This window comes from Variovorax sp. 10L421 (assembly GCF_056395365.1).
This window is the reverse complement of the sequence record NZ_JBFTJJ010000035.1, coordinates 1-41,229: the sequence shown is the minus strand read 5'-3', so window position 1 is coordinate 41,229 and position 41,229 is coordinate 1. Positions and strand designations below refer to the sequence as shown.

Here is a 41,229-nt window from a genome sequence, read left to right as displayed (position 1 = left end):
GCCATGCCCATGAGGCCGACGTCGCCGAGCTTGTTGTGGCGCGCGGCGGCCGTCACGCCCACCAGCAGCGCGATCACGACGGTCAGGGCCATCGCCATCATGGCCAGCGGCACGGTGAGCGCGAGGCGTTCGAGGATCAGGTCGAGCACGGGCGAGCTGTAGGCGTAGCTGTCGCCGAGGTGGCCGGTCAGCAAGCCGCCGATCCAGTGCCAGTAGCGCGTCCACGCGGGCTGGTCGAGGCCGAGCTTGGTGGCCAGGGCGGCGACGGCTTCGGGCGAGGCGTCGGGACCCATGAGCATCTGCGCGGCGTTGCCTGGAAGAATTTCCAGAACGAGGAACACGATGATGGACGCGCCGATCAGCGTGCCGATCAGCGTGGCGAGGCGCTTGAATAGAAACAGACTCATGGGGCGGGGCGCAGCATAACTGACTCGTGCAACAAGTGTGCCGCGGATGTGGCCTTTGTCATTCATCGGCAGCCTGTCCGCCCGGCCCCGCGATAATCGGGGGATGGCCCTCATGATCACCGACGAATGCATCAACTGCGATGTCTGCGAGCCCGAGTGCCCGAACGACGCGATCTACATGGGCGCGGAGTTCTACGAGATCGATCCGCACAAGTGCACCGAGTGCGTCGGCCACTTCGACGAGCCGCAGTGCGTGCAGATCTGCCCGGTGGCTTGCATTCCCGTGAATCCCGAGCACGTGGAAAGCCGCGAGACGCTGATGCAGAAATACGAGCGTCTCACGGCGATCAAGGTGACGTCTGTGTCGAGCAGCGCTTAGGCGGCTGGTTTCCGTTTCTTTTTCTTGCGCTCCGAGGCGTCGCCGGCCGCCCTTGAACTCTGGCCGCCGCTGAAATTCAGGCTGGACCTGCGCGGATCGTTGGCTGCCTTGCGTGCGCGATCCCTTTCCCTCTGCTCGGACAGGGCAAGCCGTCTTTCCGCCAGCGCGGCGCTTCTGGCTTCCCGCGCGGCTCGCTGATCGCGGTCGTTGGCCGCCTTTTCCTGGGACAGCCGGGTGCGTTCCAGGTGGTCGGCGTAGGTCTGGGCGCTGCGCGTGCCGGCGTCGGCGGCCTGGCGGTCCTGGTCGCTGCGGTGGTCGTTCACCTTCACCGTCGTGCCGCCTTCACAAGGCTGGTCGGAATAGGTGTTGCCGCATCGCCAGGTTTTTGCGGCGTTTTGGGCGGACGCGCTCATGGAGAAAGCGCATGTTGCTATTGAAAATATAGCAATCCCGAGGCTCTCGGCTGTCGTTCTTTTTCTTTTCTTCCTCTGGCTCATTTTTTATTTCTCTCCCTCCTGCACTCCGATGGCCGGCTAGGTGGCGGCAGGCGTGCCTCCGTCGCCGGGCTCCCGCCGCGGCGGTTTGGGCCGGGGTGGTTTGCTCGTGTGAATGACGAGGGTCGCCTTTTCCATCTCGCCTGCCACCAGCGCAGGCAGCGCGTGCAGGGTGCGGACGATGGCGTCTTCTATCGCTTCACGTTGTTCCTTGAGCGGCTTCTTGAGCACCCAGTTGACGACCTCCGACTTCACGCCAGGGTGTCCGATGCCCAGCCGCAGCCGCCAGTAGTCGCCGGTGCCCAGTTGCGCGTGAATGTCGCGCAGTCCGTTGTGGCCGGCATGGCTGCCGCCGAACTTGAGCTTGACCTGGCCCGGCACCACGTCGAGCTCGTCGTGCGCCACGAGGATTTCCTCGGGCGCGATCTTGAAGAAGCGGGCGAGGGCCGCCACCGATTTGCCCGACAGGTTCATGAAGGTCTGCGGCTCCAGCAGCCAGATGCTCTGGCCGCCGATGTTGGCGCGTGCGGCAAGGCCGTGGTAGCTGCGCTCGGGCACGAGGTTGAGTTTCCATTCGCGCGCGACGGCGTCGATCCACCAGAAGCCGGCGTTGTGCCGCGTGGCTTCGTACTCTGGGCCCGGGTTGCCGAGGCCGACAAACAGCTTGATCATGGTCGTGGATTATCCGATCCGCCAAAAGCAAAAGGCCCGCACGGAGCGGGCCTTCGCAAAGACAGACGCGAGAAGTGGATTACTTCTTGGCGGTCTTGGCAGCCGGGGTCTTGGCGGCGGGAGCGGCCTTGCCACCCTTGCCTGCCGGTGCGGCAGCTGCGTCGGCAGCGACTGCGCCTTCAGCGGGAACGTCGGCTTCTTCAGCAGCCGGCGACACGGCCGAAGCCAGCACCGGGTTGACCTTGCCGTGGCTGACCCACTTCACGCCCTTGGGCAGCTTGATGTCCTTCAGCGTGACCGTGCCGTTCTTCTTCAGGCCCGACAGGTCGACTTCGATGAACTCGGGCAGATCGCTCGGCAGGCAGTTCAATTCGAGTTCGGTCGTCACGTGGTTGACCAGGTTCAGGTCGATCTTGACGGCTTCGGATTCTTCCTCGCCCTTGAAGTGCACCGGCACCTTCATGGTCATGCGGGTCTTGGCATCGACGCGTTGGAAGTCGATGTGTTGCACCAGCTGGCGGAACGGGTGGTATTGCACGTCGCGCAGCAGAACCTTGCTGACGGCGCCGCCGATTTCCATTTCGAGCACGCTCGCATGGAAGGCTTCCTTCTTCAGGGCGTGCCACAGCGCGTTGTGATCGATCTCGATCAGCTGCGGCTGGGTGTCGCCACCGTAGACGATGCCGGGGGTCTTGCCCGAGATGCGGAGACGGCGGCTCGCACCCGTGCCCTGCTTTGCGCGCTCAAAAGCGACGAATTTCATAACTAGCTCCTGTGAGAGTCCACCGCGACCAGTGCGACTCCGGTTCAAAAAGGCCTCCCGCAAAGGAGGCCCGCTTCATGTCCCGGTCAGAACAGGTTGTCCTGATCCGAGAACAAACTCATCACCGACTCGCCCTTGGCAATGCGCTGGATCGTTTCGGCGATCAGCGGTGCCACGGAGAGCTGGCGGATCTTTCCGCAAGCCATGGCGGCGTCGGAAAGGGGAATGGTGTTGGTCACGACCACTTCGTCGAGGGCCGAGCCCTGCGTGATGCGCTCGATGGCCGGGCCCGAGAAGATCGGGTGCGTGCAATAGGCGTAGACACTCTTGGCGCCGCGCTCCTTCAGCACCTCGGCGGCTTTGACCAACGTGCCGGCCGTGTCGATCATGTCGTCCATGATCACGCAGTTGCGGCCGTCGATCTCGCCGATCACGTTCATGACTTCGCTGACGTTGGCCTTCGGGCGGCGCTTGTCGATGATGGCGAGGTCGCAGTTCAGCTGCTTGGCCAGCGCACGGGCGCGAACCACGCCGCCGACGTCGGGCGAGACCACGATCAGGTCTTCGTAGTTCTTCGCGCGCAGGTCGCCGAGCAGCACGGGCGAGGCGTAGATGTTGTCGACCGGGATATCGAAGAAGCCCTGGATCTGGTCGGCGTGCAGGTCCATCGTGAGCACGCGCTCGACGCCGACGGTTTCCAGCAGGTTGGCCACCACCTTGGCCGAGATCGGCACGCGGCTCGAGCGCGGGCGGCGGTCCTGGCGGGCATAGCCGAAGTAGGGGATCACGGCGCTGATGCGTTCGGCCGAAGCGCGCTTGAGCGCGTCGACCATGATCAGCAGTTCCATCAGGTTTTCGTTGGTCGGTGCGCAGGTCGACTGCACCACGAACACGTCGCGCGCACGAACGTTCTGGTTGATCTCGACAGTGACTTCCCCATCGGAGAAGCGACCGACGCGTGCGGCGCCCAGCGAGGTGCCGAGGTTGTGCGCGATTTCTGCAGCAAGGCCCGGATTGGCGTTGCCGGTGAAAACCATGAAATCAGGGTGATTAGCCTGCATGAGCGCGTCCCGGCAGTGCGAATTGGCTTAGGAAGCCGCCAAAAGGTTTGTGATGCATGGCGGCCGGTGAGCCGCCGATTATTGCAGCGGGTGGGCTGCAAAAGAAGACTGCGGCCGTTGGGCCGCAGTCGTTGAAGATTTGGCAGGGGAGAAAGGATTCGAACCTTTGCATGCTGGAATCAAAATCCAGTGCCTTAACCAGCTTGGCGACTCCCCTACACGGGTCGATGGTTTTCACCATCAACCGATATATGTCGCATCGAACCGAATGAACGGTCCGATCATCTTCAGGTTGCCCACCCGCACAGCGGATGAACTTCCAGGTTGCTGCATTGACGAACCTGCCAGCCTTCGGGGGCTTCGAGCAGTTCCGCTTCCTGCGGCGCTTGCGGCATCTTCGCGAACACCGAACTTCCGGAGCCGGTCATCCGGGCCTTCAACCCCTGGGCGCCGAGCCATTCGATGGCGTCGGTGACGGCGGGGCAAAGTCGCTGGGCAACCGGCTGCAGGTCGTTGTGGCCGAAGTCGAAAACCGAAGAGCTCAGAACCGAGCTTTCCAAGTTTGTCGCTTCAGACAATTCGCTATCTGCAGCAAAGCCCGAGATTATAGCAACAGGTGTGGCGCGTTGAAGATCGGAAGCCGAAAAAATTAATCGGGTATCGAGTCCCTCGGGTGGCTTGACCACCGCGAAACGCGCCGACGGTAGTGTAACCGGTCGGATCTGCTCGCCGATGCCCTCGACCCATGCGTTGTGCCCGCCAAGGAAGAAGGGCACGTCTGCGCCCAGCTTCAGGCCGATGCGGGCCAGCCGTGACAGGGGCAGGTTCAGGCCCCACAGGCGGTTCAGCGCGAGCAGGCAGGTGGCCGCATCCGAAGATCCGCCGCCCATGCCGGCCTGCGCCGGCACGTGCTTGGCCACGCCGATGTGCGCACCCTGGCCGGGCTCGGCAAATGCCTGCAGAGCGCGGGCCGCGCGCAGGATCAGGTCGTCGGCGGGCAGCTCGGTCGTCAGGTCCTCGCGGCTCAGCTGGCCATCGCGCCGCAGTTCGACGTGGAGCATGTCGCACCAGTCGATCAGCATGAAGACCGATTGCAGCAGGTGGTAGCCGTCGTCGCGCTGGCCGGTGATGTGGAGGAAGAGGTTGAGCTTGGCCGGCGCGGGAAGGTCGTGGATCGCCTTCATGACCGCTCGAACACGATGCGCAGGTCGGCCCTCGGACTCGGCGATTCGCGCACGGCCTGCAGCCGCCCGTTGCCGAGTTGCGCAAGATCGGGCTTCCAGCCGGGAACGGGATCGTTGCGGCCCGCGAGCCAGCCGAACAGCGCGCCGACCGGGATGGCGGCGCCGGTGGCGGCCTCGATCAATGCATCGACGGAGTCGAAGCGCCGCGTCTTGCTGCCGTCTTTCAGCAGGGCCTCACCCGGCGCCCAATGCAGTTGCGCCAGCGTGCTGCCGATGGGTGTCGTGAGCGTCAGGTCGCCGGTCTCGGCGGAGCCGCGCAGCTCGAACAGCGCAGCGAAGGTCTGCACCGGCTCGCTGTCGATGCGCAGCGACATGCGGCCGCTCCAGCTGTCCGAGGGTGGGCGGGTTGAAGGGCCGCCCGAAAGCTGGGCGCAGCCCGCCACCGCAAGCAGGGCCACGCCCCCCATCGCCAGAAGGACGCGCCGGCCACTGTCGACCTGCCTGGGGGCGAGCATCATCTACGGCTTCACGCGCAGGCGCTTGAGCGTTTCCTGCAGCGTCTCGTTCTCGGCATCGCTCAGCAGGGCTTCCTTCCAGACCGTGACCGCGCGGTCCTTCTGGCCGGTGCTCCACAGGACTTCGCCGAAATGAGCACCGATTTCGGGATCGGGCCGCGTCTTGTAGGCCGCCTCGAGGATGCGGATCGCCTCGGTCGTGTTGCCGAGCCGGAACTCGACCCAGCCCAGGCTGTCGGCAATGAACGGATCTTCGGGCGCCAGTTGCACCGCCTTCTGGATCAGCGTGCGCGCCTCGTCGAGCCGGATCTTGCGATCGGCGAACGAGTAGCCCAGCGCGTTGTATGCGTTCTGGCTCTCGGGCTTGAGCTCGATAAGTCGGCGCAGCAGGCGTTCCATGTCGTCGAGGCGATTGAGCTTCTCGGCGACCATGGCCTGGTCATAGACGAGGTCGCCGTCGTCCGGCGATTTCGCCGAGGCCTGGGCGAGCATGTCGTAGGCCGCCTGGTACTGCTTCGCGTCGCGCAGCAGCTGCACTTCGGCAAGGAATTTTTGCTTCTTGTCGTCGGGCGTGCGCTCGGGCAGGCCACGGATCATTTCGCGCGCCTGGGGCAGCTTGCCCTGGCGGGCCAGCAGGGCCGCGCGGCGGGTCTGCGCGGCCACCAGCTCGTCGGCCCCATCGACGCGCGCGAGCCAGCGCTCGGCCGCTGTGAAGTCCTTGCGCCGCTCCGCCAGTTGCGACAGCGCAAAGTACGCCTGCGACACCCCTCGCTTGCGGTCGGCAGCGTCGTCGGCGTCCTTGTTGCCGCCGCGGTTGGCCGACAGTTCGATGAAGCGCTTGATCGAGGTCTCGGCCGCGGCATCCTGCCTGGCCTGCATCTGGAGGCTGCCGAGCAGCAGCCATGGCTCCGCAAGTTCCGGTCGCGACGTGGTCAGCACCTGGAGCTGCGCGGCGGAGTCGTTGAAGCGCCGGTTCTCGACCAGCACGCGCGCATAGGCGATGCGCAGGTCGGGCGCGGCCTTCGGGTTGCTGCTCAGGTAGCGCGTGACGATCGGCTCGGCGAGCGGCTGGCCGGGGTCGATCATCTCGAGCGCCAGCGCCGCAGGCGCATCGGAGGCCGGGTCGATCTCCTGGCCCTTGCGCGCAGCCTCCAGGGCGCCGGAGGCATCGCCTGCATTGAGGCGCAGACGGCCGACGGTAGCCCAGGCCAGTCCGCCGCTGGTCGGGCTCTTCAGTTCGTCGACCAGGGCCTGCTCGACCACCGAGGCGGCCAGCTTCTTGTCCGAGGCGCGCGCGTAGTTGCGTGCGATCACGGCCATGAGCAGCGGACGTTCGACTTGCGAGGTTGCAGCCACTTCGGCGCGCAGCGGCTCGACGGTTTCGCCGATGCGGTTCAGCGCGATCAGGATCTGAAGCTCGATGCGGCGCGCGTCGCGCGAGGTCGGCAGGGCTTCCTGCCAGGCCCGCGCCGCGGCGAGCGCCGCATCGCCCGAGCGCGATTGCAGGGCGATCTCGACCGCACGCTGGAACAGCTTGCCGTCGCGCAGCCGGCGAGCGGCATCGAGCACCAGCGCGTAGCCGGAGCCGGGGTCGCCGGAGCGGGCGGTCATCTCGCCCATCAGGATTTCATAGAACAGGTCGGCCGTCAGCGCAGACGGCTGCGGTGCGGGTTCGCTGGCCGCCTTGGCCGCAGTGCCCTTGGGCTTGACTGCGGGCTTCGGCTGAGCCGAGTGTTCGATGGTCAGCACGGGGCTGCCAGGAGCTGCAGGGGCGGAGGATTGTGCGTGAACCGCACAGGCCAGCAAGGCGAGGGACGCGGCCGCCGCAAGGCGGTGTCGGCGGGGCGAAAGATTCATCCGACCATAATAATCGAGGCTCCCGAATGAGCGCCCCCTGGGGCCTCGTTACCGCTGGCGTTTGCCGGAGATTTACTTTCATGCCTGAACTGCCCGAAGTCGAAGTCACCCGCCGCGGCTTTGCCGACCGCATCGCGGGCGCGCGCATCGACGCGGTGCACATCGGCAAGCCCCTGCGCTGGGCGCTGATGGTGCTGCCCGAGGCGCTGGTCGGGCGGCAGGTGCGCGAGGTGCGGCGGCGCGGCAAATACCTGCTGATCGACCTCGACCGCGGCATCCTGCTGCTGCACTTGGGCATGTCTGGCAGCCTGCGTTTCGACGCGGCGCTGCCGCTGCCCGGGCCGCACGACCATTTCGACCTGGTCACCGACCGGGGCACGCTGCGGCTCAACGATCCGCGCCGCTTCGGCGCGGTGGTCTACGTGGACGACGAGGCCGCCCCGTGGGCCATCAAGCTCCTCGGCGGGCTGGGCATGGAGCCGCTGGGCGACGCCTTCGACCTCGATGCCTTCCATGCCGGCCTCAAGAAGCGCAGGAGCGCCGTCAAGCAGGTGCTGCTGGCGGGCGACGTGGTGGTAGGCGTGGGCAACATCTACGCGTCGGAGGCGCTGTTCCAGGCGGGCATCCGGCCGACGCTGTCGGCCGCGCGCATCAGCCGCCCGCGGGCGGCCCGGCTCCATGCGGCGGTGCGTGAGATCCTGGCCCGGGCGGTGGAGAAGGGCGGCAGCACGCTGCGCGATTTCTCCAATGTGGACGGCCAGAATGGCTATTTCCAGCTCGAAGCGACCGTCTATGGCCGCGCGGGCGAACCCTGTCGGGTTTGCGCAACGCCGATCCGCCTGCTGCGTCAGGGACAGCGCTCCACCTATTACTGCCCCAAGTGCCAGAAGTAAGCGTCACAATCCGACGAGAGAAACAATCTAGAAACGGTTGTTGCCACCTCCCGATGCTATATTTGTAAGTTGTTTCTTACATATTTCCCTTGAGCCGCTCTTTCAACCAACAACTCGATCAGCACGGCGCTTGGCGAAGCAATTTCGCCCACCGGCTGCAGTGGCTGTCCCGCTGGCTGACCGAGAACGAGCTGCTCGACCAGGCGGTGGCGGAGCGCCTGCGCGGCCTCGAGACGCAGATCCGCACCAGCAAGGTCATGGTCGCCTTCGTCGCCGAGTTCTCGCGCGGCAAGTCGGAGCTGATCAACGCCATCTTCTTCGCCGGCTACGGGCGGCGCATCATGCCGGCCAGCGCGGGCCGCACCACGATGTGCCCGACCGAGCTGGGCTACGACGCCGCGCTCGCGCCCAAGCTGCGCCTGCTGCCCATCGAAACCCGCCTGGAGCCGCATTCGTTGGCCCACTGGCGCGAGAAACCCGCGCGGTGGACCGAGATCTCCATCGACGTCGGCGACGCCGAGCAGCTGGCGCAGGCCATGAGCAAGGTGGCCGAGGTGCGCTGGGTCACCAAGGACGAAGCGCGCACGCTGGGTTTCTGGGACGACGATACCCCCGACGACAACCCGGCGCAGGACGCGCAGGGCCGCGTCGAGATCCCGCGCTGGCGCCATGCGGTGCTGAACATGCCGCATCCGCTGCTGGAGCAAGGGCTGGTGATTCTCGACACTCCGGGCCTGAATGCGATCGGCGCCGAACCCGAACTCACGGTGAGCCTGATTCCGCAGGCCCATGCGGTGGTCTTCATCCTGGGTGCTGAAACCGGCGTGACGCGCTCTGATCTTTCGATCTGGCGCGAACACCTGATCACCGAGGACGAAGGCAACGACACGCGCTTCGTGGTGCTCAACAAGATCGACACGATGTGGGATACGCTGAGCCAGCCCGCCCACATCGAGCAGCAGATCGAGCGCCAGCGCGAAGGCGCGGCCCGATTGCTCGAAGTGCCGCTGGCGCAGGTGCTGCCGGTGTCGGCGCAGAAGGGCCTGCAGGCCAAGATCCAGCACGACGGCCAGTTGCTGGAGGCCAGCCGTCTGCCGGCGCTCGAATCCCTGCTGGCCGAAGGCGTGCTCGGCAAGCGTGAAACCATGCTGCGGCTGGCGGTCGACGCGGGCATGACCGCGCTGCGCGCCGAGGCCGAGCGCATCCTGAAGGTGCGCCAGCGCGACCTGTCCGAGCAGGCGCTCGAACTGCAGGGGCTGCGCGGCAAGAACGTCTCGGTGATCCGCCACATGCGCGCGCGCATCGACCAGGAGCACACCGAGTTCGAAGGAAGCAACACGCGCATCCTGGCGCTGCGATCGGTGCAGGGCAAGCTGCTGCGCGAGGTATATGCCGTGCTCGGCCGTACCGCGCTGAAGGCCGACATGGTGCGGCTGTCGGCCGCGCTCAAGCGCCCCGGCGTCAAGTTCAACGTGCGCAAGGTGTACGCCGAGACCTTCGACTCGCTGCGCAACAACCTGCGCGAAGTGCAGGCGACCACGGCGGAGATCCAGTCGATGCTGCACGCCACCTTCCGCCAGCTCAATGCCGAGCAGGGCTTCACCCTGCAGGCGCCGGCCGAGCCCGACCTGACGGGCTTCGAACAGGAGCTGGGCCAGATCGAGCGCAGCCACATCCACTACCTGGGCGTGGGCAACCTGCTGAAGCTCGCGCAGGCCGATTTCTGCGACAAGCTGGTGCGTGCGCTGGCCAGCCGGCTGCGGCTCGTCAACGAAGCGGCCATGACCGAGGTCGAGCGCTGGAGCAAGGGTGCGAGCGCGCAGATCGACGCGCAGCTCAAGGAGCGCCGCCGCAATTTCAGCAAGCGCATCGAGGCGATCGAGCGCATCCAGAGCGCGGCGGGCAACCTCGACGAGCGGCTGGTCGAGCTTGCCTCTCAGGAGAGCAACCTCACCGAGCTTCATGTGCAGCTGCGCGAGTTCACATCGATGATCGCGCAGCACGGAAGGCCGCAGGCCGCGGCCACTGTCGGCGAGCTGCGTGCGGCCTGAAGTTTCCGTCTCCACGGCGGCTGCAACCCTGCCATTGCCCCCCGATTTCGCCTCGCAGATCGTGAGCTGGCAGCGCAGCCACGGGCGCAGCCAGCTGCCGTGGCAGAACACCCGCGACCCGTACCGCGTCTGGCTGTCGGAGGTGATGCTCCAGCAGACGCAGGTGTCGACGGTGCTCGGCTACTTCGCGCGCTTTCTCGAACGATTTCCCGACGTGAAGGCGCTGGCCGCCGGCACCGAGGACGAGGTGTTCGGGCTCTGGAGCGGGCTGGGCTACTACAGCCGGGCGCGCAACATGCACCGTTGTGCGCAGGATGTTGTCGCGCGCTTCGGCGGCGAGTTTCCGCGCACCGCCGCCGAGCTCGTCACCTTGCCCGGCATCGGCCGCTCGACCTCCGCGGCCATTGCGGCGTTCTGCTTCGGCGAGCGCGTGGCGATCCTCGACGGCAACGTCAAGCGCGTGCTGACGCGCGTGCTCGGTTTCGCGGGCGACATGTCTTCGGCGGCGCAGGAGCGTGCGCTGTGGGATCTGGCGACGCAATTGCTTCCTCCGGCCGACCAGAAAGAAGCCATCGCGCACTACACCCAGGGCGTGATGGACCTGGGTGCCACGGTCTGCCTGCCGCGCAAGCCGAGCTGCATGATCTGCCCGGTCAACAAGACCTGCGCGGCCCTGCGGGAAGGCGCGACGGAGCGATATCCCGTCAAGACGCGCAAGCTCAAGCGCAGCGCCCAGTCGCTCTGGGTGCTGCTGGCGCGCGATGCGCACGGCCGCGTGTGGCTGGAGAAGCGGCCGTCGAAGGGCATCTGGGCGGGGCTTTATTGCCTGCCCGTGTTCGACAGCCGCGAAGACCTTCTGGCCGTGTTGCCGACGACTGCGCAGCGCGGCCTGCAGGACCTGCCGGCCTTCGTGCATGTGCTGACCCACAAGGACCTTCACCTGCACCCGTTGAAGCTTCAGGGCGGCCAGCCGCAAGGCGAGGGTGCGCGCTGGGTCGGTGCGGACGAGTGGGGCCGGCTGGGCCTGCCGGCGCCGATGCGCAAGCTGCTCGAGGGCAGCGAGGCTTAGGCAGTCAGACCGCGTCGAGCTCGCGGTGCCGCTTGAGCGCACCCCAGCGCGCACCGAAGGAGCGCGCCAGCTGCTCGACCAGGAACACCGAACGATGCTGCCCGCCCGTGCAGCCGATGGCCACAGTCACGTAGCTGCGATGGTCGCGCGCCAGCGCATCGAGCCAGTGCGCAAGGAACTGCTCGATGTCGTCGTACATGCGTGCCACGTCGTCGTGCTCGCGCAGCCATTCGATCACCGGCTCGTCGCGGCCTGTGAGCGGGCGCAGCGCGGGCACGTAGTGCGGATTGGGCAGCATGCGCACGTCGAACACGTAATCGGCATCGAGCGGTACGCCGCGCTTGAAGGCGAATGACTCGAACACCAGCGTCAGCGCGCTCTGGGGCGCGGAGATCAATGACTTGATGTAGCTCTGCAGCTGCGCAGGCCGGATCAGGCTGGTGTCGATCACGTCGGCGCCGTCGCGCAGGTCGGCCAGCAGCTCGCGTTCGAGCTCGATCGCCTGCATCAGCACGCGATGCTGCTCGGGCACGTCTGTGCGGCCCTCCTGGCGCGAGAGCGGGTGGCGGCGGCGGGTTTCCGAATAGCGGCGCAGCAGGGCGTCGGTGGTTGCGTCGAGGAACAGCGAACGCAGCGAGATCTCGCCGTCGCGCTGCAGCGCGTCGAGCTGATGCGGAACGATCGGCAGCGAGACGCCGCTGCGCACGTCCATGGCGATGGCCACCCGCGTGGCCTGCTGCTCATGCTGCAGCGCGACGAACGGGGTCAGCAGCTCGGGCGGCAGGTTGTCGACGCAGTAGTAGCCAGCGTCTTCCAGCGCGTGCAGGGCCACCGACTTGCCGGAGCCCGACATGCCCGTGATGAGCACGAGGTCGAGGCTCATGGCGCGGTCGCCGGAGTCTTGTGGCCGAGCAGCTCGCGTGCATGCGCGAGCGAGGTCTGCGAGACCTTCTCGCCGCCCAGCATGCGGGCGATTTCCCTGGCGCGGTTGTCGTCGTCGAGGCGCGACACGCCGCTTTCGGTGCGCGGGCCGTCCTTGCCCGCCGCCGCCGTCTGGCGCTTGGCCACCACGAGGTGATGGTCGGCGCAGGCGGCCACCTGGGGCAGGTGGGTCACGGCGAGCACCTGGCGGTCGCGGCCGAGCTGCTTCATGAGCCGCCCGACCGTCTCGGCCACGGCCCCGCCGACGCCGGCATCGACCTCGTCGAAGATCAGCGTCTGCGCGGCGCCGAGCTGGCTGGTCGTGACGGCGATGGCCAGCGCAATGCGCGACAGTTCGCCGCCCGAGGCCACCTTGCCGATGGCCCGGGGCGTGCTGCCGGTGTGGCCGGCAACGAGGAAGGCCACGTCTTCGAGGCCGGCGCGGCTGGGCTGTGCCAGCGGCTGCAGTTCGACGTCGAAGCGTCCGCCCTGCATGCCGAGGCCCTGCATGGCGTCGGTGACGGCCTGGGCGAGGCGGGGGGCGGCCTGCTTGCGGGCCTTGCCCAGCGCCTTGGCTTCTTTCATGTAGGCCTGTTGCGCGCCTTGCTCGGCACGCTCCAGGCCTTCGAGATCGCTTTGCGCATCGAGCGCCTGCAGTTCGGCCTGCCAGCCGGCCAGCAGCGCCGGCAGCTCGGCGGGTGTGCGCTTGTAGCGGCGCGCAAGCGACATCCACAGGCCCATGCGTTCATCCAGCTCGGCCAGGCTCTGCGGATCGGTGTCGGCGTCGCGCAGGTAGCCGTGCAGCGTGTGGGCCGCGTCGGAAGCCTGCGCCACGCAGGAGGCGAGCACCTCGCCCAGCGCGCGGAACTCGGGCTCGATGTGCTCGCAGTTCTGCAGCAGCGTGGCCGCCCGCGAGAGCGCGGAGAGGGCGCCGCTGTCGTCGTCTTCCAGCGCCTGGCTGGCGCCCTGGGCTGCGTCGATCAGCGCTTGCGCGTTGGAGATGCGCGAGTGGTTGGTCGACAGCTCTTCCCATTCGTCGGCACCCGGCGCGAGCTTGGCGACTTCGGAGATCTGCCACTGCAGCCGTTCGCGTTCGCGCTGCAGCGAGTCTTGCGCCGAGCGCGCATGTTCGAGCGCCGAAAGCGCCTGCCGCCAGCCCTGCCATGCGGCGTCGAGCGCGTCAGTGCGCACGCCCGCGTAGGCGTCGAGCAGGCCGCGCACGGCTTCGGGCCGCGTCAGGCTCTGCCAGGCGTGCTGGCCGTGGATGTCGAGCAGACGGTCGCCGAGTTCGCGCAATTGCGTGGCCGTGGCCGGGCTACCGTTGATCCAGCCGCGGCTGCGGCCCTGCAGGTCGACGGTGCGGCGCAGCAGCAGCGCGTCGCCGGCCTCGAAGCCGCCCTCGTCGAGCCACGTGTCCAGGGCCGGGTCGGCGTTGAATTCGGCGCTCACGTCGAGCCGCTCGGCGCCTTCGCGCACGGCGCCCGCGTCGGCGCGGTTGCCCAGGGCCAGCTGCAGTGCGTCGATCAGGATGGATTTGCCCGCGCCGGTCTCACCGGTCAATACCGTGAAGCCGCCGGACAGGTCGAGTTCGAGTGATCGCACGATCACGAAGTCGCGCAGTGCGATGCGTCGCAGCGCCATTTCAGGAGCCCCCTTCGTTCCAATGAAGTTTCTTGCGCAGCGTGTCGAAATAGCTCCAGCCGCGCGGGTGCAGGAAGCGCACCCGGAAGTCGGAGCGGCGCACCACCACGCGGTCGCCGATCGCGAGCGAGGCCAGCGACTGCATGTCGAAATTGGCGCTGGCGTCGCGCCCGCCCACCAGCTCGATCACGATCTCGTCGGCATCAGGCAGCAGCACGGGACGGTTCGATAGGGTGTGCGGCGCGATCGGCACCAGCACCCAGCCCGGCACCGCTGGATGCAGCAGCGGCCCGCCTGCCGACAGCGCATAGGCGGTCGAGCCCGTGGGCGTGGCGATGATCAGGCCGTCGGCGCGCTGGTTGGCCACGAAATGGCGGCCCACCGACACGCGCAGCTCGACCATGCCGGAGGTGGCGCCGCGGTTCACGACCACGTCGTTCATCGCGAGCGCGTCGAACACCGAGGCGCCGTCGCGCACGACCTGTGCATGCATCAGGCTGCGGTGGTCCTCCTCGTACTCGCCGGCCAGCATCGGAATCAGCGTGGCCTGGTAGTTGTCGAGCGGGATGTCGGTGATGAAGCCGAGCCGGCCGCGGTTGATGCCGATCAGCGGAATGCCGTAGCTGGCGAGCTGCCGGCCGATGCCGAGCATGGTGCCGTCGCCGCCGACCACCAGGCCGAGGTCGCAGCGCTGGCCGATTTCCTCGACGCTCAGGGCTTCGTAGCGCGGATGGGCGGGGGCGCCGTCATCGTCGTCTTCGCAGGTCGAGCGCTCGACGAACACCGTGCAGCCTTGCGATTCGAGGAAGGTGCCGATGCCTTCCATGACGCCGTCGCGCGCATCCGCCTGCGCTCGGGCGCCGGAAGCCTGGTATTTGCCGATCAGGGCGACGTGACGAAAGCGAGAGGTCATATCTCACAAATTACAACACTAAAATCTTGCAATGCTGGACGACCGTGCCAAGTTGCTGCTCAAGACGCTCGTCGAGCGCTATATCGCCGACGGGCAACCCGTCGGCTCGCGAACGCTCTCGCGTTCGCCGGGGCTCGACCTGTCGCCCGCGACCATCCGCAACGTCATGTCCGACCTCGAGGCGCTGGGGCTGATTGCCAGCCCGCACACCTCGGCCGGCCGCATCCCCACGCACCGCGGCTACCGCCTCTTCGTCGACACCATGCTGACCGCCGAGCGCGAACAGATGAGCACGCCGAGCCTGGCGCCCGACCAGCCGCAGAAGGTGATCGCCAATGCGGCGAACCTGCTGTCGAACCTGTCGCAGTTCGTCGGTGTGGTGATGGCGCCGCGGCGCGCTTCTGTGTTCAAGCAGATCGAGTTCTTGCGGCTCTCCGAGCGGCGCCTGCTGGTCATCATCGTCTCGCCCGATGGCGACGTGCAGAACAGGGTGATCTTCCCGGAGGCCGACTATTCGCAGTCGCAACTGGTCGAGGCCTCGAACTACATCAATGCCCACTATGCGGGCCTGACCATCGAGCAGGTGCGCGATCGTCTCCAGTCCGAGATCGAGAAGCTGCGCGGCGAGATCGCCGCCCTGATGCAGGCTGCGGTGCAGGTCAGCTCCGAGGTGCTGACCGAGGCGCAGGAAGACGAAGTCGTGATCTCCGGCGAGCGCAACCTGCTGTCGGTGAGCGATTTCTCCAGCGACATGGGGCAACTGCGCCGCGCCTTCGAACTCTTCGAGCAAAAGGCCCAGCTGATGCGTCTGCTCGATGTGTCGAGCAAGGCCGAAGGCGTGCGCATCTTCATCGGCGGCGAAAGCCAGGTCGTGCCGTTCGAGGAGCTTTCCATCGTCAGTGCCAACTACGAGGTCGATGGGCAAGTCGTGGGCACGCTGGGCGTGATCGGACCGACGCGCATGCCCTATGAACGCATGATCCAGATCGTCGATATCACGTCGCGGCTGGTCGGCAATGCGCTGAGCCACCGCAAGTAGGGCGCTGCGGCGAATAGAATCGTGGCCAGTGGGCCGTTAGCTCAGTTGGTTAGAGCAGCGGACTCATAATCCGTTGGTCGATGGTTCAAGCCCATCACGGCCTACCACCCAATGCGCCGCAGCGGGGTCATTTCCCGTCGGCAAGGTACTTGCCCACCTCAAGTCACGCCGCCAGCCGGCCGCCACGTCGAGCATGGCGGCGGCGTGGGTCATCGCGGCTCAGATGTATGTCGATGCCAGGCCGCCGTCGACCGGGATGCTGGCGCCGCTGATCCAGCGCGCCTGATCGCTGCACAGCCACGCGATCACCGGCGCGATCTCGTCGGCGAAGCCGGGGCGCAGCATGCGGTGCGCATCGGCCTGCACCCGCTCCTGGCCGAGCATGCTCACGAAGTCGCCCAGGATCGGCGTGAAAACCGGCCCCGGCGCGACGCAGTTCATGCGCACGCCGTGTTCCAGAAACCATTTCTGCGACTGCGTGGCGCTCCAGACGATCAGCGCTTCCTTGAAGTACTGGTAGCAGGTCTCCTGCGGCACGGGATGGTCGCGCAGCCAATGGGCACCGGCCTCGAAGCCTTGCGCGGCGGCCAGGGCCTTGTGCGGCGCCAGTCGCTGCGGCCATTCGGCGCCGAGGATGGAGGCCACGTTGACGATGGAACCGCCGCGCGGGATGCGCGGCAGCGCCTGCTCGGTCAGATGGCGCAGGCCCAGGTAGTTGACGTCGGCGACCAGCTTCACGGGCGCCGTGCCGGGCACGCCGGCGATGTTGCACAGCGCGTCGAAGCGTTCGGGCAATTGCGCCACGGCCGCATCGATGGCGGCGACAGAACTCAGGTCGGCCTTGACGAAGCCGTCGAGCGTGAGGCTGGGGTCGTTGCGGTCCATGCCGATGACGCGGGCGCCGGCAAAGCGCGCGATGCGCACCACCTCGGCGCCGATGCCCGACGACACGCCGGTGACGACGATGGTTTTTCCTTCAAGCTGCATGAAATGTCTCCTTTGTGGATTCGGTCGCTGGCATTCAGAACGGATAGGCGTGCGCCGCCTGCTTGATGGTCAGCCACTGCCACTGGGTGTATTCCTCCCAGTCGGCCGGGCCGCCGACGCTGCTGCCGTTGCCGGCGATGCCGGGGCCGCCGAAGGGGTTGACGCACTCGTCGTTGACGGTCTGGTCGTTGATGTGGACCATGCCGGAGTTCAACTGCGCAGCCATTGCCATGGCACGTCCGATCGAGGGCGAGATCACCGCCGAGGCCAGGCTGCCCTGGTGGTTGTTGGCCAGGGCCACGGCCTCGTCGTCGGTCTTGAAGGTGATGATGTTGGCGACGGGGCCGAACACTTCCTCGTCGTACACGCGCATGCCGGCCTTCACGCCCGCCAGCACCGTGGGTTTGTAGAACAGGCCGTCGCTGCTGCCGCCGGCCAGCAACTGGGCGCCGGCCGCGATGCTGTCCTGCACGATGGCGTGCACCCGGTCGCGCTGCTTGGCGTCGATCAGCGGCCCCAGGGCCACTTGGCCGCTGGCGCCGTCGCCCACCGGCAGGTGCTGGGCCTTCTCGACCAGCCGCTGCGTGAAGGCGGTGGCGATGCTCTCGTGCACGATGATGCGATTGGTCGCCATGCAGATCTGCCCCTGGTGCAGGTAGGCGCCCCAGGCGGCGTTGCTGGCCGCGATGTCGAGGTTGGCGTCTTCCAGCACGATCAGCGAGTTGGCGCCACCCAGCTCCAGTGTCACCTTCTTCAGGTGGCGCCCCGCCAGTTCACCGATGCGCCGGCCCACCGCGGGCGAGCCGGTGAAGGCGATCATCGGCACGCGCGCATCGGTCACCAGCGCTTCACCGGCGGCGGCGTCGCCGGGTAGCACCTGCAGCAGACCGGGGGGCAGGCCCGCCTCTTCGAACACGCGGGCGATCATGAAGCCGCCGCTCACCGGTGTGCGCGAGTCGGGCTTGATCACCACGCCGTTGCCCGCCGCAAGAGCCGGCGCCACGGTTCGAAGGGTGAGGATGAGCGGAAAGTTGAAGGGCGAGATCACGCCCACCACGCCCCGCGGCACGCGCCGCGCCAGGCTGGTGGTGCCGCTCGCGCTCGGCAGGACCTGGCCCTGCGCCTGCAGGGGCATGGCCGCCGCCAGATGGCACAGGGTGATGGCCTCGCGCACCTCGTGCTGTCCCTTGGGCAGGATGGCGCCGGTCTCCCGAGCGACGTAGAGCGCCATCTCGTCGAAGTGCTGCTGGAACAGGGCCGCGGCCCGCAGGAGCACCGCGGCCTTCTCGCGCGGCGCAACCTGCACCCAGCTTTTCTGCGCTTGCGCCGCGGCGGCTGTGGCCAGCCCCACGTCCTGCGCATCGGCGATGCCGACGGCCGCCATCACCTGGCCCGTGGCCGGTTCGACGACGTCGCGCGCACCGCCTGCGGACGCGACCCACGCGCCGTTGAACACCTTGCCGGCCCAGGCTGCCGGGTCCAGGAACGCCGGTTTCTGCGAAACATCCATGACTCACCCCTTGCGAAAAAATTGATCGGCTGGCCGCGGGCGGAAATGTCCGCGGCACCCGCCTTCTTTTCGCAACGGGCGTACCAGCGGCGCCGCGGCGGGGTGGCTCAACGCCGCCGCGCGATGGTGTTTTCATTGGGAGATTAGGGGAATTCCCGAGGCTGTACTGGTTATTCGAAATAACTGGTTTACCCTGATCTGCAGTTTCACCAAATGATCAAAAATCGGCCGCTCGTTTCACCAAACGATGAGCTGAAAATTGACCAAAACCGCCAACTCGCCGTTCCCGGAGCGGATCTCACTGGCCGACGTGGCACGCGCCACCGGCGCCGCGCTGGGCCGTTTCGACGGCGCCGAAGCGACGCGTGCAATGAGCCGCTTCGAGGCCTCGCACGTGGGCAGCGAAGAGCATCCGACGATTGCCGACATCAGCGAGTGCCTGTTCTTTTCGCCCGGTGATGGCCGCATCTGGCTGCAGGATCAGCGCATGGTGCTTCTGCACACCGAGGCGCTGGGGTCTCTGCGACGCGAGCTCATCGACAGCCTGGGCCAGGAGAGCGCCCGTGGTCTCTTCACACGCGCGGGCTACGTCAGCGGCGCGCGCGATGCGCAGCTGGTGCGCAAGCATTGGCCCGACGCCGAACCGGCCGCCGCCGCCATGGCCGGCACCCGCCTGCATGCCCTGGAAGGCCTGGTGAAGGTCGAGCTGGTGCACGTGCGCTATGACCCCGAGACCTCGGACTACGAGGGTGAATTCATCTGGCACCACTCGATCGAAGACGACGAGCACATCGCGGCCTACGGCATCGGCGGCTCGCCGGCCTGCTGGATGCAGGTGGGTTATGCCACCGGCTACGTCAGCACGCTGTTCGGGCGGCTGGTGGTGTTCCGCGAAGTCGCCTGCCGCTCGATGGGCGAGAGCCAATGTCGCGTGATCGGCAAATCGGCCGAGCGATGGGACGATGTGGAAGAAGACATGCGCTACCTGCGCGCGCGTGACTTCGTCGGCGCGTCCCAGTACAGCGGCGTGGGCGGCGCGGAGCCGTGGGCCGCCGCGTTGCCCACGCCGCCGCGCAAGAACGACGCGATGGTGGGCGCATCGTCGGCTTTCAACGCGGCCTGCCACCTGCTGCATCGCGTCGCGCCAACCACGGCCACCGTGCTTTTCACCGGCGAGTCCGGCGTCGGCAAGGAAAAGTTCGCCAGCATGCTGCACAGCATCGGTCCGCGGCGCGACAAGCCCTTCGTCGCGGTGAACTGCGCGGCCATTCCGGAGACCCTGATCGAGTCCGAGCTGTTCGGCGTGGAGCGCGGCGCCTACACCGGCGCCGGCGCGGCGCGGCCGGGACGCTTCGAGCGCGCCCACGGCGGCACGCTGTTCCTGGACGAGATCGGCACGCTGAGCTACGCGGCCCAGGGCAAGCTGCTGCGCACGCTGCAGGAAGGCGAGGTCGAGCGCGTGGGTGGTACGCGCAGCATCCAGGTCGACACGCGCGTCGTCGCGGCCACCAACGTCGATCTGCGCCAGGCCGTGCGCGAGGGCAAGTTTCGCGACGACCTGTTTTTCCGACTGAACGTCTTTCCCATTCACCTGCCGCCGCTGCGCGAGCGGCGCGACGACGTGCCGCTCCTGATGAGCCATTTTCTTCGGCACTACGGCCGCAAGCACGGCCGCAAGGTCACCGGCTTCACGCAATCCGCCGTCAAGGCGCTTCTGAACTACGACTACCCCGGGAACATCCGCGAACTGCAGAACCTGATCGAGCGCGCCGTGATCGTCGCGCCAGAGGGGGCCCTGCTCGATGTTCACCACCTCTTCACGAGCGGCGAGACGCTGGACAAGAACGTGCTGTCGGTACGGCCGGATGGGCACTTGGCGGGCGGAGACGGCGTCCTGTTGCCGCGGTCCGTGCCCACAGGCCAAGCCATGGCGGACCGCGTCGGCTCCGGCTCATTGGGACAAGTGGAGGAGACGCTGATACGCCGTGCGCTGGAACAATGCGGGGGAAACCTCTCCGCGGCGGCGCGCGTGCTGGGTGTCACGCGCCCCCAACTGGCCTACCGTGCGCGCAAACATGGATGCCGATGATTGCGTATGCAGAGCCCGATCAGTCCGATGGACGCGCGCGTTTTTTCACGTATGCCGTCGCGACAACCTCAACTACCGGAGGCAAGCTTGAAATTTTCGATCTGTACCCTCGCGGCAGCCCTGGCGCTTTCTTTCACCGCACTGCAAGTTCTTGCTCAGACCAAGCCAGCGCGTGACGAGTTCTTCTGGCTCGGGGAGATCAACAAAGCCTCCGCAGTCATCAACATCGACGAAGGTTTGCTGGATCGGTCCATGGGGCCGCTGGTCTACTCCGGCATCACCAAGGTGTTGGTCGATGGGGGCAAGCCGGGGGGCAAGCGCCCAACGAACGTCATCACTTTCGAGCCATTGCTGATTGACGCCGTAGGCCCTCAGATCACTCTGCTGCATGCCGGCCGCTCGAGCCAGGACATGCTGGCGACGCTGCGCTCGGCCATCTTGCGCGACGACATGCTGGCTTTGGCCGAGCAGCTGAACAAGACGACCGGCACCCTGGTGAAGTTGGCGGACAAACACAAGGACACCATCGTTCCCAACTACACCAACGGCGTGGCCGCCCAGCCCAATAGCTATGGCCACTATCTACTGGGAATTGCGGCCGGCCTGGACCGCGACGCACAACGGATCCGCGAGGCCTATGTTCGGATCGACCGCTCGTCCATGGGCACCACGGTGCTCAACGGCACCAGTTGGCCGCTGAACCGCAAACGCATGGCGGATTACCTGGGTTTTGCAGCCACGGTAGACAACGCCTATGACGCATCTCAGGTCTCATCCGTAGACGAGCCCGTCGAAGCAGCTGCCATCGTCAGCGCCATCGCCCTGCATGCCGGCATGTTTGTCGAGGACGTCATGGCGCAATATTCCCAGGCTCGTCCCTGGATCTTGCTGCGCGAGGGAGGCGAAAACACCTATGTGTCCAGCGCCATGCCACAAAAGCGCAATCCGGGCCTGCTCAACAGCACTCGCCGCGACGCATCGACTACCTTGACGCTTGGCATCGGGGCAGCGCTTCTGGCACACAATATTCCGACAGGCATGAGCGATGCGAAGGACGCCAGGCCTACCAGCGCGATGATCCGCAGCGCCATCGGCGTGCTTGGCAACTGGGACAAGATCCTCGGGGCGCTGGTTGTCGATCCGGAGCGGGCACTGGAGGAGCTCAACAGCGATTGGACCGCCTCCCAGGAACTCGCCGACGTTCTGATGCGCAGGTACAAACTGCCTTTCCGTGTCGGGCACCACTTCGCTTCAGAAGTGGTGGAGTACGCCAAAGCCAAGAACATCAAGCCACTCGACTTCCCCTATGTGGAAGCACAACGCATCTATGCCGAAACGGTGAAAGGCGAGTTTGCAACTGCGCTGCCGATGTCCGAGGCGGAGTTTCGATCGTCGCTCGACCCTGCCGCTATCGTCAAGAACCGCCAGACCGCTGGAGGTCCGCAGCTGAAAGAGATGGACCGGATGTTGAGGGAGTCGACGAAGCGCGTTGCCGAGCAGGAGGCTTGGATCAACGCGCGCAGGGCGGATGTCTCGATCGCATTGGGACGGCTCGATTCGGCTTTTGAAAAACTGGGGGCGGGCCGCTAGTTCCGCTCACGCGTGTTCGCACCGGTCGGAACGCAGAAGCCTGCGGTCGACCGGCTCAACCCGTCATCGAACAAGGCACTGGCTGCGGCAAAGGTTCGCGCGCATGGCCGGCCTGGTCTTCGATCCCAAGGCCTCGACGCCGGCCGAACTCACGCAGCGCATGGCGGCGCAGACGGAGCTCCGGGCGCCGATCCTCCGCCTCGGGATGGATCAAGCAGTAGCTGCCGTCCCGCGCGCCCTTGCATCGCCTACTGCGCAGCAGGCTTCAAATAGATTTCGACACGGCGATTCTGCGTGCGGCCTTCTTCGGAGGCATTGCTTGCCACCGGCTGTGTCTGGCCTCGTCCTTCGGCGGTCAGGCGGGTGTTCGCCACACCGCGATCGGCCAGGTAGGTCGCCACGCTTTGCGCGCGGCGCTGCGACAGAGCCATGTTGTGGTCCGGATTGCCGGTGCTGTCGGTATGGCCGACTACGCGCGCGTTGATCCTGGGCTCCTGCGAAATGGTCTGGGCCACACCGTCGAGCACGCTTCGGAACGAAGGCTTGATGGTCGCGCTGTCGGTGTCGAACGTGACATTGCTGGGAATGTTGACCATCAGCGAGCCGTCCGGCTGATCGGTGATCTGCGTGCCGGTGCCGGCCGTCTGGCCACTGAGCTTGTTGCGGATGTTGGTCCAGTTGTAGCCCACGCCGGCGCCGACCGCCGCGCCAACCGCTGCGCCGATCGCCGTGCTCTTCTTGTCGTGCCCGATGAGATTGCCGACACCGGCGCCGACGACGGCGCCTGTACCGGTGCCAACGGCCGTGTGAGTCCCTTGTTCGGTTGCACAGCCTGCGGCGAGTCCAGCTGCGAGTGCGAGTGAGATCAGCCCGAGTTTCATAATGGTCCCTTTCAGTTGTTTCCGTTGGATCGACTGCCTTGGCTGATGCTTTGCCAAGCGCAAGCGCGATCTGGAGAAGACAACTCGCGCACGGAGACAAAGGCCGACAGGCGGAACCGCTTCTTTGACTGTTGGCCCAGACCAGGTTTGGCAATCGTGAAATAGGTCGCGCCTGGAACGGCTCGTTACAGGCTTTCATGCGTTCAGAAGGGCGGTGCTGAACTGCGGGGCTCAAGGAGGCTCCGACGCACGATCCACGGAGCGACTGCCTCGAGCCCATCAGGGCCCGCTGCCACCTGTTCGCGCCTGTTTCGGGAAATTCCTCGAAACACGCTATAATGGAAGGCTTAGCGGCTGTAGCTCAGTTGGATAGAGTACTTGGCTACGAACCAAGGGGTCGTGGGTTCAATTCCTGCCAGCCGCACCATCACTGAAAATGCCCGAAAGATTCTTCTTCCGGGCATTTTTCTTTTGTGCCTTCGCGATGGATCGACCGGTGAAGTCCGAAAGGTCGATAAAAGCGGGCTATAATTGCAAGCTGTGCGGCTGTAGCTCAGTTGGATAGAGTACTTGGCTACGAACCAAGGGGTCGTGGGTTCAATTCCTGCCAGCCGCACCACTACAAGAAAAGCCCGCAACGAAAGTTGCGGGCTTTTTTCATTTGGAGGATTTTGCGATGAGCAAGGCATTCACCAAGGAAACCGACTCCGACGGAGATGACGACAGTGCCGATGGCGCGTCACCTCCGCTGCCTGCAGGCAGCAAGAACTACATCACGCCCGAAGGCTATGCGCGCCTGCGCGACGAACTGCTGCAGCTGATGGACGAGGAGCGGCCCAAGATCGTCGAAACCGTGCATTGGGCGGCCAAGAACGGTGATCGCTCCGAGAACGGCGACTACCTCTACGGCAAGAAGCGCCTGCGCGAGATCGACCGCCGCATCCGCTTTCTCACCAAGCGCCTCGAAATCGCGGAGGTCACCGATCCCTCGGTGCACCACGGCCATGACCAGGTTTTCTTCGGCGCGACAGTTCGCTATGTCGATGAGACGGGTGACGAGCGCAGCGTCACCATTCTCGGCATCGACGAAGCGGAAAGCGCGAAATCGCAGGTCAGCTGGATCTCGCCGATTGCGCGGGCACTGCTCAAGTCGCGCGAGGGCGATGTGGTGAAGCTTGTGACGCCCGGCGGGGCGCACGAAGTCGAGATTCTGTCGGTGAGCTATCCGGCGCCGCGCCCAGCGGCGGCGTAGCAGTCCTCAGTCAGGAGGCTGGAACCGTCCTGGAGGCGGTCAGCACCGACGCGGTACGCCGGGCCGCGCGCAGCACCGCATCCAGGTGCGTGCGGTCGCGCACGGCGATCACGAAGCGCAGGTCGGTCGAGTCCTGCGGGGTCTCGTCGGCCATTTCCACGTGTGTGATGTCGGCTTCCGCATCGGCCAGCGTGGCGGCGACGCGCGCCAGCACGCCCTTGTCGTTGCGCACGGTGATGACCACCCCGGTCTCGAAGGCACGCGTGGGTTCGTCCGCCCACTCGACCGCGAAGAAGCGTTCGCTGTCCTTGTGGCGCAGCCGCTGGCCGACGCCGCAGTCTTCCGTGTGCACCACCAGCCCTTCTCCATGGCCGAGATAGCCGACGATCTGGTCGCCAGGAATGGGCCGGCAGCACAGCGCAAACCGCACCGACGAGTTCTCGCTGCCATCCAGCGTGACCGCACCCTGCGACACGGTTTCGTGCGAGATGAAGCGCTCGCGGCTCAACAGCAGCGCATCGGGCCGTTCGCCCAGTTCGGAAAGCATCGCCACCAGCCGCTTCGCGACGATGCTGGCGATGCGCTTGCCCAGGCCGATGTCGGTCAGCAGCTCGGAGCGGGTGCGGTTGCCGGTGAAGCGCAGCAGCTTTTCCCACAGCGCCTGATGCTCTTCGTCTTCCTCGGGCAGCTTGCTCAGGCCTTCGGCGCGCAAGGCCTGCGCGAGCAGCTTTTCGCCCAGGCCTTCGGACTCGGCGTGCGCCAGCGTCTTCAGGTAGTGGCGGATCTTGGAGCGCGCCCGGCCGGTCCGCACGAACCCGAGCCAGGCCGGATTGGGCGTCGACACGGGCGCCGTGATCACCTCGACCACGTCGCCGTTCTTCAGCTCGGTGCGCAGCGGCACCTGGTCGCCGTTGATGCGCGCGGCCGAGGTGTGATCGCCGATGTTGCTGTGGATGGCATAGGCAAAGTCGACCACCGTGGCGCCGCGGGGCAGCGCCATGATCTGGCTCTTCGGCGTGAACACGTACACCGCGTCGGGGAACAGGTCGACCTTGACGTGGTCCCAGAACTCGGCCGCATCGCGCGTCTCGTCCTGGATGTCGAGCAGCGACTGCAGCCACTTGGTGCCCAGCCGGTCATTGCTGGCCGCGTTCGGCTCGGCGGCCTTGTACAGCCAGTGCGCGGCCACGCCCGATTCGGCCACCACGTGCATCGCCTCGGTGCGCAGCTGGAATTCCACGCTGACGCCGGCCGGGCCTACCAGCGTGGTGTGCAGCGACTGGTAGCCGTTGAGCTTGGCGATCGCAATGTGGTCCTTGAACTTGCCCGGCAGCGGCTTGTACATCTGGTGCAGGATGCCCAGGCCGGTATAGCAGGCGATCACGTTCGGCACGATCAGGCGGAAGCCGTAGATGTCGGTCACCTGGGCGAAGCTCAGGTGTTTTTCTTCCATCTTGCGGTAGATCGAATAGAGCGTTTTCTCGCGTCCTGCGATCCGCAGTGTCATGCCGGCGGCCGAGAACGCGGCCTCGACCTCTTTTTGCACCTTTTGGATCAGGTCGCGCCGACGGCCGCGCGCCTTGGCGACGGCCTTCGACAGCGTGGCGTAACGCCACGGTTTCAAATGCCGGAACGACAGCTCCTGCAGCTCGCGATAGGTCTGGTTCAGCCCGAGCCGGTGCGCGATGGGCGCGTAGATCTCGAGCGTCTCGCGCGAGATGCGGCCCCATTTTTCACGCGGCGCATCGGCCAGTGTGCGCATGTTGTGCGTACGGTCTGCCAGCTTGACGAGGATGACGCGCACGTCGCGCGCCATCGCCAGCAGCATCTTGCGGAACGACTCGGCCTGGTTTTCCTCGCGGGTGTTGAACTGCAGCTTGTCGAGCTTGGTCAGTCCGTCGACCAGTTCGGCAACCGGGGCGCCGAAGCGCTCGATGAGTTCGGGCTTGGTGACACCGCAGTCTTCGATGGCGTCGTGGAGCAGGGCGGCCATCAGCGCCTGCGCATCGAGCTTCCACTCGGCGCATTGCGCCGCCACGGCGATCGGGTGCGTGATGTAGGGCTCGCCGCTGTTGCGCAGCTGGCCCAGGTGGGCTTCGTCGGCGAAGCGGTAGGCGCGCCGGACCAGTTCGGTGTCTTCGGGGCTCAGGTAGTCGAGGCGCGCGGTCAATGCCGCGAAGCTCGCGGCGGCCGCGTTCAGCGCCGCCGGGCTCGGCTTCGGCGTGCCTTTGGGGGCATGGGACTGATGTTTGGCTACCGCGCTCATGGCTACCACTTTAGCGTGACCGCTCTGTGGACGCGTCCGGACATAAAAAAAGCACCGCTTCGCGGTGCCTTTTCGTTGCAGGGCTGCGTCAGATCAGCCCGGCACCTTCTTGAGCATTTCGAGGCCGATCTTGCCTTCGGCGATTTCGCGCAGGGCGGTCACGGCGGGCTTGTTCTTGCTCTCGATCTTGGGGGCATGGCCCTGGCTCAGCATGCGCGCACGGTAGGTGGCGGCCAGGACGAGCTGGAAACGGTTCGGAATATTGACGAGGCAATCTTCGACGGTGATGCGGGCCATGATGAGAATCTTTCGGTCTGGGAGCGGTGAACTCGGATATCAGGGGATGTTCAGTGCGGCGAATGTGTCGGCACGGGCACGGCGCTGTGCGGAATACCGGAGCCGCTGAGCGTGGACGATCGCCTTGAGATCGAAAAGTGCGCGCTCAAATAACTCGTTGATTATAACGAAGTCGAATTCCCCCGCCCGGGCCATCTCTTCGGCGGCGTTCTTCAGGCGCAATTCGATGACCGAGGCGCTGTCTTCGCCGCGCCGTTCGAGCCGGGAGCGCAGTTCCTCCCAGCTGGGGGGCAGGATGAAGATCATTACCGCGTTGGCAAAGGTCTTGCGGATCTGCAGGGCGCCCTGGAAGTCGATTTCGAGGATGACGTCCGCGCCCTGGGCGATCCGTTCCTCAATGGCCTTCTTGGAGGTGCCATAGCGGTGGCCGTGCACATGTGCCCACTCCACGAAGCCGTCGGCCGCGATCATTGCGTCGAACTCCGTCGGTGACGCAAAAAAGTACTCGCGGCCATGCTTTTCCTGTCCGCGCGGCGACCGGGTCGTGTGCGACACCGAAGGCTGCACGGCCGAGTCGAGTTCCATGAGCGCCTTGACCAGGCTCGATTTGCCGGCGCCGCTGGGCGCCGCCACCACGAAGATGTTGCCGGGGTAGTCCATTCTGTCGCTCGTCGTCATTCGATGTTCTGCACCTGCTCGCGCATCTGCTCGATCAGGACCTTCATGTCCACGCCGATGCGCGTGAGTTCCAGCGCCGCCGACTTCGAGCCCAGGGTATTGGCCTCGCGGTGCAGCTCCTGGATCAGGAAGTCGAGGCGCTTGCCGATCTCGCCGCCCTTCTTGAGCAGCCGCTCGATCTCGTCGAGGTGTGAATTCAGCCGCGTGAGCTCCTCGGCCACGTCGATGCGGATCGCAAAGGCGGTGGCCTCGGTCAGCGCGCGGTCCTGGGCCGCCTCGGGCAGCGTGCCGCCCGTGCCGGCGGTCAGGCCCATGGCCTCCTGCCAGCGCTCCAGGAAGCGGGTGCGCTGCTGTTCGACCAGCTGCGGCACCAGCGGACCGGCCTGCTGCACCAGGGTGCGCAGTTGGGCCAGGTGGGCTTCGAGCATCTTCGCCAGCCGGGCGCCTTCGCGCTGGCGGGCCGACATCAGGCCTTCGAGGGCCTTGCCGGCGACCTCGATCAGGTCGGGCCCCCAGTCGCCGCGGGCGGCGCTGTCACCGCCGGCCAGGCGCAGCACGTCGGCCACGCTCAGGTCGCGCGCGGCGGGCAGCCAGGCCTTGATGCTGTCCTGCACCCCGTTGAGCCGTTGGAGCAGCTTGACGGAGGGCTCGACCACGCCGGCCTGGGCTGTGTTCTCGATGGCGGCGCGCACCTCGACCTTGCCGCGCTTGAGCTTGCCCGTGAGCAGCTCGCGCAGCGCGGTCTCATGCTGGCGCAGCTCCTCGGGCAACTTGAAGGTGAGATCGAGGAAGCGGCTGTTGACCGAGCGGATTTCGACCCCGAGCCGGCCCCCGGCGGAAGGCCGTGCATCGGCTTCGGAGTGGCTGCCTGCGGACCCGTTCTGGCCGCTGGCGTAGCCGGTCATGCTGTAAACTGGCATTGCGCCTCACTGTGGTTTTGCTTGCATGCACCGAGGCGTCGGCACGGCGTTCGCTTGCCGCACCATCGCCTTCGGGCGAAACTCCCGGATTATGTCAAAGGTCAAGCCTACGCCCCTGTTGCCCGATACGGTCATTGGTGGTTACCGCGTTGTACGCCGGCTTTCCGCAGGTGGTTTCGGTGTCGTCTATCTCGCCATCGACCCCAGCGGACAGCAGGTGGCCATCAAGGAATACCTGCCGTCGTCGCTCGCCACCCGAGGCCCCGGTGAGCTCGCGCCGCAAGTGCCGCCCGAGAAATTGTCGCTCTACCGGCTGGGGCTCAAGAGCTTCTTCGAGGAGGGCCGCTCGCTCGCGCAGATCTCGCACGCCTCGGTGGTCAGCGTGCTCAACTTCTTCCGCGAGAACGAGACCGTCTACATGGTCATGAACTACCTGGAGGGCGCGACCCTGCAGGATTTCGTGGTCACCGCGCGAGACCTGAAAAAGCAGAAGGTGTTCCGCGAGTCGACCATCCGCTCGCTGTTCGACGAGATCCTGCGCGGCCTGCGCATCGTCCACCAGTACAAGATGCTGCACCTGGACATCAAGCCGGCCAACATCTTCGTCACCGACGACGACCGCGCCGTGCTGATCGACTTCGGCGCCGCGCGCGAAGTGCTCAGCAAGGAAGGCATCTTCATCCGCCCCATGTACACCCCCGGCTTCGCGGCCCCCGAGATGTACCGGCGCGACTCGTCGATGGGCCCCTGGACCGACATCTACGCCATCGGCGCCTGCATCTACGCCTGCATGCAGGGCTATCCGCCCAACGATGCGCCGCGGCGAATCGAGAAAGACCGGCTCAGCCTGTCGCTGTCGCGCCTGCGCGGCGTGTACTCCGACAACCTGATCGAGGTGGTCGAATGGTGCATGTCGCTCGACCCGCTGTCGCGCCCGCAATCGGTCTTCGCGCTGCAGAAGGAGTTGAGCCGCGAAGGCGAGCGCCGCTACACCAAGCTCACGGTGGGCGAGAAAGTGCGCCTGTCGATCGACAACATCCGCTCTTTCGACAAGAAGAGCCTGCCCAAGGCTGCTGCGCCCACCACGCGCCCCGCATGACATCATGAAATTCTCCGTCTTCCAGGTCAGCCGCAAGGGCGGGCGTCTCAAGAACGAAGACCGCATGGGCTATTGCTACACGCGGGAATCGGGGCTGTTCGTGCTGGCCGACGGCATGGGCGGCCATCCGGAAGGCGAGGTCGCGGCGCAGCTGGCGCTGCAGACCATCGCTGCGCTCTACCAGCGCGAGGCCCGCCCGACCGTGAAGGACGTGAAGGCCTTCCTGGCCGAATCGGCCATGGCCGCGCACCAGCAGATCATGCGCTACGCGAGCCACAAGGCCATGCTCGACACGCCGCGCACCACCGTTGTCGCGGCCGTGCTCCAGGGCACCACCGCGACATGGATGCACTGCGGCGATTCGCGCCTGTACGTCGTGCGCGACGGCCGCCTGCTGGTGCGCACGCGCGACCACTCGCACGCCGAACGCCCCAAGCCGCACGGCTCGGACATGCCCGTCAACCGCAACCTGCTGCTGACTTGCCTCGGCTCGCCGACCACGCCGCTGTTCGACATTGCGGCGCCGCTGCAGCTGCAGCGCGGCGACCGCATCATGCTGTGCTCCGACGGTGTCTGGGGCGTGCTCGACGACGAATTGATCGTGCACACGCTCTCCTCGGGCAAGCCCGTGTCCGATGCGGCTCCCGACCTCGCCGAGATGGCCCTGCGCAAGGGCGGTGCCCATAGCGACAACGTCACGCTCATTGCGCTCGAATGGGAAATGCCCGACAGCGCGGACGACCGCAGCGGCGTGTCCACCGAGACCATCGAAGACGGCGTGTTTGCCTCGACCATCCAGGCCGGCATGCCGGCGTCGGACAACGAGATCGACGACCTCGACGAAGACGCCATCGAGCGCTCCATCGCCGAGATCAACGAGGCCATTCGCCGTTCCGCCGCACGCAAGACCTGAGCGCGCGCGGCTTTTCTTTTTTCTTTCCAATTCCCGAACAAATGACTGCTTTCACGCGAAGCGGCGGCCGCGCCGCCGATCAATTGCGACCGGTGCACATCACCCGTGGCTTCACCATCCATGCCGAAGGCTCGGTGCTGATCGAGTTCGGCCAGACCCGCGTGCTGTGCACGGCCTCCGTCGAAGAGAAGGTGCCGCCGCACAAGAAGGGCAGCGGCGAAGGCTGGGTCACCGCCGAATACGGCATGCTGCCGCGCGCCACGCACACCCGCAGCAGCCGCGAGGCGGCCAAGGGCAAGCAGACCGGCCGCACGCAGGAAATCCAGCGCCTCATCGGCCGCTCGATGCGCGCCGTGTTCGACCTTGCCGTGCTCGGCGAGCGCACCATCCACCTCGACTGCGACGTGCTGCAGGCCGACGGCGGCACCCGCACCGCCGCCATCACCGGCGCCTTCGTGGCGGCGCAGGACGCGGTCAGCAAGCTGGTGGCCAGCGGCGCCATCGAGGCATCGCCCATCAAGGGGCACGTGGCCGCCATCTCGGTGGGCATCGTCGGCGGCACGCCGTTGCTCGACCTCGAATACACCGAAGACTCGGCCTGCGACACCGACATGAACGTCGTCATGACCGGCGCCGGCCACTTCGTCGAAGTGCAGGGCACGGCCGAAGGCGTGGCCTTCACGCGCGAAGAAATGAACATCCTGCTCGGCCTTGCCGAGAAGGGCATCGGCGAACTCGTGACCTTGCAGAAGCAGGCACTGCTCTCGAACTGACTCATGAAACTGGTTCTGGCTTCCAACAACGCAGGCAAGCTCGCCGAACTCCAGCAACTGTTTGCAGGGCTGGCCGTTACCCTGGTGCCGCAGTCGGCGCTGGGCGTGGGTGAGGCTGAAGAACCTTTCCGCACCTTCGTGGAGAACGCGCTGGCCAAGGCCCGCCACGCCAGCGCCGCCACTGGCCTGCCCGCCATCGCCGATGACGCGGGCCTTTGCGTCGATGCCTTCGGCGGCCTGCCGGGCGTCGACACCGCCTACTACGCCACGCAATTCGGCTACCCCAAGGGCGACGCCAACAATGTGAAGGCGCTGCTCGAGCAACTCGACGGCGTGGCCAACCGCCGCGCCGCGCTCGTGAGCACGCTGGTCGCGTTGCGCAGCCACGACGACCCCGAGCCGCTCATCGCCATCGGCCGCGTCGTCGGCGAGATCGCGCCCGCGCCCGTTGGCGACAACGGCTTCGGCTTCGACCCCGTCATGTACCTGCCGGCCTTCGGCAAGACCTTTGCCCAACTGCCGCCCGAGGTCAAGAACGCCCACAGCCACCGCGGCCGCGCGGCGCAGGCCATGTTGGCGCTGATGCGCGAGCGCTGGCTGTAATGGCCACCATCTTCCCGATCCAGCCGGCGCAGTCCACGGGAGCGCCGCAGGCCAACGACGTGCTGCATTGGATGCGGCCCGGTCCGCTGCAGCTCAGCGCGCTGCCGCCGCTGTCGCTCTACATCCACCTGCCGTGGTGCCTGCGCAAGTGCCCGTACTGCGACTTCAACTCGCACGAATGGCGCGCCGCGAGCGAAGCGGAGATCGACGGCATTCCCGAGCAGGCGTACATCGATTCGTTGGTGGCCGACCTCGATGCCGCACTGCCGCTCATCTGGGGCCGCACCGTCCACACCATCTTCATCGGCGGCGGCACGCCGAGCCTGTTTTCGCCGCAAGCCATCGACCGCCTGCTCGGCGATGTGCGTGCGCGCCTGAAGCTCACGCCCGATTGCGAGATCACGCTCGAAGCCAACCCCGGCACCTTCGAGCGCAATCGCTTCCGGGCCTACCGCGCGGCCGGCGTCACGCGCCTGTCGGTGGGCGTGCAGAGCTTCAACGACGAGCACCTGAAGGCGCTGGGCCGTGTGCACGATCGCGCCCAGGCCATTGCCGCGCTCGAAGAGGCTGCGAGCACCTTCGACACCTTCAACCTCGACCTGATGTACGCGCTGCCGGGCCAGACGCTCGAGGGCCTGGAAGCTGATCTGTCGCAGGCGCTGGCGCTCGCGCCGCCGCACCTGTCGGTGTACCACCTGACCATCGAACCCAACACCTGGTTCGCCAAGTTCCCGCCCACGCTGCCCGAGGACGACATCGCCTACGCCATGCTCGACCGCATCACCGAGCGCACCACTGCGGCCGGCATGTCGCGCTACGAGGTGTCGGCCTATGCGCGCGAAGGGCACCAGTGCGCGCACAACCTCAACTACTGGCAATTCGGCGACTACCTCGGCATTGGCGCCGGCGCGCACAGCAAGCTGAGCTTTGCGCACCGCATCGTGCGCCAGGTGCGCTTTCGCGAACCACGCCTGTACATGGAGAACGCACGCGCGGGCGCCGCCGTGTCGCAGAGCGACGAGGTGGCGCTGGCCGATCTGCCGTTCGAATTCATGCTCAATGCGCTGCGGCTGAAGCAGGGCTTCACGCTGCCGCAGTTCAGCGAACGCACGGGGCTGGCGATGACGTCGATCCAGCGTGGATTGGAAGAAGCCGAGCGCAAGGGGCTTGTGGCGCGCGACCTGTTCCGCGTGTGGCCGACCGAGCGCGGGCTGGATTTTCTGAGCGATCTGCAGGCGATGTTCCTGCCCGATGAAGCGTAGGGCAACGCCGTCGGCATAAAATCGACGGTTCCGGAGAGTTGGGTGAGTGGTTTAAACCAGCAGTCTTGAAAACTGCCGACGTGAAAGCGTCCGTGAGTTCGAATCTCACACTCTCCGCCAAAAATGCTTGCAAGTGATTGATAAATAAAAGCTTTTTAGCTTATCACGCTTCAGCTAGCAAAGCTACTATCAAAGGCTGTTGGCCGTCGATACGACTGTCTCCAACACCCTAGAATGCCGCACCGCAGATCCATCCACCGAAGGTGCGTTATTGGGGGCATCAATTGAGTGATTCCATTTCACAGCAGGACGCCACAGGCCTGAACTTTTGCGTGATTCCAGCAGACTGGAGCAGCAGTTATTTTGGTGAGTTGACTGTGGGCTGCGTAAGCCCAGGCGTTGCGTCCTTTGATGCCCAGGTCGACAAGCTGATCTTTCGCCATGAGGTGCTTGAGTTTCAGCTCAGCGGCCTGGACGAGCCAAAGCGCGGAAAGTTCTACGCGTCTGGTGACGCACCATATGTCGAAGAGTACGGTAGCTACGTTTGCGCGGAATCGATTCTTAGATACTCGAACCACCCTAACGAGCAGGTTCCAAGCCGCTTCACCTTCAACGCCCTGCCGGTCTTGGCGGGGACAAATCAACTCTGCTATGTGAGTATCAATTGGCGCGACCCGTTGGGTGTCTGGGTTGCTCACGGGTTGCTTCGGAGAAGAGCGACAGGCTGGGCCTGACCCAGGAAAAAGTCGCTGCCTGGCAAAGTTATTTGGTCACCCCCTAGCGGCCGCAGGCGGCTATGATTTGGTTGTCAAAGCGCTGTTTTCGCTCGCCGAAGCCAGGTTTTGACCGAGCGCACAGCAGTGCAGCAGACGCGAACTGAGGCCCAGAGCTTCAATCTCGCAGACCTTCTCCCTTCCTCTTTGCATTCCCTTCCGCGGCCAATGATTGGCAGGTCGGGCCGCTGCATGGGCGCTCGCTTCTTCAATCAACTAGGAGCTTCTTTCCCATGACAACCAAGACCAAGAACCCAGTCGCAACGAAAGCTGTGAAGTCCGCAACCTCCCCCAAGAGCGCTACCACGGAGGGAGGCTTGCCCGAGGGTTTCGTTTCGCCGTTCACTCGGGTCGAGATGCAGCCGAGCATTCGAATCGATGACGGCTTGAGCTGCATCGCGATGATCACGAACAAGCCGTTGGAAACGATCATGAACGATGCCATCAAGCACGGCCTGGCGCCGCATGGGCCGGACTGGCCGTATGCGCCGACTCTGGCCGCCATCCTGCGGCAGTACGGCTTCAAGGCAGAAGAGAAGGAATGCGCAACCATCGATGCGCTGCCGGACGTGGCGCTCATCACGGCGCTGTACAACCCAGCGAAACAGTTTGGCCGTTGGGTCCTGTGGCACCACGTTAGGGCCACAGAGAAGGTCAAGTCCTTCCACTACGTCATCGATCCTGCGTACTTTGTCGAGCCCAAGTTTTTTGTGACGACCGAGATTCAGAGGCTCATCACGCCGAAGTCGCCTATCTACTACCTAGAAATTTCCAAGGCGACGGCGAAAAGGAAGGCGTAGTAGAGGCGGCTAGCGCCGTGACGGATGCTTGCCGGGCGCGTTCAGTAGTTCTCCCGGCGGCACGCTCAGTGCATGAGCAATGCGGTAGATGTTGAACAGCGAGACGTTTTTAAGTCCACGTTCGATCTGGCTGATGTAAGTGACATGCATCTCGCTTGATTCGGCAAGCTGCTCTTGCGTCAACTTTTGCTCATCCCGAAGAGCGCGCACGGCATCACCAAAGCCAACCTGGACCTCTTCCTTGGTTGGCAGTTTGGCTATCGACTTCCGCATGGATGGAAGTCTGTTCAGGCATAGGCGATAAATCCATAGACGATGAATCTATATCTGGCAAACTGCGCATCCAATATAGATTCATAAATCTACAAACGGAGAAGACATCAATGAAGTTCCAACTACGCCCGCAGGAAACCGTCCTGTTCGAGGGCGACGGCACCTGGCTAAAGAGCAAGCTCAACGTGAAGGAGACCGAAGTCATCGTCACAAACGAGCGCCTAGTGATTGCCGCGAGCGGGCAAACCATCGAGAAGGCTGACATCGCATCCGTGAGCGAGGGTAAGCACGGCTTTGCGGCCAAGATCGAGTTCGCGCTGCGCACCGGTGCCACCGTCACTCTGATGGCTGCAAATGCTCATGGCTTCAAGGCTGCGGCGTTCATCCTGGCTGGTCAGGAGGAGGGTGGCTCGATGCCCGCCGCGCCGGAGCTGTCGCAGGTCAAGAACGGTACAGCCTGGGTTGCTGCACTCGGCCCGCTCTTCACCGCAATCATCGTGGCGATCCTTGCAGTGCTGCTCTGGGGCAACCCAGACAACTGGGGCTGGCTCATGTTGATTCAGATCTTCCTGCTGCGTGTGGCTCTCATGTGGCTGTTCCTGCGCATCGACTGCTTGTCGCTTCAGAAGCAAGGCTATGCGGTCAAGCAGCTTGGTCTAGCCGACCCCATCACGCTGCCGTACTACCTCTTCAGCCGGGCAAGGGTCTTCGGCCATAGCAAGTTGTACGGTATTACGTGGTGCGTGCTCCTCGCCCTCGACATCCTGCTGGTGTTCGCATGAGGCCCGCTATGTTGATACGAGCTACGTTGGCCGTGAGTCTTGCAGCGTTGGCGCCATCTGTGTTCGCGCAGACACCTCAGTTCAACTGCCCCATCCGCCTGGAGCTTCTGACCGAGATAGACGGCGCGGGCGTGGGCGGGCTGGACAGAATCATCTACGGCGTGCGTGCGCGAGACTGGAAGCCCGAGTTCCTCGACCAGGCGCTTCGCCGCTATGAGGCATGCCAAGCCGCCGCTCCCGGCCCGCAATCGCTCAAGGATGCTGAGCGTGCCGATGCGCTGCGACAGTTCCCGTTGCTCAAGGGCTCGCTGCAGCAGCGCGACCACCTGTTGGCTCAGGAGGTCCGGCAGGCCAGTGCCCAGACCGCAGTGGCTCAGAGCGGCGCGGCGCAGGTTGGCCAGCGGGATGGTGTGTTGGCCTGGGCCTATGTGCAGCGGCGCGCCGGCAGCGCGTCAGATGAGCCGCCGTTCACCATCACGTGCGCCGAGCCGAACCAACTGCCCCGCGACCTTCTAACGCTGTCACCGCAAAGTCAATTGGAGTTGCCGAAGTTCTACGCCGCCTGCGTTCAAGCCCAACAACTTGTCGGTGGCCCGAGCGCGACCTTGTTCAAAGAGAGCATCGACGAGCTGGCCCGAGAGCGTCAGGCGCAGGCCGGGTTCCTCGCCAGTGTGCGCACGTTGGTGGCTGCACCACCGCAACAGCAGACCCACCAGAGCGTGTCGGCGCTGGAGAAGGCCAATCGCTTCCAGTCGAGCAGCGAGCCTGCGGTGAACGCCGCAGCGAAGCAACTCGCCACGGTTCGACAGCAGGTCGATGCTCGGGAGTGCGCGGCGCACGGCAAGCAAGCCGGAATTCCCAAAGACCTGCTGAAGGCGCAGTACCTCATCGAGTGGGCTACGCCGGCACCGCTTGTCGGGATGGCTTGCGTTGCTGCGCGCAACAGAGTGCCGTTTCGGTTCAGCGCGAAAAGCTTGCTGTCCAAGGACAGCTTTGAAATGAAGGGCACCCCAGGCGTCAAGGTAGTCCTGGGTCGGCAGGACACGGCCGAAGGCACCACGCTGCTGGTGCCACTGGAAGGCACGGTTCAGGGCAAGACCTTCGCGGTCACACGACAGAACCTCCAGGTACTGGCACAGCAGATTCGCCTCGCGCTCAAGAGTCAGTAGCGGGCAATCCAACACCGCCTCCCGCCGACCGCGCACCCACTGCGTTGCGGTCGGACTCCATATCCCCTCCCATCGAATGAGGACCTCATGAAGAAGATCGCCATCCCGCTTCTTGTGTCTCTGCTGATCGCGGTTTCTGGCGCCTCCCGTGCGCAGGCCCCGCAACAGGACATCACGTTCCGGCCGAACGGCCTCGAACAATCTTACGTTCTCGGCTACAACTGCTGGGGCTTCTGGGCCACGCCCAGCTTTAAGTGCTCCTCGATCCAGATTCCGGCCTACATGGGTCGCGCCAAGGACGGCAGCCGCAAGGCACTGGTGATCTTGAGTGGCAACGCCGGCGGGCTGGACAAGCGGCACGGTGACTACGCGCGCTTCCTGATGGAGCACAACATTAATGCCGTGGTGCTCGACAGCTTTGCGGCACGCGGCCAGTCCGGTGGCACGCCGGCCGATCTTTCCACGGGCCGCACCAAGGGGCTGGATGGCTTCAACATGTCAATCGACGCGATGGTCGCTGCAGCAACGTTCGGCGCGATGCCTGAATGGATGAACGCCAAGATCGGCTATATGGGAGAAAGCATGTCGGGGGCGTCGGCGATCAACGTCGTGCGACCTTACATCGGGCAGATCGTCAAACAACAAACGGGCAAGCTGCGCGACTTCGACGCCGTTGTCGCCATCTACCCGTCCTGCATCGAAAAGAACACGATAGAGAGGTTCAAGAAGAGCCCGTTCCTGATCATCCACGGAGAGAAGGACGACATCGCCCTTGCTTCCGAGTGCGAGCGGCAGGTCACGTGGATGAACGCGCGTGGCGGCAGTGCGGAAATCATGATCATCCCGGATGAATATCACGACTTCGACGGGCCATGGCGTCTGCGAAGAGCTGGCGCCGAAAACACCAGCAAGTGCGCCAACACCCGCACTGGCGAAAAGTTCGTGCTGGATGCCACCGGCCAGGAGTTTCCGGGGACGCCGGAGGGTTACACCGCGATGCGCGATTCCTGCAAGTTCCGTGGCCACATGAGCGGCCATCGCGACAAAGAACGTGTCGGCTACGACCTCTGGCTCGCGCACTTTCAGAAGTACTTGCAGAACGACTGATGTAGCAACACCAGTCGAGTCGTCGCCGTAGCCATCTACGGCATCCCCTCACAGAGCACGCCGCTCGCGCCATCAGGTGCGGCCGGCGTGCTTTGTCGTTTCTGAGTTCCCGCAAATCAACCTCAACCCAAGGAGTTCCCATGTCGAACGAAAAAGTGCCTGTGCACCCCCAGGATGTTCAAGCCCTCAGATCCAATAAGCCGCTTCTGGATCTCGGACAGATCGTATCTACGCCGGCAGTGCTCGCCCATCTGGAAAAGCATGCCGTGTTTCCTGCCGCACTACTGTCGCGACACCAGCATGGCGACTGGGGCAATGTGGATGCGGAAGATGCGAAAGCCAACGACCAAGCCGTCCTGTCGGGAGCCCGGGTGATTAGCTCCCGCACCGTGGCGGGTGCGGTGATCTGGGTCATCACGGAGGCGGTAGGCGATGGCGGCACCCGGGCCAGCACCTGCATGTTGTTTCCTGAAGAATATTGACATGGCATCCAGTACGAAAGCCAAGGCGTCCGCCTTGGTACAAAGCTACGCCGCCGCCTCGACATCCGAATCCAGCCGGCGAAGCTACGCGCAGGACATGCGCCATTTCAAGGCATGGGGCGGGAAGGTGCCAGCTACGACAGAAATGGTGGCTGAGTACATCGCTTCTTGCGGCGGCAATTTGAAGGTCAGCACCATCGAGCACCGCCTGATTGCGATTGACCGTGCGCATCAAGAGCGAGGCTTGAAAAGTCCCACCAAGGCGCCCTTGGTCAAACGAACGATGGAGGGCATTCGACGCAGCTTTGGTGTTGCGCCGCGACGTGTGCGAGCGCTGGTGAAAGATGATCTTGTCGAAATCCTGGTAAGTGTCGCCAAGCAAAAGCCGCTCAAGGCGGCGCGCGACAAGGCAATCTTGCTGCTGGGATGGGCTGCGGCTCTGCGGCGGTCTGAGCTGGTGGCGCTGACGGTGAGCGATGTTGTGAGGCACGAAACTGGTTGCGATCTGCTGATTCGGAAATCGAAGACCGATCAGCGAGGCGAGGGGCAAATGGTGTTCGTTCCGATGGCGAAGTCCAAGGACAGGTGCCCTGTCTTGGCATTGAACGCATGGTTGGAGATGGCGGAAATCACCACTGGACCGCTGTTTCGGCAGGTCAGCCGCCACGACTACTTGGTGGGAGATCGGGGCCTGACTCCGCAGGCGGTGGCCCAGATAGTGCAGGCGGCTGTCAAAGCGGCGAGAGGCTCGGATGCAGCAGCCGAGTGTGCGGCGCATTCATTGCGAGCTGGATTTGTGACGGAGGCGGCGGCGAGTGGCGTGCCAGTCAGCGAAATAATGAACACCACTCGACACGTCTCGGTGGCCACACTGTATGTCTACATCCGGCCCATAGAAAAGCGACGAGCACGGAGCTTACTTTGAGGCGCGTACCCATTCCGTGGCAAGGACCCTTCGCAAAGCAGCTATTAGTCAATGCGTGCAGGCACTGAGCGCAGGGGACCCAATCGAAAACGGCCTATGTGGGGCATCTGGACCTGGTGGCACTGAGGAAAAGATCACTGTTCCCTGAATGCCATCGCCGCGCAACTGAAGGGGACGTACTGGGTGGGCCTGGTGTTCATGAGCATCTATCTCACCACCCATCTGAAGTACGACAAGACGACTGTCTACTGGATCATGATGGCCGCGGTCGGCGTGACCGTGGCCATCCTCATGCCGTTCTGGTGCGGCCTCTCGGACCGATGGGGGCGTCGCCGGGTCCTGGGCATTGGCTTCCTGGGCTACATGCTGCTTGTGTAGCCCATGAAGGTCTTGATGGCTCAGCAGAGCATCGGCCTGGTGGCGCTGGCCATGTTCATCATCGCGTTGCCTCTTTCTATCATGCAATCCGTCGGCTATCCAACCTACGCGGAGCAATTTCCGACGCGCATCCGATACACCGGAATGGCCATCAGCTTCAATATCGGCGCGATCCTCGGAGGGGCCTGACTCCGTATGTGGCCACAAGCTTGATTGCGTTCACTGGCAACTTGAAAGCCCCGCCATGCTGCTGATAGCGGCGGCGATTTCCAGCTTGCTTGCATTGCTGACCGTGTGGGAAACCGTGAAGGATCGTCTGGTGCTGCCGACGTGGAGAAAGCAGCTTGCCGCAGAGGGAGAGTGGGAGGAGGAGCAAGGGGGCGGGACTTGTGTGTTACCCGATTCTTGCTTGGAGCGGCGTTAGTTCGGGCACTTTCGCTCGATAGCGCCAGCGCCACACCGAAAGGTCGATCCATCGACGCCCGCTCTGTGTCCAAGGCCATCGGGGATCCAAATTTCACCTTGGTCCCGCGTACCCTGCACTCTCTTCTCGTGGTTCTGTTTTCATTCGTCAGGGTGGCCTCTGCTGCTCCCGCGACGAGCCCGTGTGGCTTGCCGAGCCTGAAATCTTTGCTACACGGCATGGCCTCACGCGGCGACAAGCAAAAGCCCACCGCTGCACCACGGAGCATCTGCATCGATCTGAACCTCTAAGGCCCCGGATATCGCCGCCCCATAAGGAAATACGGCACCCCTAGAGCAACGACGTCTTTGCTTGGGCGCCATCGAAGTCCTACCGTTACGCCGTCGATATCGATTGCAACCGTAGAGGAATTCAAGTGAGCCCGTCCCGCATCTCCAGGCGCATCCGGCGCATCAAGCCTTCCCCCAGCAGTGCGGCCGCAGACCGCTTCGCCGAACTCCGTAGGGCTGGCAAGGACATCATCAACCTTGCCATTGGTGAACCCGATTTCGATACACCTGCCCACATCCGGGAAGCGGGCTGCAAGGCCATCGAACGCGGCGAGACGCGCTACACGCCCGTTGCCGGCACGCTTACCCTGCGCGAAGCCATCGCGGCCAAGCTCCAGCGCGAGAACGGGCTGACGTACAGCCCGCGCGAAATCATCGTCACGGTCGGCGCCAAGCATGCGCTGTTCAACGCACTGTCGGTAACGGTCGAAGAGGGGCACGAGGTGATCGTGCCGGCGCCGTACTGGGTGTCGTACCCCGACATGGTGCTGGCCTGCGACGGCACACCAGTCACCGTGGCCTGCAAGGAAGAAGACGATTTCAGGCTAACGCCCGAGGCGCTCGAGGCGGCCATCACGTCGAACACGCGCTGGCTCGTTTTCAACTCGCCCACCAATCCCACGGGCACGACCTACACCGCCGAACAGTTGCGCGCGCTGGCCGACGTGCTGATGCGCCACCCCCAGGTCATGGTGCTGACCGACGACATCTACGAGCACATCCGCTTCACCGAAGCCGCGGCGCCGCATCTGCTGGCCATCGAGCCGGGCCTGCGCGACCGCACGCTGGTGGTGAACGGCGTGTCGAA

The 41,229-nt window shown here is 65.0% G+C and carries 43 protein-coding genes and 5 tRNA genes; 28 read left to right on the top strand and 20 right to left on the bottom strand.

What is annotated here, in order from left to right:
- A partial coding sequence (locus tag AC1DFC_RS27870) for an ABC transporter permease (RefSeq protein WP_478180417.1) occupies positions 1-407 on the bottom strand: 407 nt, incomplete at its 3' end.
- Positions 408-510: 103 nt separating this feature from the next.
- Here AC1DFC_RS27870 and AC1DFC_RS27865 point away from each other — a divergent pair.
- Entirely contained in the window at positions 511-786 is a 276-nt protein-coding gene (locus tag AC1DFC_RS27865; protein ID WP_056595128.1) for a YfhL family 4Fe-4S dicluster ferredoxin, read from the top strand.
- On the opposite strand, the gene AC1DFC_RS27860 is transcribed toward AC1DFC_RS27865, so the two are convergent.
- From AC1DFC_RS27860 to AC1DFC_RS27825, 8 genes are all read right to left on the bottom strand, one after another.
- On the bottom strand, positions 783-1,199 hold the full coding sequence (locus AC1DFC_RS27860) for a hypothetical protein (protein ID WP_478180416.1): 417 nt from the start codon (positions 1,197-1,199) through the stop codon (positions 783-785). The two genes, AC1DFC_RS27865 and AC1DFC_RS27860, sit on opposite strands and share 4 nt — an antisense overlap.
- A gap of 120 nt (positions 1,200-1,319) precedes the next feature.
- On the bottom strand, positions 1,320-1,952 hold the full coding sequence (gene pth / locus AC1DFC_RS27855) for an aminoacyl-tRNA hydrolase (protein WP_007834381.1): 633 nt from the start codon (positions 1,950-1,952) through the stop codon (positions 1,320-1,322).
- Between the two features lie 79 nt (positions 1,953-2,031).
- Positions 2,032-2,715, bottom strand: a complete 684-nt coding sequence (locus AC1DFC_RS27850; RefSeq protein WP_007834380.1) for a 50S ribosomal protein L25/general stress protein Ctc — start codon at positions 2,713-2,715, stop codon at positions 2,032-2,034.
- A gap of 86 nt (positions 2,716-2,801) precedes the next feature.
- Complete coding sequence (locus tag AC1DFC_RS27845) at positions 2,802-3,776, bottom strand: ribose-phosphate pyrophosphokinase (RefSeq protein WP_007834379.1); 975 nt, start codon at positions 3,774-3,776, stop codon at positions 2,802-2,804.
- Positions 3,777-3,916: 140 nt separating this feature from the next.
- A tRNA-Gln gene (locus AC1DFC_RS27840) sits at positions 3,917-3,993 on the bottom strand.
- Positions 3,994-4,063: 70 nt separating this feature from the next.
- The gene (ispE, locus tag AC1DFC_RS27835; RefSeq protein WP_007834377.1) at positions 4,064-4,960 is read right to left on the bottom strand and encodes a 4-(cytidine 5'-diphospho)-2-C-methyl-D-erythritol kinase; all 897 of its coding nucleotides are present in this window, start codon (positions 4,958-4,960) and stop codon (positions 4,064-4,066) included.
- Positions 4,957-5,478, bottom strand: coding sequence for a lipoprotein insertase outer membrane protein LolB (locus tag AC1DFC_RS27830; RefSeq protein WP_042673531.1), 522 nt, complete (start codon positions 5,476-5,478; stop codon positions 4,957-4,959). Before AC1DFC_RS27830 ends, ispE begins: the two co-directional genes overlap by 4 nt.
- The gene (locus tag AC1DFC_RS27825) at positions 5,479-7,332 is read right to left on the bottom strand and encodes a tetratricopeptide repeat protein (protein ID WP_478180415.1); all 1,854 of its coding nucleotides are present in this window, start codon (positions 7,330-7,332) and stop codon (positions 5,479-5,481) included. It abuts the gene before it with no gap.
- Between the two features lie 80 nt (positions 7,333-7,412).
- Here AC1DFC_RS27825 and mutM point away from each other — a divergent pair, with 80 nt between their 5' ends.
- The 3 genes from mutM to mutY all read left to right on the top strand — a co-directional run bounded on the left by mutM (position 7,413) and on the right by mutY (position 11,345).
- A complete protein-coding gene (gene mutM, locus AC1DFC_RS27820; RefSeq protein WP_042673528.1) occupies positions 7,413-8,225 on the top strand; it encodes a bifunctional DNA-formamidopyrimidine glycosylase/DNA-(apurinic or apyrimidinic site) lyase in 813 nt (270 codons plus the stop codon).
- Positions 8,226-8,314: 89 nt separating this feature from the next.
- Complete coding sequence (locus AC1DFC_RS27815; RefSeq protein ID WP_007834369.1) at positions 8,315-10,276, top strand: dynamin family protein; 1,962 nt, start codon at positions 8,315-8,317, stop codon at positions 10,274-10,276.
- 34 nt (positions 10,277-10,310) lie between these two features.
- Positions 10,311-11,345 carry an A/G-specific adenine glycosylase gene (mutY, locus tag AC1DFC_RS27810; protein WP_478180414.1) on the top strand — a complete coding sequence of 345 codons (1,035 nt, stop codon included), beginning with the start codon at positions 10,311-10,313 and terminating at the stop codon, positions 11,343-11,345.
- Positions 11,346-11,349: 4 nt separating this feature from the next.
- Here the strand turns inward: mutY and rapZ are convergent, their stop codons facing one another.
- Genes rapZ through AC1DFC_RS27795 form a run of 3 tightly spaced genes read right to left on the bottom strand, consistent with a single transcriptional unit; the run spans position 11,350 to position 14,820 of the window.
- Entirely contained in the window at positions 11,350-12,228 is an 879-nt protein-coding gene (gene rapZ, locus AC1DFC_RS27805; protein WP_007834365.1) for an RNase adapter RapZ, read from the bottom strand.
- A complete protein-coding gene (gene recN / locus AC1DFC_RS27800) occupies positions 12,225-13,907 on the bottom strand; it encodes a DNA repair protein RecN (protein WP_478180413.1) in 1,683 nt (560 codons plus the stop codon). Before recN ends, rapZ begins: the two co-directional genes overlap by 4 nt.
- Before the next feature lies 1 nt (position 13,908).
- Positions 13,909-14,820, bottom strand: coding sequence for an NAD kinase (locus AC1DFC_RS27795; RefSeq protein ID WP_007834361.1), 912 nt, complete (start codon positions 14,818-14,820; stop codon positions 13,909-13,911).
- A 31-nt stretch (positions 14,821-14,851) separates the two neighbouring features.
- On the opposite strand from AC1DFC_RS27795, the gene hrcA reads away from it, so the two are divergent.
- Both hrcA and AC1DFC_RS27785 read left to right on the top strand, forming a co-directional pair.
- Entirely contained in the window at positions 14,852-15,859 is a 1,008-nt protein-coding gene (gene hrcA, locus AC1DFC_RS27790) for a heat-inducible transcriptional repressor HrcA (protein WP_413314423.1), read from the top strand.
- 30 nt (positions 15,860-15,889) lie between these two features.
- Positions 15,890-15,966 (top strand) — tRNA-Ile (locus tag AC1DFC_RS27785).
- Between the two features lie 112 nt (positions 15,967-16,078).
- Here AC1DFC_RS27785 and AC1DFC_RS27780 read toward each other — a convergent pair.
- Together AC1DFC_RS27780 and AC1DFC_RS27775 are read right to left on the bottom strand one after the other, a co-directional pair.
- Positions 16,079-16,846, bottom strand: a complete 768-nt coding sequence (locus tag AC1DFC_RS27780) for a coniferyl-alcohol dehydrogenase (protein WP_007835889.1) — start codon at positions 16,844-16,846, stop codon at positions 16,079-16,081.
- 34 nt (positions 16,847-16,880) lie between these two features.
- Positions 16,881-18,356, bottom strand: coding sequence for a benzaldehyde dehydrogenase (locus AC1DFC_RS27775; protein ID WP_478180412.1), 1,476 nt, complete (start codon positions 18,354-18,356; stop codon positions 16,881-16,883).
- A 370-nt stretch (positions 18,357-18,726) separates the two neighbouring features.
- On the opposite strand from AC1DFC_RS27775, the gene AC1DFC_RS27770 reads away from it, so the two are divergent.
- Both AC1DFC_RS27770 and AC1DFC_RS27765 read left to right on the top strand, forming a co-directional pair.
- A complete protein-coding gene (locus tag AC1DFC_RS27770) occupies positions 18,727-20,445 on the top strand; it encodes a sigma 54-interacting transcriptional regulator (RefSeq protein ID WP_478180418.1) in 1,719 nt (572 codons plus the stop codon).
- 87 nt (positions 20,446-20,532) lie between these two features.
- The gene (locus tag AC1DFC_RS27765; RefSeq protein WP_478180411.1) at positions 20,533-22,035 is read left to right on the top strand and encodes a lyase family protein; all 1,503 of its coding nucleotides are present in this window, start codon (positions 20,533-20,535) and stop codon (positions 22,033-22,035) included.
- A gap of 248 nt (positions 22,036-22,283) precedes the next feature.
- Here AC1DFC_RS27765 and AC1DFC_RS27760 read toward each other — a convergent pair whose 3' ends face one another.
- Positions 22,284-22,916 carry a YiaD family glycine zipper/OmpA-like lipoprotein gene (locus AC1DFC_RS27760; protein ID WP_007835881.1) on the bottom strand — a complete coding sequence of 211 codons (633 nt, stop codon included), beginning with the start codon at positions 22,914-22,916 and terminating at the stop codon, positions 22,284-22,286.
- Between the two features lie 350 nt (positions 22,917-23,266).
- Here AC1DFC_RS27760 and AC1DFC_RS27755 point away from each other — a divergent pair.
- The 3 genes from AC1DFC_RS27755 (at position 23,267) to greB (ending at position 24,168) form a co-directional block, all read left to right on the top strand.
- Positions 23,267-23,343: transfer RNA gene (locus tag AC1DFC_RS27755), tRNA-Arg, on the top strand.
- Between the two features lie 115 nt (positions 23,344-23,458).
- Positions 23,459-23,535: transfer RNA gene (locus AC1DFC_RS27750), tRNA-Arg, on the top strand.
- Between the two features lie 57 nt (positions 23,536-23,592).
- Positions 23,593-24,168 (top strand): transcription elongation factor GreB, encoded by a 576-nt coding sequence (greB, locus tag AC1DFC_RS27745; protein ID WP_413335780.1) that lies wholly within the window; start codon positions 23,593-23,595, stop codon positions 24,166-24,168.
- Positions 24,169-24,178: 10 nt separating this feature from the next.
- On the opposite strand, the gene AC1DFC_RS27740 is transcribed toward greB, so the two are convergent.
- The 4 genes from AC1DFC_RS27740 to AC1DFC_RS27725 all read right to left on the bottom strand — a co-directional run bounded on the left by AC1DFC_RS27740 (position 24,179) and on the right by AC1DFC_RS27725 (position 28,329).
- Positions 24,179-26,434, bottom strand: a complete 2,256-nt coding sequence (locus AC1DFC_RS27740; protein ID WP_007835877.1) for a RelA/SpoT family protein — start codon at positions 26,432-26,434, stop codon at positions 24,179-24,181.
- Between the two features lie 93 nt (positions 26,435-26,527).
- Positions 26,528-26,731: a DNA-directed RNA polymerase subunit omega gene (gene rpoZ / locus AC1DFC_RS27735; protein ID WP_007835875.1), complete on the bottom strand. Its 204-nt coding sequence runs from the start codon at positions 26,729-26,731 to the stop codon at positions 26,528-26,530.
- A gap of 39 nt (positions 26,732-26,770) precedes the next feature.
- Entirely contained in the window at positions 26,771-27,391 is a 621-nt protein-coding gene (gene gmk / locus AC1DFC_RS27730; protein WP_007835873.1) for a guanylate kinase, read from the bottom strand.
- 14 nt (positions 27,392-27,405) lie between these two features.
- Positions 27,406-28,329 carry a YicC/YloC family endoribonuclease gene (locus AC1DFC_RS27725; RefSeq protein WP_007835871.1) on the bottom strand — a complete coding sequence of 308 codons (924 nt, stop codon included), beginning with the start codon at positions 28,327-28,329 and terminating at the stop codon, positions 27,406-27,408.
- Between the two features lie 91 nt (positions 28,330-28,420).
- On the opposite strand from AC1DFC_RS27725, the gene AC1DFC_RS27720 reads away from it, so the two are divergent.
- From AC1DFC_RS27720 to AC1DFC_RS27685, 8 genes are all read left to right on the top strand, one after another.
- Positions 28,421-29,428 carry a serine/threonine protein kinase gene (locus AC1DFC_RS27720; RefSeq protein ID WP_042673779.1) on the top strand — a complete coding sequence of 336 codons (1,008 nt, stop codon included), beginning with the start codon at positions 28,421-28,423 and terminating at the stop codon, positions 29,426-29,428.
- 4 nt (positions 29,429-29,432) lie between these two features.
- Positions 29,433-30,341, top strand: a complete 909-nt coding sequence (locus AC1DFC_RS27715) for a PP2C family protein-serine/threonine phosphatase (RefSeq protein WP_056595071.1) — start codon at positions 29,433-29,435, stop codon at positions 30,339-30,341.
- 41 nt (positions 30,342-30,382) lie between these two features.
- Complete coding sequence (gene rph / locus AC1DFC_RS27710) at positions 30,383-31,114, top strand: ribonuclease PH (protein ID WP_478180410.1); 732 nt, start codon at positions 30,383-30,385, stop codon at positions 31,112-31,114.
- Positions 31,115-31,117: 3 nt separating this feature from the next.
- On the top strand, positions 31,118-31,717 hold the full coding sequence (locus AC1DFC_RS27705; RefSeq protein WP_007835863.1) for a non-canonical purine NTP pyrophosphatase: 600 nt from the start codon (positions 31,118-31,120) through the stop codon (positions 31,715-31,717).
- Positions 31,717-32,979 carry a radical SAM family heme chaperone HemW gene (gene hemW, locus AC1DFC_RS27700; protein WP_478180409.1) on the top strand — a complete coding sequence of 421 codons (1,263 nt, stop codon included), beginning with the start codon at positions 31,717-31,719 and terminating at the stop codon, positions 32,977-32,979. The genes AC1DFC_RS27705 and hemW overlap by 1 nt, the downstream gene beginning before the upstream one ends.
- A 32-nt stretch (positions 32,980-33,011) precedes the next feature.
- Positions 33,012-33,099, top strand: a tRNA-Ser gene (locus AC1DFC_RS27695).
- 164 nt (positions 33,100-33,263) lie between these two features.
- Positions 33,264-33,713: a hypothetical protein gene (locus AC1DFC_RS27690; protein WP_478180408.1), complete on the top strand. Its 450-nt coding sequence runs from the start codon at positions 33,264-33,266 to the stop codon at positions 33,711-33,713.
- 272 nt (positions 33,714-33,985) lie between these two features.
- Entirely contained in the window at positions 33,986-34,552 is a 567-nt protein-coding gene (locus AC1DFC_RS27685) for a hypothetical protein (RefSeq protein WP_478180407.1), read from the top strand.
- A gap of 9 nt (positions 34,553-34,561) precedes the next feature.
- Here AC1DFC_RS27685 and AC1DFC_RS27680 read toward each other — a convergent pair whose 3' ends face one another.
- Complete coding sequence (locus AC1DFC_RS27680) at positions 34,562-34,825, bottom strand: helix-turn-helix domain-containing protein (RefSeq protein ID WP_478180406.1); 264 nt, start codon at positions 34,823-34,825, stop codon at positions 34,562-34,564.
- Positions 34,826-34,935: 110 nt separating this feature from the next.
- Between AC1DFC_RS27680 and AC1DFC_RS27675 the strand changes: the two genes are divergently transcribed.
- The 9 genes from AC1DFC_RS27675 to AC1DFC_RS27635 all read left to right on the top strand — a co-directional run.
- Positions 34,936-35,607, top strand: a complete 672-nt coding sequence (locus tag AC1DFC_RS27675; protein ID WP_478180405.1) for a hypothetical protein — start codon at positions 34,936-34,938, stop codon at positions 35,605-35,607.
- A 32-nt stretch (positions 35,608-35,639) separates the two neighbouring features.
- Positions 35,640-36,776 (top strand): hypothetical protein, encoded by a 1,137-nt coding sequence (locus tag AC1DFC_RS27670; protein ID WP_478180404.1) that lies wholly within the window; start codon positions 35,640-35,642, stop codon positions 36,774-36,776.
- A gap of 87 nt (positions 36,777-36,863) precedes the next feature.
- Entirely contained in the window at positions 36,864-37,883 is a 1,020-nt protein-coding gene (locus AC1DFC_RS27665; protein WP_478180403.1) for a dienelactone hydrolase family protein, read from the top strand.
- A 140-nt stretch (positions 37,884-38,023) separates the two neighbouring features.
- Entirely contained in the window at positions 38,024-38,365 is a 342-nt protein-coding gene (locus AC1DFC_RS27660; RefSeq protein WP_478180402.1) for a hypothetical protein, read from the top strand.
- A gap of 1 nt (position 38,366) precedes the next feature.
- Positions 38,367-39,290, top strand: coding sequence for a site-specific integrase (locus AC1DFC_RS27655; protein ID WP_478180401.1), 924 nt, complete (start codon positions 38,367-38,369; stop codon positions 39,288-39,290).
- Positions 39,291-39,488: 198 nt separating this feature from the next.
- Positions 39,489-39,668 (top strand): MFS transporter, encoded by a 180-nt coding sequence (locus tag AC1DFC_RS27650; protein ID WP_478180400.1) that lies wholly within the window; start codon positions 39,489-39,491, stop codon positions 39,666-39,668.
- A 15-nt stretch (positions 39,669-39,683) separates the two neighbouring features.
- Positions 39,684-39,857, top strand: a complete 174-nt coding sequence (locus AC1DFC_RS27645) for a hypothetical protein (protein ID WP_478180399.1) — start codon at positions 39,684-39,686, stop codon at positions 39,855-39,857.
- A 55-nt stretch (positions 39,858-39,912) separates the two neighbouring features.
- Positions 39,913-40,092, top strand: coding sequence for a hypothetical protein (locus AC1DFC_RS27640; protein WP_478180398.1), 180 nt, complete (start codon positions 39,913-39,915; stop codon positions 40,090-40,092).
- Between the two features lie 415 nt (positions 40,093-40,507).
- The coding region (locus AC1DFC_RS27635; protein WP_478180397.1) for an aminotransferase class I/II-fold pyridoxal phosphate-dependent enzyme at positions 40,508-41,229 on the top strand (722 nt) is incomplete at its 3' end.

Excerpts from the sequence above, each read along its gene's own strand:
- AC1DFC_RS27860 (WP_478180416.1), bottom strand. The coding sequence starts at position 1,199 with ATGAGCGCGTCCGCCCAAAACGCCGCAAAAACCTGGCGATGCGGCAAC.
- AC1DFC_RS27795 (WP_007834361.1), bottom strand. The coding sequence starts at position 14,820 with ATGACCTCTCGCTTTCGTCACGTCGCCCTGATCGGCAAATACCAGGCT.
- AC1DFC_RS27675 (WP_478180405.1), top strand. The coding sequence starts at position 34,936 with ATGAAGTTCCAACTACGCCCGCAGGAAACCGTCCTGTTCGAGGGCGAC.
- AC1DFC_RS27770 (WP_478180418.1), top strand. The coding sequence starts at position 18,727 with ATGAGCCGCTTCGAGGCCTCGCACGTGGGCAGCGAAGAGCATCCGACG.
- mutM (WP_042673528.1), top strand. The coding sequence starts at position 7,413 with ATGCCTGAACTGCCCGAAGTCGAAGTCACCCGCCGCGGCTTTGCCGAC.
- greB (WP_413335780.1), top strand. The coding sequence starts at position 23,593 with ATGAGCAAGGCATTCACCAAGGAAACCGACTCCGACGGAGATGACGAC.
- AC1DFC_RS27845 (WP_007834379.1), bottom strand. The coding sequence starts at position 3,776 with ATGCAGGCTAATCACCCTGATTTCATGGTTTTCACCGGCAACGCCAAT.
- hemW (WP_478180409.1), top strand. The coding sequence starts at position 31,717 with ATGGCCACCATCTTCCCGATCCAGCCGGCGCAGTCCACGGGAGCGCCG.
- AC1DFC_RS27650 (WP_478180400.1), top strand. The coding sequence starts at position 39,489 with ATGAGCATCTATCTCACCACCCATCTGAAGTACGACAAGACGACTGTC.
- gmk (WP_007835873.1), bottom strand. The coding sequence starts at position 27,391 with ATGGACTACCCCGGCAACATCTTCGTGGTGGCGGCGCCCAGCGGCGCC.
- AC1DFC_RS27655 (WP_478180401.1), top strand. The coding sequence starts at position 38,367 with ATGGCATCCAGTACGAAAGCCAAGGCGTCCGCCTTGGTACAAAGCTAC.
- rapZ (WP_007834365.1), bottom strand. The coding sequence starts at position 12,228 with ATGAGCCTCGACCTCGTGCTCATCACGGGCATGTCGGGCTCCGGCAAG.
- AC1DFC_RS27720 (WP_042673779.1), top strand. The coding sequence starts at position 28,421 with ATGTCAAAGGTCAAGCCTACGCCCCTGTTGCCCGATACGGTCATTGGT.
- AC1DFC_RS27775 (WP_478180412.1), bottom strand. The coding sequence starts at position 18,356 with ATGGATGTTTCGCAGAAACCGGCGTTCCTGGACCCGGCAGCCTGGGCC.
- AC1DFC_RS27780 (WP_007835889.1), bottom strand. The coding sequence starts at position 16,846 with ATGCAGCTTGAAGGAAAAACCATCGTCGTCACCGGCGTGTCGTCGGGC.
- hrcA (WP_413314423.1), top strand. The coding sequence starts at position 14,852 with ATGCTGGACGACCGTGCCAAGTTGCTGCTCAAGACGCTCGTCGAGCGC.
- AC1DFC_RS27830 (WP_042673531.1), bottom strand. The coding sequence starts at position 5,478 with ATGATGCTCGCCCCCAGGCAGGTCGACAGTGGCCGGCGCGTCCTTCTG.
- AC1DFC_RS27685 (WP_478180407.1), top strand. The coding sequence starts at position 33,986 with ATGACAACCAAGACCAAGAACCCAGTCGCAACGAAAGCTGTGAAGTCC.
- AC1DFC_RS27850 (WP_007834380.1), bottom strand. The coding sequence starts at position 2,715 with ATGAAATTCGTCGCTTTTGAGCGCGCAAAGCAGGGCACGGGTGCGAGC.
- ispE (WP_007834377.1), bottom strand. The coding sequence starts at position 4,960 with ATGAAGGCGATCCACGACCTTCCCGCGCCGGCCAAGCTCAACCTCTTC.
- recN (WP_478180413.1), bottom strand. The coding sequence starts at position 13,907 with ATGGCGCTGCGACGCATCGCACTGCGCGACTTCGTGATCGTGCGATCA.
- AC1DFC_RS27660 (WP_478180402.1), top strand. The coding sequence starts at position 38,024 with ATGTCGAACGAAAAAGTGCCTGTGCACCCCCAGGATGTTCAAGCCCTC.
- AC1DFC_RS27760 (WP_007835881.1), bottom strand. The coding sequence starts at position 22,916 with ATGAAACTCGGGCTGATCTCACTCGCACTCGCAGCTGGACTCGCCGCA.
- AC1DFC_RS27825 (WP_478180415.1), bottom strand. The coding sequence starts at position 7,332 with ATGAATCTTTCGCCCCGCCGACACCGCCTTGCGGCGGCCGCGTCCCTC.
- AC1DFC_RS27705 (WP_007835863.1), top strand. The coding sequence starts at position 31,118 with ATGAAACTGGTTCTGGCTTCCAACAACGCAGGCAAGCTCGCCGAACTC.
- AC1DFC_RS27725 (WP_007835871.1), bottom strand. The coding sequence starts at position 28,329 with ATGCCAGTTTACAGCATGACCGGCTACGCCAGCGGCCAGAACGGGTCC.
- AC1DFC_RS27640 (WP_478180398.1), top strand. The coding sequence starts at position 39,913 with ATGCTGCTGATAGCGGCGGCGATTTCCAGCTTGCTTGCATTGCTGACC.
- AC1DFC_RS27680 (WP_478180406.1), bottom strand. The coding sequence starts at position 34,825 with ATGCGGAAGTCGATAGCCAAACTGCCAACCAAGGAAGAGGTCCAGGTT.
- AC1DFC_RS27715 (WP_056595071.1), top strand. The coding sequence starts at position 29,433 with ATGAAATTCTCCGTCTTCCAGGTCAGCCGCAAGGGCGGGCGTCTCAAG.
- rpoZ (WP_007835875.1), bottom strand. The coding sequence starts at position 26,731 with ATGGCCCGCATCACCGTCGAAGATTGCCTCGTCAATATTCCGAACCGT.
- AC1DFC_RS27665 (WP_478180403.1), top strand. The coding sequence starts at position 36,864 with ATGAAGAAGATCGCCATCCCGCTTCTTGTGTCTCTGCTGATCGCGGTT.
- AC1DFC_RS27645 (WP_478180399.1), top strand. The coding sequence starts at position 39,684 with ATGGCTCAGCAGAGCATCGGCCTGGTGGCGCTGGCCATGTTCATCATC.
- AC1DFC_RS27740 (WP_007835877.1), bottom strand. The coding sequence starts at position 26,434 with ATGAGCGCGGTAGCCAAACATCAGTCCCATGCCCCCAAAGGCACGCCG.
- rph (WP_478180410.1), top strand. The coding sequence starts at position 30,383 with ATGACTGCTTTCACGCGAAGCGGCGGCCGCGCCGCCGATCAATTGCGA.
- pth (WP_007834381.1), bottom strand. The coding sequence starts at position 1,952 with ATGATCAAGCTGTTTGTCGGCCTCGGCAACCCGGGCCCAGAGTACGAA.
- AC1DFC_RS27865 (WP_056595128.1), top strand. The coding sequence starts at position 511 with ATGGCCCTCATGATCACCGACGAATGCATCAACTGCGATGTCTGCGAG.